At 69.2% G+C, this 56,784-nt stretch carries 54 protein-coding genes (2 of these 54 only partly in view); 20 read left to right on the plus strand and 34 right to left on the minus strand.

Annotation, left to right across the window (positions count from 1 at the left end):
- The 3 genes from glnA to ACYU7L_RS17205 form a co-directional block, all read left to right on the plus strand.
- Positions 1-234 carry the 3' end of a type I glutamate--ammonia ligase gene (gene glnA, locus ACYU7L_RS17195; protein WP_460799160.1) on the plus strand. The gene continues 1,185 nt to the left of window position 1, outside the view, so only the last 234 of its 1,419 coding nucleotides appear in the window; its start codon lies beyond the left edge, outside the window; its stop codon occupies positions 232-234.
- Between the two features lie 339 nt (positions 235-573).
- Entirely contained in the window at positions 574-1,044 is a 471-nt protein-coding gene (locus tag ACYU7L_RS17200) for a hypothetical protein (RefSeq protein WP_460799161.1), read from the plus strand.
- Positions 1,045-1,181: 137 nt separating this feature from the next.
- On the plus strand, positions 1,182-1,616 hold the full coding sequence (locus tag ACYU7L_RS17205; RefSeq protein ID WP_460799163.1) for a GNAT family N-acetyltransferase: 435 nt from the start codon (positions 1,182-1,184) through the stop codon (positions 1,614-1,616).
- A 408-nt stretch (positions 1,617-2,024) separates the two neighbouring features.
- Here the strand turns inward: ACYU7L_RS17205 and ACYU7L_RS17210 are convergent, their stop codons facing one another.
- The 3 genes from ACYU7L_RS17210 to ACYU7L_RS17220 all read right to left on the minus strand — a co-directional run bounded on the left by ACYU7L_RS17210 (position 2,025) and on the right by ACYU7L_RS17220 (position 5,389).
- A complete protein-coding gene (locus ACYU7L_RS17210) occupies positions 2,025-3,335 on the minus strand; it encodes a hypothetical protein (protein WP_460799165.1) in 1,311 nt (436 codons plus the stop codon).
- A 594-nt stretch (positions 3,336-3,929) separates the two neighbouring features.
- A complete protein-coding gene (locus tag ACYU7L_RS17215) occupies positions 3,930-5,102 on the minus strand; it encodes a tyrosine-type recombinase/integrase (RefSeq protein WP_460799167.1) in 1,173 nt (390 codons plus the stop codon).
- Positions 5,103-5,164: 62 nt separating this feature from the next.
- Entirely contained in the window at positions 5,165-5,389 is a 225-nt protein-coding gene (locus ACYU7L_RS17220) for a helix-turn-helix transcriptional regulator (protein ID WP_460799169.1), read from the minus strand.
- 304 nt (positions 5,390-5,693) lie between these two features.
- Here ACYU7L_RS17220 and mobF point away from each other — a divergent pair, with 304 nt between their 5' ends.
- The 3 genes from mobF to ACYU7L_RS17235 are packed head-to-tail and all read left to right on the plus strand — an operon-like array spanning position 5,694 to position 11,299.
- Positions 5,694-9,293: a MobF family relaxase gene (gene mobF, locus ACYU7L_RS17225; RefSeq protein WP_460799171.1), complete on the plus strand. Its 3,600-nt coding sequence runs from the start codon at positions 5,694-5,696 to the stop codon at positions 9,291-9,293.
- 49 nt (positions 9,294-9,342) lie between these two features.
- Positions 9,343-10,395: a type IV toxin-antitoxin system AbiEi family antitoxin domain-containing protein gene (locus tag ACYU7L_RS17230; RefSeq protein WP_460799175.1), complete on the plus strand. Its 1,053-nt coding sequence runs from the start codon at positions 9,343-9,345 to the stop codon at positions 10,393-10,395.
- Positions 10,388-11,299 (plus strand): nucleotidyl transferase AbiEii/AbiGii toxin family protein, encoded by a 912-nt coding sequence (locus ACYU7L_RS17235; protein ID WP_460799179.1) that lies wholly within the window; start codon positions 10,388-10,390, stop codon positions 11,297-11,299. The genes ACYU7L_RS17230 and ACYU7L_RS17235 overlap by 8 nt, the downstream gene beginning before the upstream one ends.
- Before the next feature lie 9 nt (positions 11,300-11,308).
- Here ACYU7L_RS17235 and ACYU7L_RS17240 read toward each other — a convergent pair whose 3' ends face one another.
- The gene (locus ACYU7L_RS17240; protein WP_460799182.1) at positions 11,309-12,094 is read right to left on the minus strand and encodes a hypothetical protein; all 786 of its coding nucleotides are present in this window, start codon (positions 12,092-12,094) and stop codon (positions 11,309-11,311) included.
- Positions 12,095-12,226: 132 nt separating this feature from the next.
- Here ACYU7L_RS17240 and ACYU7L_RS17245 point away from each other — a divergent pair, with 132 nt between their 5' ends.
- Both ACYU7L_RS17245 and ACYU7L_RS17250 read left to right on the plus strand, forming a co-directional pair.
- Positions 12,227-12,814: a helix-turn-helix domain-containing protein gene (locus tag ACYU7L_RS17245; RefSeq protein WP_460799184.1), complete on the plus strand. Its 588-nt coding sequence runs from the start codon at positions 12,227-12,229 to the stop codon at positions 12,812-12,814.
- Between the two features lie 83 nt (positions 12,815-12,897).
- Entirely contained in the window at positions 12,898-14,688 is a 1,791-nt protein-coding gene (locus ACYU7L_RS17250; protein WP_460799187.1) for a GmrSD restriction endonuclease domain-containing protein, read from the plus strand.
- Positions 14,689-14,707: 19 nt separating this feature from the next.
- Here the strand turns inward: ACYU7L_RS17250 and ACYU7L_RS17255 are convergent, their stop codons facing one another.
- From ACYU7L_RS17255 to ACYU7L_RS17310, 12 genes are all read right to left on the minus strand, one after another.
- Positions 14,708-15,457, minus strand: coding sequence for a hypothetical protein (locus ACYU7L_RS17255; protein ID WP_460799189.1), 750 nt, complete (start codon positions 15,455-15,457; stop codon positions 14,708-14,710).
- A gap of 195 nt (positions 15,458-15,652) precedes the next feature.
- Entirely contained in the window at positions 15,653-15,997 is a 345-nt protein-coding gene (locus ACYU7L_RS17260; RefSeq protein ID WP_460799193.1) for a hypothetical protein, read from the minus strand.
- On the minus strand, positions 15,985-16,578 hold the full coding sequence (locus ACYU7L_RS17265) for an excisionase (RefSeq protein ID WP_460799195.1): 594 nt from the start codon (positions 16,576-16,578) through the stop codon (positions 15,985-15,987). The genes ACYU7L_RS17260 and ACYU7L_RS17265 overlap by 13 nt, the downstream gene beginning before the upstream one ends.
- 645 nt (positions 16,579-17,223) lie before the next feature.
- Positions 17,224-17,355: a hypothetical protein gene (locus tag ACYU7L_RS17270; RefSeq protein WP_460799199.1), complete on the minus strand. Its 132-nt coding sequence runs from the start codon at positions 17,353-17,355 to the stop codon at positions 17,224-17,226.
- Between the two features lie 54 nt (positions 17,356-17,409).
- Positions 17,410-18,249 (minus strand): SDR family NAD(P)-dependent oxidoreductase, encoded by an 840-nt coding sequence (locus ACYU7L_RS17275; protein ID WP_460799203.1) that lies wholly within the window; start codon positions 18,247-18,249, stop codon positions 17,410-17,412.
- 54 nt (positions 18,250-18,303) lie between these two features.
- Entirely contained in the window at positions 18,304-19,068 is a 765-nt protein-coding gene (locus ACYU7L_RS17280) for an enoyl-CoA hydratase/isomerase family protein (RefSeq protein ID WP_460799205.1), read from the minus strand.
- A gap of 20 nt (positions 19,069-19,088) precedes the next feature.
- Positions 19,089-20,111, minus strand: a complete 1,023-nt coding sequence (locus ACYU7L_RS17285; RefSeq protein WP_460799207.1) for an acyl-CoA dehydrogenase family protein — start codon at positions 20,109-20,111, stop codon at positions 19,089-19,091.
- A complete protein-coding gene (locus ACYU7L_RS17290; RefSeq protein WP_460799210.1) occupies positions 20,108-21,247 on the minus strand; it encodes an acyl-CoA dehydrogenase family protein in 1,140 nt (379 codons plus the stop codon). The genes ACYU7L_RS17285 and ACYU7L_RS17290 overlap by 4 nt, the downstream gene beginning before the upstream one ends.
- Positions 21,244-22,413, minus strand: coding sequence for a CaiB/BaiF CoA transferase family protein (locus tag ACYU7L_RS17295; protein WP_460799213.1), 1,170 nt, complete (start codon positions 22,411-22,413; stop codon positions 21,244-21,246). Before ACYU7L_RS17295 ends, ACYU7L_RS17290 begins: the two co-directional genes overlap by 4 nt.
- Positions 22,406-23,398, minus strand: coding sequence for an NAD(P)/FAD-dependent oxidoreductase (locus ACYU7L_RS17300; RefSeq protein ID WP_460799216.1), 993 nt, complete (start codon positions 23,396-23,398; stop codon positions 22,406-22,408). Before ACYU7L_RS17300 ends, ACYU7L_RS17295 begins: the two co-directional genes overlap by 8 nt.
- Complete coding sequence (locus ACYU7L_RS17305) at positions 23,395-24,549, minus strand: hypothetical protein (RefSeq protein ID WP_460799220.1); 1,155 nt, start codon at positions 24,547-24,549, stop codon at positions 23,395-23,397. The genes ACYU7L_RS17300 and ACYU7L_RS17305 overlap by 4 nt, the downstream gene beginning before the upstream one ends.
- On the minus strand, positions 24,546-25,082 hold the full coding sequence (locus ACYU7L_RS17310) for a UGSC family (seleno)protein (protein ID WP_460799222.1): 537 nt from the start codon (positions 25,080-25,082) through the stop codon (positions 24,546-24,548). The genes ACYU7L_RS17305 and ACYU7L_RS17310 overlap by 4 nt, the downstream gene beginning before the upstream one ends.
- A 136-nt stretch (positions 25,083-25,218) precedes the next feature.
- Between ACYU7L_RS17310 and ACYU7L_RS17315 the strand changes: the two genes are divergently transcribed.
- Together ACYU7L_RS17315 and ACYU7L_RS17320 are read left to right on the plus strand one after the other, a co-directional pair.
- Positions 25,219-26,562, plus strand: a complete 1,344-nt coding sequence (locus ACYU7L_RS17315) for a D-arabinono-1,4-lactone oxidase (RefSeq protein WP_460799224.1) — start codon at positions 25,219-25,221, stop codon at positions 26,560-26,562.
- 28 nt (positions 26,563-26,590) lie between these two features.
- Positions 26,591-27,019 (plus strand): MarR family winged helix-turn-helix transcriptional regulator, encoded by a 429-nt coding sequence (locus tag ACYU7L_RS17320; protein ID WP_460799226.1) that lies wholly within the window; start codon positions 26,591-26,593, stop codon positions 27,017-27,019.
- Here ACYU7L_RS17320 and ACYU7L_RS17325 read toward each other — a convergent pair.
- Complete coding sequence (locus ACYU7L_RS17325) at positions 27,009-27,728, minus strand: hypothetical protein (RefSeq protein ID WP_460799228.1); 720 nt, start codon at positions 27,726-27,728, stop codon at positions 27,009-27,011. The two genes, ACYU7L_RS17320 and ACYU7L_RS17325, sit on opposite strands and share 11 nt — an antisense overlap.
- A gap of 246 nt (positions 27,729-27,974) precedes the next feature.
- Here ACYU7L_RS17325 and ACYU7L_RS17330 point away from each other — a divergent pair, with 246 nt between their 5' ends.
- The gene (locus ACYU7L_RS17330) at positions 27,975-29,057 is read left to right on the plus strand and encodes an ABC transporter ATP-binding protein (RefSeq protein WP_460799230.1); all 1,083 of its coding nucleotides are present in this window, start codon (positions 27,975-27,977) and stop codon (positions 29,055-29,057) included.
- A gap of 316 nt (positions 29,058-29,373) precedes the next feature.
- On the opposite strand, the gene ACYU7L_RS17335 is transcribed toward ACYU7L_RS17330, so the two are convergent.
- Positions 29,374-30,570 carry an ROK family protein gene (locus ACYU7L_RS17335; protein ID WP_460799231.1) on the minus strand — a complete coding sequence of 399 codons (1,197 nt, stop codon included), beginning with the start codon at positions 30,568-30,570 and terminating at the stop codon, positions 29,374-29,376.
- A 70-nt stretch (positions 30,571-30,640) separates the two neighbouring features.
- Between ACYU7L_RS17335 and xylA the strand changes: the two genes are divergently transcribed.
- Positions 30,641-31,816, plus strand: coding sequence for a xylose isomerase (xylA, locus tag ACYU7L_RS17340; protein ID WP_460799234.1), 1,176 nt, complete (start codon positions 30,641-30,643; stop codon positions 31,814-31,816).
- A gap of 2 nt (positions 31,817-31,818) precedes the next feature.
- The gene (gene xylB, locus ACYU7L_RS17345) at positions 31,819-33,258 is read left to right on the plus strand and encodes a xylulokinase (RefSeq protein ID WP_460799237.1); all 1,440 of its coding nucleotides are present in this window, start codon (positions 31,819-31,821) and stop codon (positions 33,256-33,258) included.
- 201 nt (positions 33,259-33,459) lie between these two features.
- On the opposite strand, the gene ACYU7L_RS17350 is transcribed toward xylB, so the two are convergent.
- Genes ACYU7L_RS17350 through ACYU7L_RS17375 form a run of 6 tightly spaced genes read right to left on the minus strand, consistent with a single transcriptional unit; the run spans position 33,460 to position 40,943 of the window.
- Positions 33,460-34,425 carry an acetylxylan esterase gene (locus ACYU7L_RS17350; protein ID WP_460799240.1) on the minus strand — a complete coding sequence of 322 codons (966 nt, stop codon included), beginning with the start codon at positions 34,423-34,425 and terminating at the stop codon, positions 33,460-33,462.
- The gene (locus ACYU7L_RS17355) at positions 34,425-36,719 is read right to left on the minus strand and encodes a glycoside hydrolase family 3 N-terminal domain-containing protein (protein WP_460799242.1); all 2,295 of its coding nucleotides are present in this window, start codon (positions 36,717-36,719) and stop codon (positions 34,425-34,427) included. The genes ACYU7L_RS17350 and ACYU7L_RS17355 overlap by 1 nt, the downstream gene beginning before the upstream one ends.
- A complete protein-coding gene (locus tag ACYU7L_RS17360; RefSeq protein WP_460799244.1) occupies positions 36,716-37,801 on the minus strand; it encodes a LacI family DNA-binding transcriptional regulator in 1,086 nt (361 codons plus the stop codon). The genes ACYU7L_RS17355 and ACYU7L_RS17360 overlap by 4 nt, the downstream gene beginning before the upstream one ends.
- 27 nt (positions 37,802-37,828) lie before the next feature.
- Positions 37,829-38,668: a carbohydrate ABC transporter permease gene (locus tag ACYU7L_RS17365; RefSeq protein WP_460799246.1), complete on the minus strand. Its 840-nt coding sequence runs from the start codon at positions 38,666-38,668 to the stop codon at positions 37,829-37,831.
- The gene (locus ACYU7L_RS17370) at positions 38,668-39,642 is read right to left on the minus strand and encodes a carbohydrate ABC transporter permease (RefSeq protein ID WP_460799248.1); all 975 of its coding nucleotides are present in this window, start codon (positions 39,640-39,642) and stop codon (positions 38,668-38,670) included. Before ACYU7L_RS17370 ends, ACYU7L_RS17365 begins: the two co-directional genes overlap by 1 nt.
- Positions 39,643-39,650: 8 nt before the next feature.
- Complete coding sequence (locus ACYU7L_RS17375) at positions 39,651-40,943, minus strand: extracellular solute-binding protein (protein ID WP_460799250.1); 1,293 nt, start codon at positions 40,941-40,943, stop codon at positions 39,651-39,653.
- A gap of 139 nt (positions 40,944-41,082) precedes the next feature.
- Here ACYU7L_RS17375 and ACYU7L_RS17380 point away from each other — a divergent pair, with 139 nt between their 5' ends.
- The gene (locus ACYU7L_RS17380) at positions 41,083-42,360 is read left to right on the plus strand and encodes an endo-1,4-beta-xylanase (protein ID WP_460799253.1); all 1,278 of its coding nucleotides are present in this window, start codon (positions 41,083-41,085) and stop codon (positions 42,358-42,360) included.
- An 85-nt stretch (positions 42,361-42,445) separates the two neighbouring features.
- On the plus strand, positions 42,446-42,919 hold the full coding sequence (locus tag ACYU7L_RS17385) for a CoA-binding protein (RefSeq protein WP_460799255.1): 474 nt from the start codon (positions 42,446-42,448) through the stop codon (positions 42,917-42,919).
- 47 nt (positions 42,920-42,966) lie between these two features.
- Here ACYU7L_RS17385 and ACYU7L_RS17390 read toward each other — a convergent pair whose 3' ends face one another.
- The 9 genes from ACYU7L_RS17390 to ACYU7L_RS17430 form a co-directional block, all read right to left on the minus strand.
- Complete coding sequence (locus ACYU7L_RS17390) at positions 42,967-43,836, minus strand: alpha/beta fold hydrolase (RefSeq protein WP_460799257.1); 870 nt, start codon at positions 43,834-43,836, stop codon at positions 42,967-42,969.
- Positions 43,833-44,690 carry an alpha/beta fold hydrolase gene (locus ACYU7L_RS17395; protein ID WP_460799259.1) on the minus strand — a complete coding sequence of 286 codons (858 nt, stop codon included), beginning with the start codon at positions 44,688-44,690 and terminating at the stop codon, positions 43,833-43,835. Before ACYU7L_RS17395 ends, ACYU7L_RS17390 begins: the two co-directional genes overlap by 4 nt.
- Positions 44,690-45,856, minus strand: coding sequence for an acyl-CoA dehydrogenase family protein (locus ACYU7L_RS17400; RefSeq protein ID WP_460799261.1), 1,167 nt, complete (start codon positions 45,854-45,856; stop codon positions 44,690-44,692). Before ACYU7L_RS17400 ends, ACYU7L_RS17395 begins: the two co-directional genes overlap by 1 nt.
- A 34-nt stretch (positions 45,857-45,890) precedes the next feature.
- The gene (locus ACYU7L_RS17405) at positions 45,891-46,769 is read right to left on the minus strand and encodes a VOC family protein (protein WP_460799263.1); all 879 of its coding nucleotides are present in this window, start codon (positions 46,767-46,769) and stop codon (positions 45,891-45,893) included.
- A gap of 51 nt (positions 46,770-46,820) precedes the next feature.
- Positions 46,821-48,017 (minus strand): flavin reductase family protein, encoded by a 1,197-nt coding sequence (locus ACYU7L_RS17410; protein WP_460799265.1) that lies wholly within the window; start codon positions 48,015-48,017, stop codon positions 46,821-46,823.
- On the minus strand, positions 48,010-48,810 hold the full coding sequence (locus tag ACYU7L_RS17415) for an ABC transporter ATP-binding protein (protein WP_460799267.1): 801 nt from the start codon (positions 48,808-48,810) through the stop codon (positions 48,010-48,012). Before ACYU7L_RS17415 ends, ACYU7L_RS17410 begins: the two co-directional genes overlap by 8 nt.
- Complete coding sequence (locus ACYU7L_RS17420) at positions 48,807-49,595, minus strand: ABC transporter permease (RefSeq protein ID WP_460799269.1); 789 nt, start codon at positions 49,593-49,595, stop codon at positions 48,807-48,809. The genes ACYU7L_RS17415 and ACYU7L_RS17420 overlap by 4 nt, the downstream gene beginning before the upstream one ends.
- Positions 49,592-50,395, minus strand: coding sequence for an ABC transporter permease (locus ACYU7L_RS17425; protein WP_460799271.1), 804 nt, complete (start codon positions 50,393-50,395; stop codon positions 49,592-49,594). The genes ACYU7L_RS17420 and ACYU7L_RS17425 overlap by 4 nt, the downstream gene beginning before the upstream one ends.
- A gap of 72 nt (positions 50,396-50,467) precedes the next feature.
- Entirely contained in the window at positions 50,468-51,442 is a 975-nt protein-coding gene (locus ACYU7L_RS17430; protein WP_460799274.1) for an ABC transporter substrate-binding protein, read from the minus strand.
- A 230-nt stretch (positions 51,443-51,672) separates the two neighbouring features.
- Between ACYU7L_RS17430 and ACYU7L_RS17435 the strand changes: the two genes are divergently transcribed.
- The 5 genes from ACYU7L_RS17435 to ACYU7L_RS17455 all read left to right on the plus strand — a co-directional run bounded on the left by ACYU7L_RS17435 (position 51,673) and on the right by ACYU7L_RS17455 (position 56,723).
- The gene (locus tag ACYU7L_RS17435; protein WP_460799276.1) at positions 51,673-52,446 is read left to right on the plus strand and encodes an IclR family transcriptional regulator; all 774 of its coding nucleotides are present in this window, start codon (positions 51,673-51,675) and stop codon (positions 52,444-52,446) included.
- Positions 52,446-53,174 (plus strand): IclR family transcriptional regulator, encoded by a 729-nt coding sequence (locus ACYU7L_RS17440; RefSeq protein WP_460799278.1) that lies wholly within the window; start codon positions 52,446-52,448, stop codon positions 53,172-53,174. The genes ACYU7L_RS17435 and ACYU7L_RS17440 overlap by 1 nt, the downstream gene beginning before the upstream one ends.
- Before the next feature lie 98 nt (positions 53,175-53,272).
- Positions 53,273-54,667, plus strand: a complete 1,395-nt coding sequence (locus ACYU7L_RS17445; RefSeq protein WP_460799280.1) for an MmgE/PrpD family protein — start codon at positions 53,273-53,275, stop codon at positions 54,665-54,667.
- Between the two features lie 29 nt (positions 54,668-54,696).
- Positions 54,697-55,536, plus strand: a complete 840-nt coding sequence (locus ACYU7L_RS17450) for an alpha/beta fold hydrolase (RefSeq protein WP_460799282.1) — start codon at positions 54,697-54,699, stop codon at positions 55,534-55,536.
- 14 nt (positions 55,537-55,550) lie between these two features.
- Complete coding sequence (locus tag ACYU7L_RS17455; RefSeq protein ID WP_460799284.1) at positions 55,551-56,723, plus strand: acyl-CoA dehydrogenase family protein; 1,173 nt, start codon at positions 55,551-55,553, stop codon at positions 56,721-56,723.
- A gap of 9 nt (positions 56,724-56,732) precedes the next feature.
- On the opposite strand, the gene ACYU7L_RS17460 is transcribed toward ACYU7L_RS17455, so the two are convergent.
- On the minus strand, positions 56,733-56,784 hold the end of the coding sequence (locus ACYU7L_RS17460) for a hypothetical protein (RefSeq protein ID WP_460799286.1). 227 nt of this gene lie beyond the right edge of the window; 52 of the gene's 279 nt are visible here — the last part of the coding sequence; the start codon falls outside the window, past its right edge — the gene reads right to left on this strand; the stop codon is at positions 56,733-56,735.

Consider the following 56,784-nt stretch of genomic DNA (forward strand, 5'->3'; position numbering starts at 1 on the left):
GACAAGGACATCTACGAGCTGCCGCCGGACGAGATGGCCGAGATCAACCAGGTCCCGACCCGTCTCGACGACGTGCTCAACAACCTGGAGAACGACCACGAGTTCCTGACGGCCGGCAACGTCTTCACGCCGGACCTGATCGAGACGTGGATCGACTACAAGCGCCAGAACGAGATCCTGCCCGTGCAGCTGCGTCCGCACCCGCACGAGTTCGAGCTCTACTACGACATCTGATCGACCTCGCTGATCGAGCTTGTCGAGATCCGGCCCCTGACCTGCGGAAACGCAGGATCGGGGGTCGTTCTCGTTGGCTCAAAACGGGCCAAATTCCGCAGGGATTCCGCAGGAGATTCGCTCCACGCGCCGTTCGAGGCTCACACCGACGGCCGCACTCGCCGTTAGCGGTTCTCAAGACCTCGGAGGACGCGCACCTTTGCGGCGATAGGACGCACTCATCGCGGCATGTCCGGATGGCCACAGCCCAAGTAGTCTGCGGCATGGCTGGAGGTCCCCGTGCCGTCAGGTGGCGATTTGGAACCGAGTCGCGACTTGCTACGTCCCATACTCGTGACTGTGCACTGTCCTCTGGTTCTCGTCATCGCCAGTTTGGCTCTGGGTGGTTGCGGCGTGATGGAAGGCGAAGACCCCACACCGCACTCCGACGTGACCGCCGACGACGCCACCGTCGCACTCGTCGAAAGGGCCGAAGCTGACCTGGTCCTCATCGTCAGCAACCAGTCCCTCGACGACGATGAAACTCGTCTGACGGTCACGGTCGACGGTGTCACGGTGGTCGACGGCGACTTTCACGTCGAGGATCAGCACAACTGGATCTCCTTCCCCCTGAGCCTGCCCCCGGGCAGCCATGAGGTCGTCGCGGAGTCCGACTCAGGGGGAACGCTACGCGAGTCATTCGAGGTACCGCGCAACAAGACGCGTTACGCGATCATCGAGCATTGGACCGAGGATGACTCGGCGGAGTCCGACGACGCACCGGTGGACCTCACCTGGCAGTTCCTGCGTCAAGCGCCTGCATTCAGCTGAGCGGGCAGGGGGTCTACGCCGCTATCCGATCCACGCGCCAGCCCGGAGCGGCCAACTGCCCGCCCATCGGCAGTTCCGTGCGCCATCAGGGGGCAAATGAGTGCGTCGGCCGGTGTCGCGGTGATTACGCTTTCCTGGTGATCCGTGGAGCAAGCAGCGAGGACTTTGGTGCCATCCGTCGCCTGTATCGGCAGCTGCATCCAGAGGATCCTGTCCTTGAGGATGACTCCGAGCGATCCGTGTTCGAGACGATCTTGGACACCCCCGGTCTGACTCTGCTGGTCCTGGAGGTCGGGGGCGATGTCGTTGCCACCACCTATCTCAACGTCATCCCCAACATGACGCGGAACGCCTCGCCTTACGCAGTGATCGAGAACGTCGTGGTGGATGAATCTCTGCGTGGCACCGGGTTGGGGAAGCAGATCATGGTGGCAACGCTCCAGCGCGCCTGGAACGCAGGCTGCTACAAGGCCATGCTGCTCACCGGGTCTAAGGACCCTCAGACCCACGCGTTCTACCGATCCTGCGGGTTCTCGCCGGACGCCAAGACGGCCTATCTCGCACGACCCTGACCCGTCGCTTGACCCGGCCCCGGCCGAAATCCCGGTCTCGTCGTCTTCGACGTTCGCACGCTCATCGGCTGATCCGCGCGCTATCAACGGCACGAGCGGACGTCCCTGAGGCGAGCGTCAGTTTCGTTCGTCGAAGTCCGCGAAGCGGTCGATGATGTTCCCCTTGGAATCCGTCACGACCCACTGGCCAGGCCCAGGGGCGAAGTCATCCTCTGGCAACTCACGTGTCTCCGAGGGCTGCCAGTCGTAGGAGCCATCGTAGACCAAGTAGCGAGCCGTGGCAGGCGTCGCTGTCGACGCTCCCCGAAAACTAGGCCAGTAGCGCTCTTCGAAAAGCGAATTCGTATCAATCGTCCATATCACGGAAGACGAGTTGGAGTGCCCGTCGTCCTGGAGACCAGTTCCAGGTCACTTCTCGAGGCCGCCCTTGAAATCGACCGTGTAGGGGTCGAGGATCTCCTTGTTCGCGCCCACGAGCTGGTCGCCGATGTAGTACTTGACCATGTTGTGGAACGCAGCGTTGTCGCCGAGCGTTTCGACCAGGGCCTTGTTGAATTGGTTGATGAACTGGTGGGACAGCTCGACGTCTTGGACGAGGAAGCTCGGATCCAGGTACACGTACACGACGCCGTCAGCGCTTCCGGGTCCGACGCGAAGGAACGCTTCGAAGTTGGCAAGGGTGTTGAACGTCTTCCGAACGCCGTCGGCGTCCCTGAGCATCTTCTTCTCCGAGCCGGCCGCCTTCTCCTCCGCAGTGGTTCCTGCCGACAGCGTCTTTGCGCTGACGGCCCGCAGCCATCCATTCGATTTCTCGTCGTCGATAGTGACTTCGACGAGCTCGACGACCATCTCGACCTTGGTGCCGTCGGTCCACTTTTCGGCGTCCGCCTCATCGACGAACACCATCAGGTCCTGCTTACCCCCCTGAGCCTTAAACATGACCGAGTAGTCACCGGAGGCGCCTACGCCCCAAAGGCGCTCTTCGAACAGCGGGCCGCTGATGCGGAAGCGGTCGCCAGTCTTGGGGTCGGATGGAGCGGGCCCGTCGATTGTCTGGTTGTTGAGTTTGTCGAGCACGGCATCGACCGAGATGTCGGTGACCGGTGTTTTGGCCTTCGCCGTAGGGGTGGGCTCGACGGAGTCTGAGGGTGAGGGTGTGGTGCTGGCCGCTGCCGGCGCGCTGCTCGGCGCGGGATCGGCGTCGTCGCTGAACAGCGAGGCGATGCCAGTGATCGCGAGCACCAGGACGATGATGCCCACCAGTCCGCCCAGAGCCACGATCTGCTGGCGGGTGAAGCCCGGCGGCTTGGGTGCCTTTCGCTTGACCTCAGGCTTCAATCGACCCAGCGACGCCCCGAGGTTCCCTTGAGTGGCCGACTCGCGCCACTGAGTGGCGCGGGCCGCCGCACCCTTGTGGCCTTCATCAACTCCGCTCGGGGCCGACGGGGCCGACGGGGCCGACGGGGCGGGCGGGAAGGGCGGGAAGGGCATGGCCGACGTGGCCGGCTGAACAACGTCCGATGGGGAAGTCGCTGTTGAGTGGTCCTCGGTGGTGGGGGGCGGCACCGGTGGACCTTGGCGTCGGCTCTGGTCGTCGGCCCACTTCTCCTCGGCCTGCTCCTTGACATCGGCCGCCAGTTCGCGGGCCTGCTCGGCAGCCTTTCGAGCCTGAACTGCCGCCTGGGCGGCAGCGTCCTTCATCCGGTCTTTGAAGCTCATGTGTTCCTTCCGCGCATGCCGAGGCATGCCTCCCGCGTGGTCGGACCCGTGAGAGGTTCCAAGTCTGTCCAGGGCAATCTACGGGGGAGGGAAGGTGGGCCTGATCGGTTCCTGCGAAATCGTTGCGCCGTGCCCTCGACCACGCGGTCACCGAAGGCCTCGTACGTCATGCGACCGGGTGGTCTCCGGGCCGAGATCGATGGACGCGGCAAGGTCGAAAGAATCGGAGCGTGACCACGCCGTCCGACTCTTCGCCCTTGACCTGCGCCCTGCGCGAACGGCTGACGGTCCCGTCGCCAAACGAGAAGGCATCGTCTTCGGGCACCTTCAGCAACACGTCGGTGTCCTGGTCGTCGCACAGTCTATGAACCTTGCCGCGGACAGCGAGGGCGCTCCGTTGCTCTTGGTCAGGGTGATGCCTCGCTGAAAGCGGCGCGGGATCCCGGAGTCGCGGACGTCCAAGGACCTCGACGCCGTGGTCCGCGGAGATTTCCATCGTCAAGGTCATCCTGGGCGGAATGCTCCGGACCTTCCAGCAGGCACGTGCCGGCCGAAGGTCGATGCTCGTTGATCGCATGCGACAAGATGGGCCGGTCAATCGCGACTCTCGCCTTCTGAAGTTCGTTCGCGATACACCACCGCGACTGCTGCTCGGGAGGAGTCGTCACGCTCGGGCCAAAGGTGGCCGTAGGTATCGAGTGTGGTCTTGGCGGACGCGTGCCGTAGCCGTGCCTGGACGACCTTGACGTCGAGCCCAGACGCGATGAGCAGCGAGGCGAAGTAGTGGCGCAGGTCGTGGAACCTGAAGTCGTCGGGCAGACCCGCCGCCCTGCGGCACGCCCGCACCCCGCGTTCGATCGTCCACGGTCCGGCGGGGTTTCCCCACTGATCGCTGGCCAGGAATCGCCCGTCACCGCACTGGATCGCTTCGGCAAGGAGGCGCGCCATCTCCTTGGGGATCGGGATTGGTGTCCGGCTCATGTCGGACTTGAGCGGCTCGTCGAGCCACTGACGCGCAGGCGAAACTACCCCCGTCGCGAAGTCGATGTCCTCGACACGAATCGCTGCCGCCTCGGCCAGCCGTAACCCTGCGTGGGCTCCGAGCAGGATCGCCGGACGCACACCTTCGGGTACGGCGTCGTAGAGCGCCCACACCTGTCGCGTCGTTGCGACGTACGGCCGCTGCTTCCCCATCCCTGGCGACGTCCGACGCGAGCACGGGTTGCGCACAACGAGCCCGTCGTGGACGGCGTCGGTGAAGAGCTGCGAGAGGCGAGCGTGGAGCGCGTAGGTGTAGGAGTCGGCACGACCTTCGTCCTTGAGGACTGCTGTCCAGGTGCGTACGTCGGACGGCTTCACCGCCGAGAGCGGCACAGACCCGAAGTGCGCCTTGATGATCTTGATGTGAGCAACGGCCTGCCGCACGGTCGACTTGCGCCGGGTGCCGTAGCCGGCGAGCCACTTGTCGCACCACTCCCCCACCGTCAGCTTGGCGTCCTTGGGTGTGACGTGGTCACCGCGCAGCAGAGCGGAGAGCTGCTTGTCGATCCATTTCTGCGCGTCAACCTTCCGGTCGAACGCGCGCGTGTGTTCGCGGCCGGCGTCGTCGACGTACCTGGCGCGCCATCGGGTCACCGTGCCCGCGACGGCCGACGGCACCTCGATGGTGTCGCCACCCTCGTCCTTGATGCGCTTGCGCCAGCGGTCCTCGACGGCTCCGCGTTGGGAGCGTCGCTGCCGGGGCGTGGTCCTGGGCTGCTTGCTCATCTGTCCGCCGTAGCACTCGTCGCCACCCGACGGGGTCGGCGATCGCCGTGCCTGTGGAGAAGTCAGGCGACTCCGCGGCCTGTGGACTCGCGCTGTTCGTCGAGCCAGTCCATGACGTCCCGGCGCCAGTAGCGCAGACGCCGCCCGATGATGAAGCCGCGCGGCCCCGTGCCCAGCACGCGCCAGTAGCGCAGTGAGGCCACGGGCATGCGGATCAGCTCGGCGACCTCCTCGATGGTCAGCAATTCGTCGCGGAGGGTGGGGTCGCGGTGAAGGTACTCGGTCATGGTCGGCTCCCGACTGTCGAGATTGGTCCTACCCCTAAAGGCCGGAACAAGCGTGCGAGTGGCCAGCGATCTCGCCACCTGTCACACCGTGTTCACCCTCTCCACCGCCCTGCCGACTCCTTTTCTCCGCTCTGACCTCCCCCTTCTCATTCTCCTTCACCTCGGCCTTCTCCTCCCTCGCTCCCTCTCCGCCCGACCCCCGTGCTCCTTCCTCTCCTCTCCTCCCACTCCCCACACACCTCTTTCATCCACAGCCCGTTCCGTGGCCACTCGCGAACTGCGCGCGGCCGTTTGGGATGTGACCATGACGCTTCACAAGCTCTCGGCGGGGTCAGGGTATGAGTACCTGACTCGGCAGGTGGCCGCGCTCGACTCGACGGAGAAGGGCGCCACTCCCCTGGCCGACTACTACTCAGCGAAGGGTGAGTCGCCCGGCCGCTGGGTCGGCTCCGGGCTCGTTGGGATCGACGGCTTGGATGCCGGCGACGTCGTGACCGCCGAACAGATGAAATACCTGTTCGGCACCGGATCGCACCCGCTCACGGGCGAGCTGTTCGGGGCGGCGTACAGGGTCTACGACAACACTGGCATCGACGGGTTCAACGCCGAGGTCGCCAGGCGAGTCCGCGCCACGGGGGTTTCGACAGGCTCAACCACCGGGAAGCCGCCGGGCGACCTGCTCGCTCGGGTGCGCAGCGAGGTCGCCCGGGAGTACTTCGTCGCCGAGCACGGACGAGAGGCGGAGAGCTCCCGGGAGTTGTCGGATGCGCTGGCTCGCTACTCCCGGCCGCGGCAGTCGGCGGTGGCCGGGTTCGACCTGACGTTCTCCCCGGTGAAGTCGGTCTCGGCGCTCTGGGCCGTGGCGCCTATCGAGGTGTCCCGGGTGATCGAGGATGCGCACGACGCGGCCGTCGGTGACGCCCTGCACTTCATCGAGCGCGAGGTGCTGTTCACCCGGGAGGGGCGCAACGGTGCCCGGCAGGTCGAGACGCGTGGGCTCAACGCGGCGGCGTTCACCCACCGCGACTCCCGGGCGGGTGACCCCGATCTGCACACCCACGTCGCGTTGGCCAACAAGGTGCAGACGGGCTCGGGCAAGTGGCTCTCGATCTACGGCAAGGTCCTGCACGAGCACGTCGTCGCCGCGTCGGAGACCTACAACACCGCCCTGGAGCGGCACCTGGTCGAGACGCTCGGAGTCACGTTCGTCGAGCGGCCCGGGGTTTCGACCGGCTCAACCACCGGAGATCGCAAGCGGCCCGTCCGCGAGATCGAGGGCGTCTCGGAGGAACTGTCTGAGCGGTGGTCGCAGCGGCGAAACTCCGTCGTTGCGCGGCAACGGGAGCTGGCGCGGGAGTTCCGAATGAGGCACGGCCGCCCACCGACACCGGTCGAGTCGGTGGCGCTGGCACAACAGGCGAACCTCGAGACCCGCGAGGCCAAGCACGAACCGCGGTCGTGCGCCGAGCAGCGGCAGGCCTGGTGGAGCGAGGCCGTCGACGTGCTCGGGTCCGAGCTGAATGTCGAGTCGATGGTGTCGACGGCTCTTCGCCGTGCCCCGCGGCCGGAGCAGCCGGTCACGACGGCGTGGATCCACGCCGCCGCTGAGCGGGTGATCGCGGAGGTTGAGTCACGACGGGCGACCTGGCAGGTGTGGCACCTACGAGCCGAGGCACAGCGCCAGGTGCGGGGCGTCGCCGTACCTGCTGACCGGGTGGCTGAGGTTGTCGAGTGGATCGTCGACGACGCGATCGGTCGCCTGTCGATCAACCTGACGCCGGAGCTTGATCCGATCACCGAGCCGTCCGTGCTGCGTCGCTCGGACGGCACCAGCGTCTACCGGCACACGGGCCGGGATCGCTACACGAGCCGTCGTGTGCTGGAGGCCGAGCAGCGCATCGTCGATGCTGCCGGGCGCTTCGACGGCCTCGCGTGGTCTGCCGACGACGTGGAGCTGTCGGTGCTCGCCGCGATCCTCGACGGCGTTCCGCTCAACCGCGGCCAACAGGACATGGTGACCGCGCTGGCGACCAGCGGAATGCGCGTGCATCTCGCCCTCGCGCCAGCCGGGTCGGGCAAGACAACGGCCATGCAGGTGCTGGCGAACGTGTGGACCGAGGGTGGCCACAATGCGGTCGGGCTGGCGCCGTCCGCGGCTGCCGCTGCGGCGCTCGCCGAGGCGACCGGAATGCCGTGCGAGACGCTCGCCAAGGTCGTCCACGACGTCCGCCACGACGGCGACTCGTCGCTCGTGGCCAGCATCGGCCCCGGCACGCTGGTGGTCATCGACGAGGCCGGCATGGCCGACACACTCACCCTGGCGGCCGTGATCGAGTACGCCGTCGCGCAGGGCTCGTCGGTGCGGCTCATTGGTGACGACCGCCAGCTCGCCGCTATCGGCGCCGGTGGCGTGCTGCGGGACATCGCCGCCACCCACGGTGCGGTTCGCCTGGACGAGCTTGTGCGGTTCGCCGATCCGGCTGAGGCTGAGGCGTCGTTGGCGCTGCGCGAGGGAGACCAGTCCGCGCTGGGCTTCTACCTCGACAACGATCGGGTTCACGTCGGCGACGCCGACAGCTCTGTCGATGAGATGTTCGAGGCCTGGCGGCACGAGGGCGCCGGCGGCCGGGACTGCCTCATGCTCGCGCCAACGCGTGAACTCGTCCGGGAGCTGAACCTGCGAGCCCAGGCCGCCCGCAGCCCAGCCGGCGCCTCCGCGCCGCTCTCGGATGGTTGCGCGGCCCACGTCGACGACGTGGTGATCAGCCGTCGCAACGATCGACGGCTCGGCGTGAGCGGCACGGACTGGGTCAAGAACGGCGACCGCTGGCAGGTCGAGGCTGTGCGCGCGGACGGCGGCCTGGCCGTGCGACAGCTCGCCTCGCGGCTCCATGCGACGCTGCCCGCGGAGTACGTCGCCGCCCACGTCGAGCTCGGCTACGCCTCCACGGTGCACACCGCCCAGGGCATCACCACCGACGTCGTCCACGGCGTCGTCACCGGCGCAGAAGACCGGCAGCTGCTCTACACGATGCTCACCCGCGGTCGCGTCGAGAACCACGCCCACCTCGTCCTCGGCTCCGATGAGACACACGCCCTGCCCAGCCCGACCGACGACCGTGCGCTGACCGCGACCGAGGTGCTCGAAGGGATCCTCGCCCGCGACGGTGCCGCCGTCTCCGCCACCACGGCGCAAGCGACGGGCGCTTCGCCGGAGGCCCAGCTGCACGACGCGGTCACGCGGTACGCCGACGCGGTCACCCTCGCCGCATCCATGCTGCGTGCTGACCCTGAGGACGCCGGACCCGGACCCCTCCCCTGGCTACCGGGCATCCCCGAGGTTGCGGCCGACCATCCGAGCTGGGGGCCGTACCTGTCCGCGCGCTCGCGCCGAGCCAGCGCGCTGGCCGGCGAAGTCGCCCGACGCGAGAGGTTGCCGCGCTGGACGACGCGATACGACGACGTCCTCACCGCGGATTTGCGCCGTGAGTTGGCCGTGTGGCGGGCGGCCAACGGCGTACCCGCAGACGGGCGGTCGCTCGTCGGACCGCCACCGAACGACGACGACGGGGCGGCGTACCACCGCAACCTCACCAACCGGATCAATGCCCGCTACGGTGAAGCGCTCCACGTCTGGCAGGAGCGGATCGTCGCGTACGTCGGACATCGCGACGAGCAGACCGGTCAGTTGGCGAAGTACCTCGACGGGCTCCAGCGCATGGGAGTGAACGCCGAGAGAATCCTCGCACTCGCCGCCGCCCGGAAACCGCTGCCGGTCGACCACCCAACCGCCGCCCTCGCCTACCGAGTCAAGGATCTCGCCGCACGGCGGACCCGGAGCGCGGGTTTTGACGACGACCTCCGCCGCACGACGCCCTCCACTGGACCTGCGTTGGGGCTCTGATACTCATGTGCCACTTGGAATGTATCTAATTGGAAGATACACTCCAAGCATGAAGTCGAAGGATGCCCTCCGTATGCTCGCTGAGGTCACCGCCTACCAGTGGGGCATGGTGACCTCGGCTCAAGCCAGCATGCACGGCATCACGCGCCTCGACCTCTCGCGACTCGCCGCCGACGGCCAGCTAGAACGCCTCGCTCACGGGGTCTACAAGGACGCCGGCGCTCCCGCGGGCCCGTATGACGACCTGAAGGCAGCCTGGCTCAGCACCGATCCAAAGGCGATGGGCGAGGCGCGCATCAAGGACCTCACCAACGGTGTCGTCGTGGCAGGAGAGTCCGCCGCCGACCTGCACGGCATCGGTGACTTCCGCGCCCTGCGGCACGAGTTCGTCTCCCCCGCCCGCCGCCAGAGCCAGCGCAGCGCCATCCGTTACCGACAGCGCACCCTGGACCCGCGCGACGTCATGCTGGTGGAAGGGCTGCCGGTCATGACGATGGAACGCACAGTTGCCGACCTGGTCGAGGATCTCCAGGACCTCAGCCTCGTTGCTGACGCACTGCGGGACGCATCCACCAAACGCCTGCTCGACCTCCCACGGCTTCGGGAACTGCTCGCTCCCCTGGCCGCACGTGACGGGTTCAGGAGGGGGGATGGCGGCGCACTGCTGGATCGGCTGATGGAAATCGCGGGAATCGACATCGACGCCCTCGCCCATCGCGTCGCCACGGACACATCTCTTGGCGCACTGGTCGCCGCCGACTTTGTCGGACGCCTCCGGAAGGATGATCTCGACCGCATCCGCGTGACGCCCAGGATGGAGGAGGCAATGCTCGCGATCCAGGCCGGGCTCGCCGAGACACTTGAGCGCACGCTCGGTCCGCAGCTTGAGCAGATCAACGCCGCCTCGAAGCAGATGCTCGCGTCGATGGCGAAGCCGATATTCGATGATCTCGCCAAGCAGATGTCCGAGCTCGTCGTGAGCGGCGATGTGATGAAGGAACTCACCAAGGGCTGGGCGCAGTCGCTCAACGAGAGCATTGCGATCAAGCCGGAGACACTCGCCCTTGCCCTAGCCGCGCAGCGGAGGGCCGGCAGTGCCTGACATCGAGGGCTACCCAACCGCCGCCGGCGTCGAGGCGGCCATCAAGGAGGCCGCGAAGAAGGCCGCGGCAGCCGACCCGTCACTCGACACCAACGAGCGAATCCGGCTAGAGCACTTCAACCGCTTCCTCAGTCGCATCTTCTCCGAGGGCGAGGAATCGGAGTGGGTGCTTAAAGGCGGCACCGGCGTACTTGCTCGCGTGCCCTCGGGCCGGACTACCCGCGACGTCGACCTCTATCGCAAGGGCTACACCCTCGACGAGGCGCTCGAAGACCTTCGTCGGCTGGCAGCCACCGACCTCAGCGATCACTTCGTGTTCCAGTACGTCCGCCACGAGAAGTCGATCGGCGGCGAGGGGCAGCCCTACATCGAGGGATACGCGGTGGCATTCGAGATCTTCATCGGTGGTCGTAGCAGGAAGATCCTGAACGTGGACCTCTCGGTCGGCGCGGGCGCCACCGCCGAGGTGACCACCGTCGAGCCGGCCAACGCGCTGCCACTGCCGAAGCTGGTCAGCCACGAGTACCGCCTCTACCCCGTCGTCGATCAGATCGCCGACAAGGTCTGCGCGACCATGACCAAGTACAACGAACGCACGTCGAGCCGGGAGAAGGACCTCGTCGACCTCGTCGTATTCGCAACCACCCAAGACATTGACGGCGCCGCACTGCGCGTCGCCATCGTCACCGAGGCACACCGACGTCAGATGGAGCCGTTCGATCACTTCGTGGTCCCAGCCACGTGGGGAGCCCGCTACGCGAAGCTGAGCAAGCCTGTCCCCCACTGCGTCGAATATCGCACCGTGGACCTCGCCGCCGATCTCGCGAAGCGGCTCATCGACCCCGCGCTCTCCGGCGATGCTGGCGGCAAGACATGGTCGCACGAGACGCTGTCCTGGGCCTGAGGCCAGTCGTCAGAGTGCCAGCCCGCCTTGACAGGCGACCTCCCCGAGCCTGTCGAGCGCATCCGCTGCGTGGCGGCGGATCGTCCGGGCCGCGAGCGCGTGATCCTCACTGACCAACTGGGCGACCGACGGCGTGGTCAGCCCAGCCCTGCCACGCCGAAGGGGTGCATCCGCAAGGTTGGCTGCGAGAGCCAGGTCCAGGAGCAAGTCGCGGTCCTGGTCGGAAAGCGCTCCTGAGCTGAGAGCCCGTCGCAGGAGCTCGATGAGTTGCTCCCGTGGCTCCTCAGCGTCCGGTTCCTCGGCCGGGATCGTCTCGTCGTACCGCTCGATGAGGACCGAGCTCGCCCACGTGGGATCGCGACGCTTGGCCAGCTCGCCCAAGCCGAGCTCGGCCATGGACTCGCGCTCAACACGCCTGAGGATCGTCGTCGCGACGTACCTGTCGTCGGCCGGGTCGTGCTCGCAGATCTGGATCCACAGTTGGCCGGCGACGACCTCGTCGATCACTTCTGAGAGCCTGCGCAGGCGGCCCGCGACCAGCGAGGCGCCGGGCACCAGCAGCCAAGCCAGTGCGACGTACGCACGCCGATCGTTCATGGCCACGCGATAAAGCCCCGCGAGCACGGCGTCCCGCTCGGCGGGCTTTGCCTGCTTCATCCATCGCGGCAGCACCGCGATGTGGTCGACGCCGCTCAGCGCCCGCTCAATGTCCTGCCAGCGAGGCCACTCGGCGCGTACTTCCTGCATGTTCGGGACGTCGAGGTCATCGACGCCCAGGCACTTCGCAACGCTCATCACGCTGCTCCTTCCTGTTGGCCCAGGGGTGGGCGACAGGTAGGTGTGCAGGCACTCCCAGATCGCGAAGAATAGATCTGTCTGGATATGTACGATGCTGGTGTGGCGAACTGGAGACCTCAGCCGAAGACGGTGATCGAGGAAGCCCGCTTGGCGAGCGGGCTGGGCCAGGCCGAGCTCGCTTCCCTCTCCGGGACCTCGCAACCGACGCTCTCGGCATACGAGCGCGGCAAGAAGACTCCCGGCCTCGCGGTGGCCGAGCGCATCGTGAACGCCGCCGGCTGGAACATCGCCCTCCAGCCTCGAGTCAGCTTCACCGAGCACCCGACGCCTCCGGGATTCCAATTCCCGTTCACCGTCCCCGACCGGCTATGGCGGCTCGAAGCGCCGGCTTGCTTCCGCACGATCAAGTTCTTCGACCTGATCGACGAGGACAACGACAAGTTCTGGTGGGATCTGTCGATCCGCGCCGACCGCAAGCTCGTCTACGAGCGACTCATCACGTACGGCGACGAGGGGAGCTTGCGCCTCTACCTCGACGCCGCTCTCCTCATCGACCTGTGGCCCGAGATGAACGTACCCGAGCCGATGCGCACCCATTGGGCGGCGGTCATCGACGCCACGCTTCATGCGCCGATCCCGCCCGAGCAGGAGATCGGCCGCCGCGACGAGGACACCCGGCGCACGCCCGTCGACTTAGTCAGGCACGCAACCTCGTAGGCCGAGGATGTCGCGGCACCCATTGCCCGGTGCGTGTCGGAGGATCCCGCTAGCGTGTCTCACGAGCGAGCGAGGGAGCAGCAATGGCGAAGTACTCGGTGACGCAGTCCGCTGTCACGCAGTTGTTGGCAGACGTGAAGAGCGACCGGATCGCGATCCCGGAGCTCCAGCGTCCGTTCGTCTGGGACAGCGTCAAGGTCCGCGACCTGATGGACTCGCTCTACAAGGGCTACCCCGTCGGCTACCTGATCACCTGGCAGTCGGTCGGCGCCAAGCTTAAGGGCGGCCAAGTCGCCGCTCACCAACAGATCCTGATCGACGGCCAGCAGCGCATCACCGCGCTCAGGGCGGCCGTCGCCGGCCTCAAGGTGATCAACAAGCGGTACAAGTCCGTCCGGATCACGATCGCCTTCAACCCGATCACCGAGGAGTTCGCGACGCTGACCCCGGTGATCCGGAAGAACCCACAATGGATCGCCGACATCAGCGAGTACTTCAACTCCGAGTCGCCGCTGTCTTTCGCACGCGAGTACCTCGAACGCAACCCCGACGTCGACGCCAAGATCTTCGAGACCAACCTCGCCCACCTCAGCCGGATCCAGAACGCGCAGATCGGCATCATCAGCCTCGCCGACGACCTCGACGTCGAGACTGTCTCGGAGATCTTCATCCGGATCAACTCCAAGGGCGTCCCGCTGAGCAGCGCCGACTTCGCGATGAGCAAGATCGCGACGTACGGCGACCGGGGCCGCAACCTCCGGAAACTCATCGACTACTTCTGCCACCTCGCCGTGGCGCCGCACGCCTACTCGGACATCAAGGAGAACGATGGCGAGTTCGCGGCCACCAGTTACCTCAAGGCGATCAGCTGGTTGAAGGACGAGGCCGAGGACCTCTACGACCCTGAGTACAGCGACGTGATCCGCGTCGCGGGGCTGGTCGGCTTCAGCCGGGGCAAGGCCTCCAGCATCGTGAGTGAGCTCTCTGGTCGCGACCCGGAGACCCGCAAGGTTGACGAGGAACGCATTCCGGTCGCCTACGACAAGCTCGAAGCGGCGCTCCTGAAGATCGTCAACAACTTCCACTTCGACAACTTCCTTATGCTCATCAAGTCGGCGGGCTTCATCAGTCCTGGCATGGTGAACTCCCGCAACGCGCTCAACTTCGCCTACGCGCTCTATCTCCGCCTGCGAGACGACAAAGACATGAGCGAGGGCGAGCGCAAGCGCATCGTGAAGCGCTGGTTCGTGATGTCGATGCTCACCGGCCGACACTCCGGAAGCTTCGAGTCCACCTGGGAGCAAGACATCCGCCGCATCGGTGAGCAAGGTGCTGCCAACTACCTCAAGCAGGTCGAGGAGTCCGAACTCTCCGACGCCTTCTGGGCCGTCACTCTTCCCGCCGCTTTGGAGACGACGAGCACGGTCAGCCCCTTCTTCCAGACCTTCCTAGCTGCCCAGGTCGCGAACAACTCCCGCGGATTCCTCTCCAAAGGCATCACCGTCGCGGCGATGACCCAGCAGTCGGGCGACATCCACCACATCGTCCCCAAGGACTACCTGCAGAAGAATGGCTATCCCGACCGCGGCGACTACAACCAGGTCGCCAACTTCGCCCTGACCGAGACGTCGATCAACATCAGCATCAGCAACAAGCCGCCGGCGATCTATATGGCACAGGTGAATGCTCAGATCGAATCTGGGGCGCTGACACTCGGCGAGATCACCGATGCAGACGACCTCGCCCGCAACCTGACCGAGAGCGCCGTGCCAGCCATGCTCGCCGATGTCACCGCCGGCTCCTACCACGAGTTCCTCGCCGAGCGTCGCCGACTCATGGCGGCGATCATTCGCGACTATTACCAAACCCTCTGAGGCCCCTCTGGCGCTCCGATCAGTCCAACTCGTCGAGCCGGGCCCGCAGCCGTCGCGCCTCCGTCTCCGCCCGTGCGACCTGCTCTTCGAGCAGTTCCCGCTCCGACTTGGCAGGCTTAGCCGGCTTGGGCGGCGGGATGAGCCATCCGATCCGCTGGTACCCGGTGATCTGGCGCGCATGGGCACATGCGCAGCAGGCCTGCTCCGGGGTTGGCCTCGGCCAGCGGAACTCGATCATCTTCCGCATGTGGGCACGCTCGATCTGGCACTTCGGTGAGGCCTCAGGATCGGTCGCCCAGTACTCCTCCATTTCGGCCTTCATCTCGCGTGCCCGCTTGACCGTCGCCGTCTTCGGTCCGGAATCTGGGGTCCAGTCGACGTCGGTCACGACGTGGTCGTAGTGGTGACCGCAGGCAAGGAGCACGCGCCAGAACCGAGAACTCGTTGGCTTGTCGTGCCGAATGATCTTCCAGGTGTCTGGCGCCCAGCCTTCCTTTGGCTCGATTGGATCGGCTTCAAAGTCGACCAGATCGCTTGACACCCACTCGCGGATGTCGCGGTAAGGCTTCGGTTCCTCCCAATGGCTCTTGTCGCGGCACCACATTTCGCCAGCGTTCAGGTTGGTCTGGGTGAGGTTGTCGTGATGGCGGCGTTCGTCAGGGAACCGATCGGGTCCGATGGTCAGCACCTCGTCGACGTGGCCGCACTCGAGTTCGACCTTCCACCGGTAGAGCTTCCGCGGATCCGGCAAGAGGAGCGGCGCCAGCACGGGATCAATGTGTTGCCTGCGCTCCGCGACATACGCCTCGACTTCATCGAGTACCTCGCGACGTGGCCGGGCTGGGCCGGCCACCCTCCGCAGAAGCCTGCCCGGACAACCGTCGGTGTTCGCAACATCTTGCGCAGTACTCACCTGACGAGCCTCTCCCAGATCAGCGACGTCGGCAACGGCGGTCAGACGGCGTTACCAGCGCCTTCGCTGACGGGACATCCAGTAGATGTGGTCCATTCCCTCGCGATCGAGATCGGCGTGCGGAAGTTCGCCGCGCTCCCGAAACTGCCACATCACCGCTCGCGCAGCGGCGATGGTCAAGCCCTGGTCGAGCAGCTCCTTGAACGCGTCGAGCGACGCCCTCGTGACTCGATAGTGCGCCTGGCCCGGCGCGTAGAAGACTCGTTCAAGGCACCAGCAGATCTCGTTTGCTTTCCAGCTCGGCACGTCGAGTTCCAAGGCGACGCGCTTCGCGGACACAAGCAGCTTCGGGGGATCCGGCGGCTCCCAATGCTCGGGCCGCATCATCGCCACCACGAGGCACGGGCTGATTCCCGTGGCATCGAGCTCACCCAGGCCAGGAGCGAACCGTAGACAATCCGGTAGTTCTTGCCGCCCTCACCGATAAACACCCGATCGAGATCGCCGAACGACACGGCCTGACGGATGGCATGCTCCGGCAGGCTCAACATCCACGCCGCTTCCTTCACCGTCACGAGCACCTTCTCGTCGTACGGGTCCGTTCGCGACGCAGTGAACAACGCGTCCCCAACAGGGCGCCCGCCGCTACGACGCTTGCCCGCCGGTGAATCCACCGTGAGGTCGACCGCAGGCTCCGCCTGCTGCTTGGCCTTGGGTCGGCCTGCGACTCTTGCGGCCGCCGCGGGTTCGGCAACGCCGGCGCGTTCCTGCGCTGGCGCGGGCTCCGGCCCGAAGTGCCCGGGCGGATACTCCCCGTGGACTACGTAATGGCGGCCCGCATCGGTCAACTCCGCATGCCACCGCGGGCCACGTCCCTTGATCTTCACCAGCCGTCGGTTCGACAGTGCCCGCGCGGTCAGTCGCTGCGGGTTCGTGGCCGCCCCGTCAGCTTGACCGTCCGCGAGCCAGCGGAGCACCGCGTGTTGAGTTTCGTTTAGCCGTGGTTTCACGGCAACTGAGCGTAGGGGTCGCACACGAGCGGCATGGCCTCGGATCACACGAGGTCGTGCGAATCGTCGGACCCAACGTCCACACTGGGACGATCGGGCGTGGCGCTCCATGTGCTGCGTCACCGGGACCGATCCGTTCAGCCCCTACGGACCGTCGGAATGCGGCTCGTCGCATGACCGGAGGCTGTGTGAGATTCCGCAGGGATTCCGCAGGAGATCCGTTCGAGGCCGAAATCGGCCAACATTGACCATCGCGCGAGATCGGCTTTTGCCCAGGTCAGACCATGTTTTCCCGAGATGCTCGGCACCACCCAACACCGTCTGCGGTGTTCGAGCTCTACTACGACATCTGAGCGACCTCGCTGATCGAGCTTGTCGAGATCCGGCTCCTGACCTGCGGAAACGCAGGATCAGGGGCCGTTTCTCGTTGTGCGCATCGTGACGCGACGCTTCGCTCAGGCGTGCAGGCAGCGACAGGCCGAGCAGGTCCGGCCCAGCGATGCCGAGGGGCACCAGCCTGGTGTCGTAGGTGACGCGCCGCCCCTGGTGATCGAGTCCGTGCAGACCTTGGGCCGGCGACCGTTCCGCCGGCCCCCTGAGGAACCGTGTCCGTCAGCTCCTCGTCCGCTCCAGCCGGGTCCAGCCGCTCCAACCGCGCTCCTCGAGCAGGCGCATCAGGTCGCGCCCGACCGGGACCAGGCTGAGGAACCACTCGTCGAGCAGCGCCGCCAGGTCGTCGGGCATGCCGCCGTCCTACGTCAGGTCAAGCCCGTGCCGCGGGAGTCGGCCGAGCCGCGGCTAGGCCTTGGGCTCCTTGATCCGCATGTGCCGCACCAGGATCGCGTCGCGAGCTCGGGTGGGCAGGTGCTGGTTGAGGAAGAAGAAGATCGAGCTCATCGTGTCGACCTGGTTGAAGAGCTTCGGCTTCTCGGCGAGGACGACCTCCGCCATCCGCGCCGCGGCGACCGCGGGAGTGGTGGCCGACTCGACCAGCTCGTTGTCGCGCTTGATGAACCTGTTGGCCCGCTCGAAGTACGGCGAGCTCGGGTCGGGCAGCTTGAGCGACTTCTTCGCGAAGCCCGTCGACACCTGGGCAGGCTCGATGAGCGCCACCTTGATGCCGAACGGCTCGAGCTCGAACTTGAAGGACTGCACCATGCCCTCGAGGGCGAACTTCGTCGAGGAGTAGATGGACTCGAACGGGAAGGGCACCCGGCCGACGAGGGAGGCGACGGCGACGAGCTTCCCGGAGCGCCGCTCGCGCATGCTCGGGATGAAGGCCTGGAACAGCGCCGCCGCCCCGATGACGTTGATCTCGAAGGCGCGCAGTGCGGCGTCGAGATCGACCTCCTCGAGCGGTCCGAAGAACGGCACACCGACGTTGGACATCACCGTGTCGACGTGGCCGAACTTCGCCAGCACTCCCTCGCCGAACGTCCGCACTCCCGCGCGGTCACGGATGTCGAGCGGCAAGAGGTGATGCTGGACGCCGAGTTCGTCGAGCTCATCGGCCAGGGACTTCAGGCCTGCCTCGTCGAGGTCGAAGCCGGCGATGGACACGCCCTTGGCGGCGAGCAGCAGCGCTGTCTGGCGCCCCATGCCGTCGGCCAGGCCGCTGATCACTACACGCTGGGTCATCTGATGCTCCTTGGGTTGAGGTCGTGAGGTGGCGCCGAGGAGACCCGGATCGGGTCAGCGCCCCCGGAAGGTGGGTTCGCGTCGCTCCAGCGACGCGGTGATGCCGATGGCGGCGTCCTCGGTCTGCCAGAGCGCTTCTTGCTGGTCGAGCTCGTGTGCCATCGCGGCCTCGAGACCGTCGAGGAGCGCACGACGAAGGGTCGCCCGGATCGACCGAACGGCGAGCGGGGCGGCGGTGGCGAGCTCTCCGGCCAGCTCGAGCGCAGCGGCCCGCTCATCTCCCGGATCGACGAGCTGGTCGACGAGCCCGACCGCGACAGCGCGCTCGCCACCGACCCGGCAGCCGCTCAGCAGCATGTGAGCCGCGTGCGACGAGCCGACGATCCGGGGCAGCGTGACGCTGAGCGCGAAACCGGGGTGGAACCCGAGCCGGGCGAAGTTGGCCTCGAAGCGGGAGGTGGACGACGCGACACGGAAGTCCGCCGCACAGGCCAGCCCCAGCCCGCCGCCGACGGCAGCGCCCTGGACGGCGGCCACGATCGGGATCTCCAGTGCGAACACCCGACGGGCCTGGGCGTAGACCGCGGCCGCGGCCTCCCGCGGCGACACCTCGCCGCTGCCGCCCGAGAGACTCGCACCGGCGCAGAAGTGCTTGCCCTCCGAGCAGAGCACGATCGCTCGCGCCCCCTCCTCCTGGGCCTGCTCCCCCGCGTCCGCGATCGCTCCGAGCAGGTCGCGATCGAAGAAGTTCGCCGGTGGCCGGTGCATCTCGACGACAGCGACATGGCCCTCGCGCATGAGCGTCACGGCGTCAGTCATCGCGTCGGTCATCTCGTCGCTCACAGCGTCAGCGCTCCCTGGTCGGTGGCGAGCCGGGCCACCTCGCCGGCGGCGAGGGCAGCAGCGCCGATGCGCTCGCCGAGCCCGGACTCGGTGCCCCAGTCACCGCGCCAGGCGTTGAGCCGGCGTGTGTGGTCCTGCAGGGCGTACTCCCGCGTCATGCCGATCGCGCCGTGCGCCTGGTGGCCCGAGGCGATGCTGACCGCCGCGTTCTGGTCGGCCACCAGCTTCGCTGCCGCCGCGGCGAACGAGGCATCCTCGCCGCTCTCCAGCGCGGCTGCCGCACGCTCGGCCGACACCCGCGTCATCACCGCCATCTGGGCCAGGAAGACCAGGTGCCGCCGGACGGCCTGGAAGGTCCCGACCGGCCGCCCGAACTGCTCGCGCTCATAGACGTAGCGGTTGGTGAGGTCATAGACGGCCTGCATCGCCCCGGCCATCTGGACGGCTCGGAGCGCCGCGCCTCGCTGCGCGAGCAGGTCTGCGCTGACGGCGCCGGGCATCACCTGCGCCGAGGCGTCCTCGAACGTGAGGGCGTCGCGCGGCTGGCCGGCGATGTCGCGACCCGCGACCACGTGCGCTGTCGCCGGGTCCAGGAGCACGACCTGGTCACCGACCACCGCGACGACACGCTCGACCGACCCTCCCCAGGCGACGTCGCGCAGGGTGCCGGAGGCGCGGCCCTCCTTGACGACGAGCCCGTCCTGCGGCGGCGCGACCGACCACGGCGCGGTGCCGTCGACCCGACCGCCCGAGGACGACACGGCCCAGGCCGCGAGGTGGGTCTCGAGCAGCGGCAGGGGTACGGCGTGCTGCCCCGACGCGCGCAGCACCGTCAGCAGGTCGTCGAGCAAGCCACCTTGGCCGCCGGCGGTCTCGTCGATGCCGACCCACGGGAGGCCGATCTCGGCGACCCTCCCCCACAGGTCGGTGAGCAGCGAGGTCCGCTCCGCCTCGACCACCAGCTCATGGCTGACATGGTCGGTGAAGAGCCGGGTGACGAGGTCCTGGAGGTCGCTCATTTGCGGAGCTCCTTCGCGATCAGGTTGTGGAGGATCTCGGTGGTGCCGCCCCGCAGGGTCCACGACGGCTTGGTGAGGACCGCGGTGGCAAGCAGCGCCTCGTAGGTGTCCTCGGAGGCGGGATCAGGCATCCGCCCCAGGTGACGCACCACGATCTCGATGCACTCCTGCTCGAAGCGGGTCGCCATGTCCTTGACCAGGGCGGCCTCGGTCATGGGCAGCTGGCCGGCGTCGACCATCCGGGCCAGCGACAGCGACATCCCGTGGAAGGCCCAGCAGCGCGTCAGGATGCCGGCCAGGTCTGCCTTCAGCCGCGCATCGCCTGACGCCTGCTCGCGCCTCACCCACTGCTCGAGCACCGGCATCGCGGACATCCAGCGGTCCACGCCGCCCCGCTCGAGCACGAGCTCGTCCTGGTTCTGCATCCAGCCCCAGCCCACCTCGCCCAGTCGGCGCGAGTCGGGCACGAACACCTCGTCGAAGGTGACGAGGCAGAAGTGGTCCTCGCCGTCGATGAAGGTGATCGGCTCGACCGTGAGGCCCGGTGAGGGCCGCTCGATGATGAACTGCGTGAGCCCGCTGTGCTTGTCCTCATCGGTGCGGAAGAGGCCGAGGATGTAGTCGGCCAGGTGCGCGCCCGAGGTCCAGATCTTGCTGCCGCTGATCACCCAGCCGACCTCGCCCGCACGCTCGGAGCGGACCGCCTTGGCCTTGAGCGACGCGAGGTCGGAGCCGGCATCGGGCTCCGACATGCCGATCGCGAACATCACCTCGCCGGCCGCGATGCGCGGCAGGAACTCGTGCTTCTGCTCCTCGGTCCCGTGCAGCGCGATCGACGGACCGGACTGCCGGTCGGCGATCCAGTGGTAGCCGACCGGGGCACCCCGGGCAAGCAGCTCCTCCACGACGACCAGCCGCTCGACCGCCGTACGCCCGCGTCCGCCGAACTCGGTCGGCAGCGCCATCCCGAGCCAGCCCTGCGCCCCCAGGTCGCGGGAGAACTGCGGGTCGACGGCGCCGATCATGCCGAGGCCGACGGGATAGCCGCCGGCGGGCAGTCTCTCGTCGAGCCACGTGCGGACCTCCTGCTGCAGCTCGCGCTCGGCGGGCGAGAGCTCGGTGGCGGTCAGCCTCATGCCAGGGTCCTCTCGTCGTCCCAGACCGAGCCACCCGCGAGGGCCTGCTCGGTGTGCTCCCCGACCGTCGGGGCCGGGCGGCGTACGTTCGCCGGGGTGGCGGAGAAGTTGGCCAGCTGCGGCAGGACGCGGTAGCTCCCCGCGACGGGGTGCTCGGCGAGCGGCAGCCCGTCCACGAGGTCCTGCAGGGTCACCATGGGTACGGCGGGGATCGACTCGCGGCGGCAGAAGTCCAGCCACTCCTGCGTCGTACGCCGCGGCACCACCGCGCGGAACAGCGGGTAGAGCTCGTGGGCGTGCTTGATCGCCTCGGCCAGCGACGAGAAGCGCGGGTCGTCGAGCAGCTGGGTCTCGCCGACGTCGACGAAGATCTTCAGGAAGTGGCCCGGGTGGTAGGGCAGGATCTGGATCCAGCCGTCCTTCGTCCGCTGAGGGCGTCGCTCCGGCGTCATCACCCGCGGGTAGCCGGTCGCCGGCGCGTCGCCCTGCGGCGTCGGCGGCTCCGGGATCGCACCGGCGCCGTGCTCGGCGAGCATGAACGCCGTCATCGCCTGCACCATGGGCACCTCGACGTGCTGGCCCTGCCCGGTGCGCGACCTGTGGAAGAGGGCGGCGGTGACGGCCTGCGCGATCGCCAGCCCGCAGACCTTGTCGGCCAGGATCGTCGGCAGCAGGCTCGGCTCCCCGGCCACGCGGTCCATCATGTCCCCGACGCCCACGGCGGCCTGGATGATGTCGTCGTACGCGGGACGGTCCTCGTCTCCAGAGCCGAGCGCCCAGCCCTGGGCCTGGCAGTAGACGACGTCTGGGTTGAGCTCCTTGACGCTGTCGTAGTCCAGGCCGAGTCCGCGCAGCGATCGCGGCAGCATGGTCGCCACGACGACGTCCGCCTCAGCGACGAGCCGGCGCACCACGGCTGCCTGCTCCGGGGACTTGAGGTCGAGGGAGACCGAGCGCTTGTTGCGCAACAGGTTGAGGGCGATCCCCGAGAGCCCTGCGGTGGGGCCGGGGCCCATGACGCGGTTGGTGTCTCCGCCGGCGGCCTCGATCATCACGACGTCGGCGCCCTGGTCGGCGAGGACCTGGGTGGCGAACGGCCCCATCACCACCCGGGAGAGGTCGACGACGCGGACGCCCTGCAGGGGTCCGGTGGGCTGGTCAGACATGGGTGTCCTCCAAGTAGCGCTGGGTCTCGAGGGCGGCGGCGCACCCGGCGCCCGCCGCGGTGACGGCCTGCCGGAACCGGTCGTCGGCGACGTCGCCGGCGACGAACACGCCGGGGACATCCGTCGCCCCGCCCGGACCGGTGACGTGGACGTGCTTCGACGTGGTCAGCCCGAGCGCCCCGTCGACGAGCTCGGAGCGGGGCGTGTGCCCGATGGCGACGAAGAGCCCCTGCACCCGCAGCTCCTGGGGGGCAACGCCGTCCGTGGTGACCGACACTGCCTCCAGGCGCCCGTTCGAATCGGCGTGCAGATCGCTGACCGTTGCGTTCGTGTGCACGACGACGTTGGGTCGCGCCCGCACCCGCTCGAGCATGACCGGGCTGCACCGGAACCGCCCGCGACGGTGGATCAGGTGCACGCGTCGCGCGTACTGCGAGACGGCCAGCACCTCCTCCATCGCGCTGTCGCCGCCGCCGACCACCGCGACCTCGCGGCCCTTGAACAGTGGGGCCTCGCAGATCGCGCAGTAGGCGACGCCGTTGCCGCCGCCGAGCTCGGCCTCGTTGGGCAGGCCCAATCGCAAGGGCGCGGCACCGGTCGCCAGGACGAGGGAGCGGGCGCGCAGCGTGCCGCTGGGCGTGACGACCTCGTGGAGGCCGCCGTCCGACGCGAGCCGGAGGTGCTCGGCGTCGAGGGTGAAGACGCGCGCACCGGCGTTCTCGGACTGCTCGCGCATCCGCGCCATCAGCTCCGGGCCGTCGATGCCCTGGGGGAACCCCGGGAAGTTCTCCACGACGGCCGTGTCCATCAGCTGCCCGCCGGCCGACGTCCCCGCCACCACGACCGGGCTCGCGCAGGCGCGTGCCAGGTAGATCGCGGCCGTGTAGCCGGCCGGTCCGCCCCCGACGACGACCGCGTCGACCGGCTCGTCGACGGGGAGCTGCGGAGCGGCCGGGGCGTTCGCCCAGAGGCTCGCGCCGCTCACTCAGCCTCCAGGTCGTTGGACCAGCTCGCGGTCTCGTTGAGCGGGGCGACCTCGAAGGCGTCGCCGGAGCTGCGGGGCAGGCGGACGGTCTGGCTCCACATGGCAGCGAAGGTCGGCATCCAGGCGGAGTGCTTGCCGGTGCCGCCGGCCACGATCAGCCGGATGTCCTCAGGCGCCCGGGCGATCGGCACCCGGTGGCCCCACTCCTCCAGCTTGAGCCGGTAGCCGCCCCAGAGGCTGGCCTCCTCGAGCTTCTCCCTGCCGACGCGGGTGGCGTCGACCCGAGCGTGCTCGAAGAGGAACTCCTGTGCGCCGCGCCGGTCCAGCCCGGAGTCGGCGAGGACCCGGGCGTGCTCCGGTCCGAGGGCGATGAACTGGTCGCCACCGCGGTAGATCGTGTTCGCGCCGGGCACCGACATCGTCGCCGCCATGGTCCTCAGCAGGTTCTCACCGGTGCTGGACTGGTGGTCGTTGATGTTGTGCGGCCCTTCGACAGCGGCGACGGTGACCACGTTGTCCGCCGGGTCGTGGTCCCAGGCCAGGTCCGCGGCGTACGACGACCACGGGCTCTCGGTCTGGTTCTCCGCGAAGCAGAACGACCACTTCGCAGGTGTGCCCTGGGTGGCGCGGTCGATGTCCCCCTCCCCCTCGCCCTCGCCGGGGCGGGCGCCGCCGATGTTCATCGCGACCAGTCGGACGGCACGCCCGATCGTGCCGTTGGCGCGATGGCCCGACCCCATGCAGCCGGCGCCGCCGCTGATCCCCAGCGCGCCGGTGATCGGACCCTGCACGACGACCATCAGCGCGCAGGGGTGGGTCGTCATCTGCATGCCGTAGAGGTTGAAGTCCGGTTGCTGCATCCCGACGATGGCCGCCTCGAGCACCGGCATGTACTCAGGGAGGCAGCCCGCCATGACGGCGTTGGCGGCCAGGCCGCGCATGGTCAGCTCGCCTCCGCGGGGTGCGATCGTGCCCAGCGGGGCGTCGGGGTCGCGGGTCGCCGCCGCCAGGAACCGCTCCACCCGCTCCGGCGTGGGGACGACGACGGGAAGACCGTCGGTCCACCCCCACTGCAGCAGCCTCTCGGCGGCGGTCACCTCGTCGCCGGCGTCGGCGATCTCGATCAGGTCCTGGGGCGTGGTGGTGCTCATGCTTCCTTCTTCCCGGTCAGGGCCGCCACGACGGCGTCCAGGGCTGCGGTGGTGACTCGGTCGAACGCCTCCTGCGGCGCGATGCCGCCGATCGGGTGCGCGACCACGGAGAGACCGAGCGCCTCTGCCCCCTGGATCGCGAGCACCTGCTTGGAGAAGCCCTCGAACTGCGTGGAGGCCATGCCGCACACGGGCAGCCCGCGATGGGCGAGCGCGACCATGTCGGCGATGGCCCACGAGGCGCACGAGCCGCAGTCCAGCATCGCGACGACGGCGGCGTCGCACTCGTCGGCGACCTGGTCGAGCAGTTGGTCGGTCGCGCCGATCGACGGCACCCGCTTGGCGTACAGACGCGGGGCGATGCCGTGGCGCTGGAGCAGGCCCGAGGCCACGCCCTCGAGCACCTTGTCGGCGTTGGTCTTGCTGTTGCTGAGGAATCCGACGGTCAGGCCCGCAAGTCCCTCGACGGTGAGCCGTGGGACGGACTGAGGGGCCGCCTCGAAGCTCGTCGGATTCACAATCATCACGCCCATGCGTGCTCCTTGGTCGGTGTCGTCACTCGTGGCGGAACGGTTGACGTGGTGTGAGCGCCGCCATATTGTCCGTGACACGCATCATATGCTTCTCGGAAGTTACGAACAAGAGACATTACGAGTTAAGGAATAAATGATGAGCACTCGTCGCCCGGCCGGTGCAGAGGTCTCCGCGGACGGCACCTGGACGAACTTCTCCCAGCGCGTCAGCGTGCGTCCCCAGCGCGCCGTCGCCCCCGCCGACCTGGACGCTCTGCGCCGGGTGCTGACGGAGGCCGCCGCGGAGGGCTCGCACGTCCGCGTGGTCGGCAGCGGCCACTCCTACAACGACGTCGCCATCGCTCCGGAGACCCAGGTCTCCCTGCGCCACCTGAACCGGGTGCTGCACGTGGACACCGCCGCCACACAGCTGACGGTCCAGGGCGGTGCGACACTGCGCGAGATCCGCGGCGAGCTGGCTCGCCACGACTGGGCGTTCGCCAACATGGGCGACATCGATCACCAGTCGATCGGCGGCGCCCTGTCGACCGGCACCCACGGCACCGGCCTGCGGATGCCGGCCTTCGCCTCGCAGGTGGTCGCGCTGGAGCTGATGCTGGCCGACGGCTCGGTCGTCCGGTGCAGCGCCGAGGACGGCGGCGACCTGTGGGACGGCGCCCGCGTCAGCCTGGGAGCGCTCGGCATCATCATCGCGGTGACCATCCAGGCGGTGCCCGCCTACAACCTGCGGCGCTCGGACGCCGTCATCACGCGTGAGCAGGCCTTCGCGCTGCTCGCGGACCCGCCCGAGACCGGCCACGTCGGGCTCTACTTCATGCCCTACATCGACCAGGTACTGATGTGGACCGCCGAGCGCACGAGCGACCCGGTGGACAAGCCCACCGCGCTCGGCGAGTGGTTCCGCGACGTCGTCAAGGTCAACCACGGGCTGAACGCGATGGGCATGGTGGCCCGCCGCGCGCCGCGGATGGTGCCGTCACTGAGCCGTGCGTTCGCCCGCGGCATCAAGCCGGAGACGACCGTCGACACCTACGACAAGGTCTTCCTGCGGCCGCTGTTCGTGCGTCACGACGCCTGGGAGTTCGGTGTCCCGCTCGAGAGCGCCTCCGACAGCGTGCGCGCACTGATGAGCAGCATCGAGGACGCGCGGCTGCCGTACGCCTTCCCCTGCGAGACCCGGATCGCGCCCGCCGAGACGGCCTGGCTGCACCCGACCTACGGTCGCCCGACGGCTTGCATCGGCGCCGCCATCCATCCCGGCGTCGACGTCGACTCCGCCTGGCAGCAGGCGCAACGGGCAGCCGTGGCCCTCGGCGGCCGACCACACTGGGGCAAGTGGCACACCCTCGATGCCTCCGAGCTCCGCGGGCTCTATCCCCGCTGGGACGACTTCCAGACGCTGCGCGCGTCGATGGACCCCGACGGTCTCTTCGGCAGCCCGTCGATCGACCGCATCCTCGGCCCGGTCTCGCGTCCCTGACCAGCGGAGGATCAGTAGGGTCTAGGCCATGGCCACGAACGACGACGGAGCGACCGAGCGCGAGATCGAGGCACTCATGCGCCTGGTGCACGTCATCGAGACCGAGCACCGGGCTCGACCGACGTCGGCCCTCGACCTGCGCGCTCGGATGCTGATCCAACAACTCGGACTCAACGGCGAGGCCTCGATCCTCGCCGTCCGCAAGGCCCTCCGACTCTCGCCGTCCACCCTGACCAGCCTCGCCGACCGGCTCGAACGAGACGGCTACATCGAGCGCCACGCCCACCCCACGGACCGGCGGACGGTCGTGCTCACCCTCACCCCTGTCGGCGAGCGTGCCTTCGCGGCCGAGAAGGAGTTCTACCGCCACCTCATCGACGACTCACTGGCCTCGCTCGACCGCGAGGCACGCGGCCACGTGCTGGCCGCGCTGGGCAGCGTCGTCGCTAGCGAGTGACGAGCCCTCGGTAGACGACCGAGCCACCGCCCGGCACGTGCCCGACGTACCAGCCGGCCTTGCCTGCCGCGACGTACCCACGAGGGAGCCGCACCTGCCGCACGTGCGTCCGGTTGCGCCAGGAGGGCTCGCTGGTCTCGGCCGGCAGCCAGACCTTGAACGAGAGAGAGCGGCCGACCACGCGCACGCACACGCGCCACGGCAGCGGTAGGACGTGACCGTCCGCAGCGACCACGGCGGACAGGTCGAACTGGGCGACGGACCGCCACGGCTCCCCGCTGCGGGCGGTGTCCCATGTCATCACGTTGAAGACACCGTGCATGCCGTGGATGGTGTTCTTGGTGACCGTGACGGCCCGGACCCTCCGGGGCCGGCTCTGGATCCGGACGGCGACGCCCTCCTGGGCCATCGGGTCCGAGCTCCGCGCCCACGTCGCGCACGAGGTCTGGTTGCGCGAGGTCGAGGCCCCGGTCAAGCTGATCAGCTCGCGGCGGTTCCAGAACTCGCCGGTCCCGGTGGCCCGGACGACCAGCCTGCGCCGGTCACCACGGACGCGCAGTGTCGTGTGGTCGGCAGTCAGGACGGCCCGGGAGAACGATGGTCGCTGGGACTCCCCAGCTGGCGCAGAGAACGCGCTCGGCACGGACAGGCAGCCCCCGAGCAGTCCGACGCACACCCACGCAGTCCGCACCCGAGCAGGGTAGGTCATGGCAACAGCGTGTGCGCGGTGCTCGCCTGCGAGGCGGTCTCGGCAGAGTTGGGGCTCCACCGGTCTTGCCCTCCCGCCTGACCAGCAGCCGTCTAGACCGTGAGGGCGCGAAACCGCCTGATTTGGATATCGATTTCGAAATCGTTCTACAAGTCATTGCCCGGACCGCCGGCCCGCCCTACGCTGATCGAGATTCTTCACTTCGGAGCGTCCGGCACGTACCTGCCGGTGAAGGAGCTGGTCACGATGGCAACAGTCAGATTCGAGAAGGCGCAGCGCTGGTTCCCCGGGGCCGATGAGCCCGCCGTACGCGGCATCGACCTCGAGGTCCGCGACGGCGAGTTCATGGTGCTCGTGGGGCCCTCCGGCTGCGGGAAGTCCACCACCCTGCGCATGCTCGCCGGCCTCGAGGAGGTCAACGAGGGGCGGATCTTCATCGGCGACCGCGAGGTCACCCATGTCTCCCCCAAGGACCGGGACATCGCGATGGTGTTCCAGAACTACGCGCTCTATCCGCACATGACGGTGGCCGAGAACATGACGTTCGCGCTGAAGATGGCCAAGGTGCCCAGCGCGGAGCGGACCCGTCGGATGCAGGAGGCCGCACGCATGCTCGGCCTCACCGACTACCTCGACCGCAAGCCGAAGGCGCTGTCCGGAGGCCAGCGGCAGCGCGTCGCCATGGGCCGCGCGATCGTGCGGCAGCCCCAGGTGTTCTGCATGGACGAGCCACTGTCCAACCTCGACGCGAAGATGCGCGTCCACACCCGCACCGACATCGCCAAGCTCCAGGCGGAGCTCGGCGTCACCACCGTCTACGTCACCCACGACCAGGTCGAGGCGATGACGATGGGCGACCGGGTCGCCGTCATGAAGGACGGGCTGCTCCAGCAGGTCGACAGCCCTCTCGCGCTCTACGACCGGCCCGTCAACCTGTTCGTGGCGGGCTTCATCGGCTCCCCCCAGATGAACCTGATGGAGGCCAAGGCCGAGGACGGACAGGCGAAGATCGGCGACTACCTCGTCCCGGTGGACCCCGCCGCCGCCCAGCGGATGCGTGGGGACATCACCGTCGGCGTCCGACCCGGCGCCTGGCGCGTCCTGGGTCCGGACCAGGGCGGCCTGCCCGTCCGGGTCACCGTGGTCGAGGACCTCGGTGCGGACGCGTACGTCTACGGCACCTGCGACGTCGGGGGCACGCCGAGCACCATCATCATCCGGGTCGCCGGGCGTGACCATCCGCAGAAGGGCGAGACCATGCACGTCACCACCGACCCTCGGGACGTGCACGTCTTCGACAGCGTCTCCGGCGAGCGCCTCAGCGCCTGACCGCCGCCCACCCCCTGCCCCCCTACCCTGCCCCCTGCCGTTTGGTCCCCAACGGCACTGATTTCGGGCATCCACATGCTGTTTCTGCCCAATCCATGACGTTCGACGCGCCGCCCCGCGCCGGTCGCCGTCGGTGCCCGGGATGGTCGGGCGCCGACGGCTGTCGTCGTACGACGTGAGTCCGACGCGAGCGGGCTGGTCGATCTCTGTCTCGGACGAGGAAGAGGCCTCGTCGTTCGGGCAGAAACTGCATGCGAACGGCCGGAAATGCATGCCGTTGGGGACCAAACGGCGACCGACAGGGCGCCGTGGGCCGCTACGTGAGGTGAGCGGCCCGGGCTGCGTCGAGGGCGAGCAGGATCGCGCCGCGCAGGGAAGCGTCATGCCCGAGAGCGCCGTCGGCCACGCGCACCGCCGGCCCGCCGTCGAGCGCTGGACGTCCGAGCACGGCCTCGACACCGTGGCGGTACGCCGTCGGTGCCCCGACCAAGGCACCGGAGAGGAGGACGAGACGAGGGGCCGTCAACGCCACCAACCAGGAGGCGGCCACGCCGAGGATCTCCCCTGCCTCACGAGCGGGGTCCCGGATCCGCGAGGGCTCCAGCGCCGCCAGGGCCTCGAGGGTGGGGGTGCCGGCGGGGAGACGGATCCGCCGCCCGCTAGCGCGCTCGATGCTGCGCCGAAGGGCGGGTCCTGAGGCCAGGGTCTCCACGCAGCCTCGACGTCCACATCCGCACCGCAGATCGCCACCGGGCCAGGTGCAGTGCCCCAGCTCCGCCGCCGTGCCGTCGACTCCCTCGAGGAGGCGACCCCCCTCGATGGCCGCGGCCCCCACTCCCTCGTCCTCGAACAGCAGCACGACGTCGTCGACCCCCGCGGCGGCGCCCTCACGGTGCTCGGCGATGAGCGCGGCCTGAGCCGCGCCGCGCACCTGTACCGGAACAGCCCAGCCGCGATCTCGCAGCCGCTCGTCGAGCAGGGCCGCCACCGGGACGTTGTGCCAGCCCAGGTTGGGGGCGAGCACGCACGTTCCCGTCGACGGCTGCACCAGGCCGGTGACGCTGACACCGACCGAGCGCAGACGGCCCGGGGCGCCGGGGCCGTCGGTCAGCTCGACCAGAGCGTCGAGCACGCCGTCGAGCACCGCGGCCGGCGGCGTACGGCGACCGACCGGCAGCCCCACCACGTCACGCTCGCCGACCGGCGCGCCGAGGGCATCCGCGAGCACGACCCGGGTCCGCCCCACGCCGAGCTCGACCCCGGCGACGAACGCCCGGTCGGCGGCATACTCGAGCAGCGTCGCCGGGCGTCCACCGGTCCGGTCCGGCGCTCCCAGACCCACCTCACGGGCCACCCCGTCGCGGATCAGCTGCCCGACGATCGTCGACACGGTCTGCTTGGCGAGCCCCGTGCTCCGCGCCAGATCGGCGCGCGACACGGGGCCGGAGGCACGCAGCTCGCTCACGAGCGCAGCAGTGTTGCTCGAGCGCAGTGAGGATGCTTGACCGGCCACGCAACGGAGCGTAACTTGCTAGTTAGTCCAAGTCATAGACAAACTCGATCAAACTTCAGCGGAGGCTCCCGTGCCCGTCGACCTGACCCCCACGCGCGACGACAAGTTCAGCTTCGGTCTCTGGACCGTCGGCTGGACCGCTCGCGACCCGTTCGGTGACGCCACCCGTCCGGCGATGGACCCGGTGGAGGCGGTGCACCGCCTCGCCGAGCTTGGCGCCTACGGCGTGACCTTCCACGACGACGACCTGATCCCCTTCGGCAGCGACGAGTCCGAACGCGAGCGCCGCGTCACGGCGTTCCGCAAGGCGCTCAACGAGACCGGGCTGATAGTCCCGATGGCCACCACCAACCTCTTCACCCACCCTGTCTTCAAGGAGGGTGCGCTCACCGCCAACGACCGGTCGGTGCGTCGCTTCGCGATGCGCAAGGTGATGCGCAACCTGGACCTGGCCGCCGAGCTGGGCGCGTCGACGTACGTCTTCTGGGGCGGCCGCGAGGGCTCCGAGACCGAGGGCGCCAAGGACGTGCGCGCCGCGCTCGACCGGATGCGCGAGGGCCTGGACACGCTGATGCAGTACTCCCTGGACCAGGGCTACGACATCCGCTTCGCGCTCGAGCCCAAGCCCAACGAGCCGCGCGGCGACATCCTGCTGCCGACCCTCGGCCACGCGCTCGCCTTCATCTCGACGCTCGAGCACGCCGACCGGGTCGGAGTGAACCCCGAGGTCGGGCACGAGCAGATGGCCGGGCTCAACTTCGTGCACGGCATCGCCCAGGCGCTGTGGCAGGGCAAGCTCTTCCACATCGACCTCAACGGCCAGCGCGGCATCAAGTTCGACCAGGACCTGATCTTCGGTCACGGCGACGTCGTCAACGCGTTCTTCCTCGTCGACCTGCTCGAGAACGGCGGGTACGACGGGCCCCGGCACTTCGACTACAAGCCGCTGCGAACGGAGAACGTCGACGGCGTCTGGGAGAGCGCGGCCGCCAACATGCGCACCTACCTCCTGCTGCGCGAGCGGGCAGCCGCCTTCCGCGCCGACCCGGAGGTCATCGAGGCTCTCGAGCTGGCGCAGGTCGCCGGGCTGAACAAGCCGACACTCGGTGAGGGTGAGACCTGGCGCGAGCTGCTCAGCGACCGCTCGGCCTTCGAGGACTTCGACGCCGAGACCTCCGGGGCACGCGCCGTGGGCGCCGTGCGTCTGGAGCAGCTGGCCATCGAGCACGTGCTCGGCGCCCGCTGATCATGCCCACACACGAGTCGCCCCAGAGGGCAGACACGGGGCGACTCGTCGCGGGGATCGACTCCTCGACGCAGTCCTGCACGGTGGTGGTGCGCGATGCTGAGACCGGGGCGCTGGTCCGTCACGGTCGAGCCGCGCACCCCGCCGGCACCGAGGTCGATCCTCGAGCCTGGGAGGAGGCGCTCCACGCCGCAGCCGCCGACGCAGGGGGCCTCGATGACGTCGCTGCCATCGCCGTCGGCGGTCAGCAGCACGGCTACGTCGGGCTCGCCGACGACGGCAGCGTGGTCCGCCCTGCCCTGCTGTGGAACGACGTGCGCTCCGCCCCTCAGGCACAGGCGCTCGTCGACGAGCTGGGCGCCGAGGCCTGGGCGCAGGCCACCGGGCTCGTGCCGGTCGCCTCGTTCACCGTGAGCAAGGCCCGGTGGGTCGCCGAGCACGAGCCGGCGAACGCGGCCCGGACGGCCGCGGTGTGCCTCCCCCACGACTGGCTGACCTGGCGGCTGCGCGGTGGCGGCTCCCTCGACGAGCTGACCACCGACCGCGGCGACGCCAGCGGCACCGGCTGGTTCGACCCGCGCACCGACCGCTACCTGCCGGAGCTGCTGCGCCGGGCGCTCGGGCACGACGCCGTACTCCCCCGCGTCCTCGGGCCGTCGGAGGCCGCCGGGACGGCCCGCGCTCTCGCACCGGGTGCCCTGGTGGCCGCCGGCACCGGGGACAACATGGCCGCTGCACTGGGGCTCTCCGCCGAGGTGGGGGACGTGGTGCTGAGCGTCGGTACGTCGGGCGTGGCCAGCGTGGTCTCCGAGCATGCCACCACGGATCCCACCGGCACGGTCGCCGGGTTCGCCGACGCGACGGGACGCTTCCTCCCCCTGGTGTGCACCCTCAACGCCGCCCGCGTGCTCGACGCGGCGGCTACCCTCCTGGGCGTCGACCACGCCGGCCTGTCCCAGCTGGCCGCGCAGGCGCCGCCGGGTGCGGACGGCCTGGTGCTCGTGCCCTACCTCGAGGGCGAGCGCACGCCCAACCGACCCGACGCCACCGGCTCGCTGCACGGCCTGACACTCGGGACGTCCACACCGGCCCACCTCGCCCGCGCCGCGGTGGAGGGCGTCCTGTGCGGACTGGCCGACGGCCTCGATGCGCTCCGGGCGCAGGGCGCGGACGTACGTCGCGTGCTGCTCGTCGGCGGCGGCGCACGCTCCGAGGCGCTGCGGCTCGCGGCTCCGCAGGTGCTCGGCTGCGACGTACTGGTGCCGACCACCGCCGAGGCCGTTGCCGACGGTGCCGCCCGCCAGGCCGCCTGGGCCCTCTCCGGCGAGGCGTCGCCACCCGTGTGGGACCTCGGGACGCCGCAGGTGTACACCGCGAAGCAGGTGCCGTCGATCCGGGAGCGCTACGCCGAGGCGCGGGATTCGGTGCTGGACCGGGTCTGACGAGGCGGAGATCCCTGCCGTTTGGTCCCCAACGGCAGGGATCTCCGTCCTGGGCATGCAGTCTCCGCCCAATCGGCGGGCCTCTCGGCCGTAGACGACCGGTTTGGAGGAAGTGGCTGCCGTTGGGGACCAAACGGCAGCCATTTCCCGCCGCGGCCTGCAGGCTCCGCCCAATCGCGGCCCGTCAGCTCCCGACGACCCTCAGCCGGCCAGCACCTGCCGCAGCCACGCCAGCTGACGGACCTGCTGGAACGCCTCGCCACCCTCGTGGTCGTTGAACTCGTAGACCTCGATCTCCTTGGGCCCGGCATAGGCGTTGTACGCCGCGAAGACCGTCGTGGGCGGGCAGATCACGTCCATCATCGCGACCGAGAACAGGGCGGGCGCGCCGGCCAGCCTTGCCAGCACCGCGCCGTCGAAGTACGCCAGGGTGTCGAAGGTCTGCGCGACTCGGTCCCGGTGCGCCTTGAGGTAGCGGACCAGCTCGAGGTAGGGCTCGCTCTGAGCGAGGTCCGCCGCCCTGCGGAGGTCGCAGAGGAACGGTACGTCGCACAGCACGGCCGCGACCTGGTCCGGGACGAGTGCCGCGGCGGCCAGGGCGAGGGCGCCGCCCTGGCTGGCACCGGCCACGACGACACGGGTGGCGTCGACGGCCTCGTGATCGGCCAGCACCGCCACCGCGCGACATGCATCGGCGTAGGCGCGCCGGTAGTAGTAGGTCTCCGGAGACTCCACCCCGCGGGTGAGGAAGCCCGGCTGAGCCGGTCCGGTGGCGCCCGGATCACCGGTGGCGCCGGTGGTCCAGCCGCTCCCCTGCCCTCGTGTGTCGACGACCAGCTGCGCATAGCCGGCGGTGGCCCAGAACACGTGCTCGTGGGCCAGACCACGCCCGCCGTTGTAGCCCTGGAACTGAACAACGGCGGGCAGCGGCCCCGAGCGCAGCGGGGCGGCGGGCAGGTGCAGCCAGGCACGCACCGGATGCCCGCCGTACCCCGTGAAGGTGACGTCGTGACTGTCCACCGCGACCAGGCCGTTGTCGACCGGCTCGATCCGCGAGGCCACCGGCTCGCCCTCGAGGGTGCTGCGCCAGAACCCCGCCAGATCCTCCGGTACGGCGAGCGCCGGGTGGTACTCGCGCGCCTGCTCCAGTGGCCAGTCCGACAGCATCAGACCGGGTCGATCGCGACCGTGGGCTCGAGAGCGCGGTCCGTTCCCACGTGGCGGGGGCCACCGGTCAGGGTCAGCTTCACGGTGCCCCGGATGTCCGCGCTCGAGGCGCCCACGCGCAGCTCCACGGCGCCCGGCTCCACGACCCGGAGCAGGTCGCGACCGGTGAACGACGTGAGGTCAGCGTGGAGGGTGAAGGTGACCCGTCGGGCCTCCCCCGGCTCGAGGTCGACGCGTGCCGCCCCGATCAGTCGCTGCACGGGGCGGACCACGGTGGCGGCCACGTCGTGCAGGTAGACCTGCACGACCTCGGAGACCGAGCGGTCGGTCTCGTTGCGCAGCTCGACGGACACGTCGGCGACCCCGTCCACGTCCCAGCGCGGGGCTGCCGCGGAGGTGACCGCACCCCAGGTGGCATCGGCGTAGGAGAGCCCGTGACCGAACGGGAACAGCGGCGTGGGGTCCACGACGGAGACCTCGCTGAGCTGCCCCAACGCGGGTGCGAGGTAGGTCGACGGCTGGGAGGAGCCGGCTCCCGGGAAGCTGACCGGGAGCCTTCCCGCGGGGTTGACCCGTCCGGAGAGCACATCGGCGAGCGCCTGGGCGCCCTCCTCACCGGGGAAGAAGCCGCACACCATGGCGGCCAGCCGCGAGACCTGGCGGCTCAGGTCGTAGGGCCGGCCGACCAGCAGCACCGCCACGACGGGCGTGCCCGTCTCGATGAGTGCCTCGAGCAGCTCCTCCTGGCGTCCCGGGAGACGCAGGTCGCTGACATCGCAGCCCTCGCCGGAGGTGCCCTTGCCGAAGAGACCGGCCTGGTCGCCGAGCGCCACCACGCAGACGTCCGCGGCGGCCGCGGCGGCGACCGCCTCGGCGATCTCCTCGTCACTGCCCCCGAGGACCGGGCAGCCCAGCGCGTAGGTCACGTCATAGGAGTCCGCGAGCGCCTCGCGGACCGTGCGGATCTCCAGACCCCGATCGACGCCCTCGTGGTGCACGAGCACGTGCATCGGGAAGGAGTAGCAGCCGAGCATCGCCTGATAGGTGTCGGCTCGAGGTCCCACCACGGCGAGTCGCGCCTCGGGCCGCAGCGGCAGAGTGCCGTCGTTCGACAGCAGCACGGCCGAGCGACGGGCCAGTCTGAGCGCCAGATCCCGGGACTCGGGGTCATCGAGGTCGAGCTCGTCGGCCTCCACGGGGGCCCAGTCGGGGTCGAGCAGGCCCAGGTCGCACTTCTGGCGAAGGACCCGCTCGAGGGCGCGGTCGACGAGCTTCTCGTCGATGGAGCCGTCCGCCACCCCGGCCAGGAGCGGCCCGGCGTACGCGTTGGGTGAGGGCAGCTCGATGTCGATGCCCGCCTCCAGCGCCAGCCGGGCCGCCTCCTGGGGCGACTCGGCCACGTGGTGCAGCGTCTCCAGGAACGCGACGGAGAAGTAGTCGGCGGCGAGCGTGCCGGTGAAGCCGAGGGTGTCGCGCAGCAGCGTCGTCAGCAGCTCCGGGTCGGCGGCCGCGGGAACGCCGTCGGTGTCGGTGTCGGTGTAGGAGTTCATCACCGAGCGGACGCCCGCACGCAGCGCCATCTCGAACGGCGGCAGGATCACGTCGGCCAGCTCACGCGGGCCGATCGACACCGGCGCGAGGTTGCGGGCGGCCCGCGACGCGGAGTAGCCGAGGAAGTGCTTGAGGGTGGCGACCACCCCGGTGCTCTCCACGCCCCGCACATAGGCGGACGCGGTGAGGCCGACCAGGAACGGGTCCTCCCCCATCGTCTCCTCGACGCGCCCCCAGCGCAGGTCACGGACGACGTCGAGCACGGGTGCCAGGCCCTGGTGGACCCCCAGGCTGCGCATCGAGGCGCCGATCCGGGCCCCCATCTCCTCCACGAGCGGCGGATCGAACGTGGCAGCCCAGCACAAGGGCGAGGGATAGATGGTCGCCCGCCAGGCCGCCAGGCCCGTCAGGCACTCCTCGTGCACCTGCGCCGGGATGGCGAAGCGGTTGGCCGCCATCACCTTGCGCTGCCGCTCGGCCAGCAGGCGCAGCCCGTCGAGCGGCTCGACCGGCTCGGTGCCGAAGGGGCGGGTCAGCTGCCCCATCCCGTCGACGATGACCTCTTCCCAGGTGAGCTGGCGGCCCATGCCGTCGCGGAGCATGGGAGCCATGTCGCCCGCGTCGGGGTCCACGCCCCAGACCCCATACAGCTGGGAGACCTTCTCCTCGATCGTCATCCGGGCGATCAGGTCAGCGACCCGGTCGTCCACGCTGGCAGTGGTGTCGCGCCACAGTTCGTTCACGAGTTTGCTCCTGGTGCAGCGGTGGATTGACGGACGACGAGGGTGGTGGCGAGGGTGAGGTGCGGGCGGTCGGGCTCGTGCTCACCCCCGATGAGGGTGACGAGCATCGAGAGCGCCTCGCGCCCCATCTGTCGCATGGGCTGGTGGACGGTGGTGAGGGACGGGAGCGCGAGGGCCGACTCGGGGATGTTGTCGAAGCCCACCACCGAGAGCTCTCCCGGCACGGAGATGCCGAGCTCGGCCGCTGCCTCCAGGGTGGACAGCGCGGAGATGTCGTTGGCCGCGAAGATCGCGGTCGGACGTTGCGGCTGCTCGAGCAGCGACCGGGCGGCCGCCCGCGCGGGGCCGGCCTCGAAGGAGCCCGGTGCCAGCAGCTCCTCGTCGACCGTCAGCCCGGCGGCGGCATGCGCCTCGCGGTAGCCGCGCTCGCGCAGCTCCGCCGAGATGAGGTCGGGTCGACCGGTCACCATCCCGATCCTGCGGTGGCCCAGCTCCAGGAGATGGTCGACGGCCAGCCGGGCGCCCTGCAGGTTGTCGGCGGTCACCGACGGCATGGTGGAGGTGCCCGTGTGCGGGTCTACGGCGACGATGGGGCCGTCGTACTGGACCTCGGTGATGGTGGGAGTGACCAGGACCGCGCCGTCGACCAGGGTGCCCATGACCCGCGAGAGATAGCGCCGCTCCCACCCCACGTGGGCGTCGACCCGACCACCCGCGGAGTAGGCCACCAGCTCGAAGCCGGTGCCTCGGATCGCGTCGGCCGCGCCCTTGAGGACCTCGGCGCTGAACGGCTCGAAGTCGGCCACCAGGACGCCGATCACGTTGGTGCGCTGGTTGCGCAGGCTGCGCGCGACCAGGCTGGCCTCGTAGCCCATCCGCTCGATGACCTCGGTGACGTGCTCGAAGGTCCCGGACGCCACGCCGTAGCGGCCGTTGATGACCTTCGACACCGTCGATACGGAGACGCCCGCCTCGGCGGCGACCTGCTGCATGGTGACCCGCCCCCTGGCAGCCAGGGCTGCTGGTGGCTCGACACTGATGCTGTTATCGCTCTCGGCAGCTGCCGAGACGGTCGTACTCATTGTCTGGTCCCTCCCACGATCCGGCGCTCAGCCCTTGACTGCGCCTTGCAGCCCGTTCACGATCCGGCGCTGCATAGCCAGGAACAGGATCAAAGCGGGGATCATCGCGACGCTCGTGAAAGCGAGCACCCCCGCAGTGTCAGCCGAGTACTCCGTCGAGAAGTCCGCCACTCCGAGGGGCAGAGTACGCATCTCGTCGCGCAGCAGCAGCAGCGGCAGCAGGTAGGAGTTCCACGATGCGACGAAGGCCAGCACGCCGACAGTGATCATCCCCGGCACGGACAGCGGCAGCACGATCCGCCAGAAGACGCCGATCCGCGAGGCGCCGTCCATGATGGCCGCCTCCTCCAGCTCGCGGGGCAACGCCATCAGGAAGGGACGCAGGATCACCACGGTCATCGGGAGCGCGAACGCTGCTTGCGGTAGTGCGACGCCCCACCAGGTGTTGCCCATCCCCAGATTGCGCGTGATCAGGATGAACAGCGGGATGATGGCGACCGCGAGCGGGAAGAGCAGCCCCAGCACGAAGACCATGAACAGCGGCTCGCGGAAGCGGAACTGGTAGCGCGCCAGCGGGTAGGCCGCCATCACGCCACACAGCACGGTGACCACGGTGGTGATGAGGGCGATGACGGAGGAGTTGACGGCGTAGGTCCAGAACGAGTCGCCGGTGAGGACGCTCTTGTAGTTCGTGAAGACCCACGGGTCGGGAAGGCCGGCGGGGTCGCGGGCCAGCTGCTCGTTGCTGCGGAAGCCACCGAGGACGCCGTACACCACCGGGCCGAGGGTGATCGTGGCCACCATCGCGGCCAGCGTGTAGACCAGCGGTCCACCGCCACCGAATCCAGTCGGCTTGCCCTTGCTCATCATGCCTCCTGCGTGTCGCGTCGCAACACGAGTCTCTGGTAGAGGACCGCCATCACCAAGGCGATGACGAACAGCACGACCGAGGCCGCGCCGGCGATGCCGTAGTTGCCGCGACCCGTCCCCTGATTGATGAGGTACGTCGCCATGGTGGTCGTCGCGTTGGCCGGGCCGCCGCCGGTGAGCACCCACACGATGTCGAAGAGCTGGATCGAGCCGATCATCGACAGGAACGCCCAGGTACGCATCGTGGGCCCGAGCAGGGGGATCGCGATCTGTCGCTGGGTCTGCCACCACGAGGCGCCGTCGATCTGGGCGGCCTCGTAGAGCTCGTCGGGGACGCCTTGCAGACCGGCGAGGAAGAGCAGCACCGCCAGGCCGACGTACTTCCAGGTCAGCACGATGAGGACGGTGTAGAGCGTGATGTCGGGAGTGCCCAGGAAGCCCTGCTCCGGAGGCGTGAAGCCGACGGCACCCACGATGCTGTCGATCGCCCCGTAGCCCGGCTGGAGGAGCTGGAACCAGATGACGCCGGCGATGACCTCCGCCACGACGTAGGGCACGAAGATGAGGGTGCGTAGCAGTCCTCGGAAACGGATCTTGCGATTGAGCAGGAGAGCGAGCCCCAGCCCCACCGGGAGCTGCACCAGGATCGAGAGCCCGACGATGATGAAGTTGTGGGCCACCGCGCCGGTGAACACGTCGTCGCTGAGGACCAGCTGGTAGTTCTGCCACCCGACGAAGTCGTCCATCGGGCCGAAGCCCTTCCAGCGGTAGAACGACATCCGTACCGCCGAGATGACCGGCCACACGATGAAGACGCTCATCAAGGCCAGCGCCGGTCCGACGAAGACCAGCACCTCGAGGCGCTGACGCCAGTCCATCCGCTCCGGCCGGGCGGCTGCCCGGCGCGTTGAGCGCCGGGCAGCCGTCTCCTGGTTCGGGGATGCCACCAAGGTGGCCTCCTGCTCAGTCACGGTCTTGCTCACTTCTCGAGGTCAGCCGCCTGCTGAGTGGCGTCCACGACATCTTCGGGACTCGCCTCACCAGCGAACATCAGGGCGATCTCGTCGTTCATGGCGCCACCCACGGACGTGCCGAAGGCGGTGTCGAAGTACAGCTGGATGAACGGCGCGGCGTCACGGACGGCGAGCAGCTCGGCCAGGGCCGGGTCACTCACTGCGCTGCCGGCCGCCGGGTTGGTCGGAAGTCCCATGTCGTTCTCGGCGAAGCCGATCTGCACGTCGTCCGAGAGCAGGTACTTCACCAGGTCGACCGCCTCGTCGGGTGCGGTCTCGGCGACCGCCCACGCGTCACCGCCACCGAGCTGCGCGGTCGGGTCACCGGCCCCGCCCTCGACCTCCGGGAACGGGAACCAGCCCGTCTTCTCTCCCAGGCCCAAGCCGTCGTCGGTCAGGCCCTGCATGACGCCGGGCTCCCAGTGGCCGGCCAGCTCCATGGCGACCTTCTCGGTGGCGAGCAGGCCGGACGCCGAGGTGGCACCCTCCTGTGCCGGAGTGGTGAGGAAGCCTGCGTTGAACGGCTTGGCGTCCACCACGTCCTCGAGCACCTCGCCGGCCTCGACGAAGCACGGGTCAGAGAAGTCGAGGCTGGTCACGGCGCCCTCGAGGACGTCCTGGGAGCACGACCGCAGCGCGGTGTAGTACCAGTAGTGGGCAGCAGGCCACTTGTCGCCGGCGCCGATCGAGACGGGCGCGATGTCGGCGGCCTTCAGCTTGTCGACCACGTCGTAGAACTCGTCCATGGTGGTCGGAGGGGCGTCGATGCCGGCCTCTGCGAAGAGGTCCTTGTTGTACCAGAAGCCCACGACGCCGACGGAGAACGGCAGCGCGTAGGTCTTGCCCTCGTTCTGCCACCCGGCGACGTTTCCGCCGACCTTCGTGATCTCCTCGGAGGCATCCTCGGAGATGTCCTTGACGAGTCCGGCGTCGACGTGGTCGGCGAGCTCGCCGCCACCGCGCTCCATGTAGACGTCCGGGACGTCACCGCTCTGGAAGGCTGCCTCGAGCTTGTCGACCATGTCCTCGTGCGCCATCGCACTGACCTTGACCTTGATGCCCGGGTTGTCCTTCTCGAAGTCCTTGGCGACCTGCTCGTAGTAGCCCTTGCCCGGCTCGTTGTTGCTGTTGTGCCACCACTCGATCGTGTCGCTGTCACTGCCGGCGGAGTTGCCGTCGTCACCGCCGCACGCCGCCGCTGTGAACAAGGCGCCGACACAGAGAGCGGCGAGACCTGCCGCTCGAGTCTTCCTAGCCATCTGGATCCTCCTCGACTGCGCCACGCCCCAGGTGACGTGGACCACTGACATCGACTGTGGCCCTACCTATGGCGCTTGTCAATCGTTGTCGATAACGTTTTCCATCGACGTCCAGACCACCCAGCCGGAAGAGGATCTGATGAGCGCTCCAGACACGAGGACCACGCCCGCGCACCGGCTGGTCGAGGCCACCCTGTTGGTCCGCCACCCCGATGGATCCCCGCTGAGCGGGGCAGAGGTGACGATCGAACAACGACGCCATGGCTTCGCGTTCGGCAACATCGGGTTCGACTTCGTCGGCCTGGCCAACCACGAGGGCAGCGCTGCGGGGAACGTGTTCGGTGGCGCCGAGCCCGATGTGGCCGAGCGGATGGTCGACCTGTGGCTCGACGTGTTCAACACCGCGACGCTGCCGTTCTACTGGCAGGGGCACGAGACGGTCCCCGGCAAGCCCGCGACGGAGAGGCTGCGGACGACCGCACTCTGGCTGCAGCAGCGAGGTGTCGCCCTCAAGGGGCATCCCCTCGTCTGGCACACCCTCGCCCCCACCTGGCTCGAGCCACTGGATGACGAGCACATCGAGGCGACGTTGCGGGGCCGGATCCGGCGCGAGGTCACGGAGTTCCGTGGCCTGGTCACCACCTGGGACGCGATCAACGAGGCGGTGATCATGCCGCTGTTCAACAACGAGGAGACCCAGAACGCCGTGACCCGGCTGTGCCGTCGACGGGGACGGTTGGCCATGGTCCGCCTGGCCTTCGATGAGGCGCGCGGCGCGGATCCGAGTGCGACCCTCGTCCTCAACGACTTCGACCTGTCCGCGGCCTATGAGTGCCTCATCGAGGGCGTGCTCGAGGCCGGGATCAAGGTCGACGCGATCGGGCTGCAGACGCACATGCACCAGGGCTACTGGGGCGAGGAGAAGACCCTCGCCATGCTGGACCGGTTCGCCCGCTACGGCCTGCCCCTGCACCTCACCGAGACCACGCTGCTCTCCGGGGATCTTATGCCTCCCGAGATCGAGGACCTCAACGACTTCCAGCCGCCGCGGTGGCCTTCCACGCCCGAGGGCGAGGAGCGCCAGGCCGACGAGATCGTCCGCCACTACCGGACCCTGCTGTCCCACCCCGATGTCGAGGCGATCAACTACTGGGGCATGACCGACGCCGGCTCCTGGCTGGGAGCCCCCTCCGGCCTGGTCCGCGCCGACGGCACCCCGAAGCCGGCGTACGACGCCCTGCGTCGGCTGGTCAAGGAGGACTGGTGGCTGGCTCCCACCACCCGTCGGACCGACGACGAGGGCCGCGTCAGGATCAGCGGGTGGGCCGGGACCTACACCGTGTCGGCTGCTGACAGCTCGACCTCGTTCGACCTGACGCCGGAGGACACCACGCTCGAGGTGCGGCTCCCCGCCTGACGAACGCTCCAGGGCCGTTGGGCACTTCCCCGACGTGGCTGGGCGACGGGAGCCTGGAATCCCACCCTCGTACGAGGAGGACCTCATGCAGCCCATCAAGGAGGCCGCCGCCGGCTTCCTCCAGCACAAGCGCATCGCCGTGACGGGGGTCTCCCGCCACGGCGGCCACGGCAGCAACGTCGTCTACCAGCGGCTTCGCGACCGCGGGTACGACGTGTTCGCCGTCAACCCGAACGCGGAGACCGTCGAGGGCGACACCGCCTACCCCGATCTCGCCGCCATCCCCGGAGGCGTGGAGGCGGTCGTCATCGGCACCCGTCCCGACACCGCCGTGCAGACGATGCGCGAGTGCGATGCCCTGGGCATCCACGACGTGTGGATGCATCGCTCGTTCGGTGGCGGCAGCGTCTCCGACCAGGCGACGGAGTACGGGCGCGCCCACGGCATCACCGTCATCGACGGCGGCTGCCCACTGATGTTCCCGCCCACGTCCGACGGGGCGCACCGGATGATCAAGGCGGTGTGCACGCTCGCCGGCACGGTCCCCCGCAAGGTCTGATCGGACCACCCCGCGGTCTGGACGGCGACGGAGCCCTCCGGGTGCCCCTAGTCCCGGGGCGCAGCAGCGCGACGGCGTTCGGCGAGCCAGGCACCGACCACCCGGTTGAACTCCTCGGCCCTCTCCACCTGCGACCAGTGCCCACACTGGCTGAAGATGTGCACGTCGGCGTGCGGGATGACCTGGAGCAGCTCCAGGGTTCGCGATACGGGGATGACGGCGTCCTGGGTGCCATGGATCAGCAGTACCGGCACCTCGAGCCTCGCGAGCACATCCAGGTCGAGCGGCAGCGCCGTCCGGTCCCGGTCGCGTGCGGCGACCACGTCGGCGAGCCGGTCGCCGGCGGTGTCGTTGAGCGCAGACTGATAGCGCAGCTCCACCAGCTCGTCGGTCACCACCGAGGTGTCGACGACGAACATCTCCAGGGTCCGCCGTACTCCCTCGGGGGTGAGCACAGGATTGGCGTGGCCGGCGAGAGCCTGGGTCATCCGTGCACCCCCCGTGCCCATCGAGACCACGCCGAGCAACCGTTCGGGGAAGTCGATGGCGAACTGGAAGGCCAGCCAACCCCCGAGGGAGTTGCCGACGATCCACGTCTTCTCGATCCCGAGGGCGTCGAGGACGCGTACCGCGTGCCGCACCCACTCGCGGATGCCGTACGGCGTGCCCGGCGCGACCACGGTCTGCCCGTATCCGATGGAGTCGATGGCGATGCACCGCGCCTGCTCGGAGAGCGCCGGCAGGTTGAGCCACCAGTTCGCAGCCGCCGTGACGCCGGTGCCGGACCCGTGCAGGAACAGGACGGGGGCGCCCTGGCCGACCTCGTGGTAGTGGGTGAGCTCGCCGGGCGAGGTCTCCAGCCACCGGTCCTCGAGCCCGAAGAACGGGTGCGTCGTGTAGTCGGGAATCGTGGTCACATGCGCTCCTGAGGAGTCGTGTCGGCGAGGAACCCGACGAGCAGCCGGTTGAACTGCGCTTCGCGTTCGTAGGGCACCCACAGGCCGGTCTGCTTGAACAGGTGAAGCTGCGCGTCGGGGATCTGCTTGAGGAGGAACAGCGCGTTGTCGTAGCCCTGCACCTTGTTCTCGGTCCCCCACACGATCAGCGTCGGCTGCGCGATCCTTCCGAGCTCCTGCCACAGCGGCTCGGCGGGCACCCCCGCGGACTCGGCACCGGCCCGGCGTCCCTCGTCGCCGGCGACCGACTCCTGGTAGCGCTCCTCCACGAGCTCGTCGGTGACCAGGGCGCGGTCGTGCATCATCAGCTCGAGGTAGGCACGCATCTTCGTGCGCGAGGGTCCTTCCCCGGCGTAGTAGCCGCGGATCGCGCGCTGTCCCTCCGACGGCGTGGTGCTGAAGAGCGGCACGCCTCCGGCGCTGGAGACCAGCACCAGCCGGTCCACCCGTTCGGGGTGGTGCAGCGCCATTGCGATGGCTACCGCTCCCCCGGTGGCCAGGCCGACGATCGTGGCCCGGTGGACGCCGAGCTCTGCGAGCATCGCGGCGAACAGGTCGGCGTACGGCGCGTACTTGCCACCGCGCAGCTCCATCGGCTCGGAGGCGCCGTAGCCGGGCAGGTCCACGATCAGGACCCGCGCGTGCTGGGACAGCTCGGCCAGGTTGGTGCCGAAGTTGCCCCAGCCCGAGGCCCCGGGGGCCCCGCCGTGGATGCACAGCAGGACCTCCGGGCCGGCGCCGGCCTCGTGGTAGCGCAGGCCGACGCCGTTGACGGTGATCGTGCGGGAGGTGGACTCGGGGGTGAGCACAGACATCAGACCTTGACCGCCGCCGGCATCTCGCCGCCGAAGAAGTCCATGCCGTAGGCCTGGTAGAGCGGGCCGGAGTAGTTCTGCACGTGGTGCAGCGCGCTCTGGCAGTCACGCCACATCCGCTGCATCGGGTTCTTCGCGTGCAGTTGCGAGCCGCCGCTGACCTTGAAGATCTGGTCGGCCGCCTCCGCTGCCCGGTGCGAGGCCGCCACCTGGTTGCGGCGGATCTCGGCGCGTTCGCTCAGGGTGAGCAGCCTGCCGGAGGAGACGATGTCGAAGGCGCGATTCATGTCGCTGATGACGTGCCCGATGCTCGCGTCGATATCTGCGGCGGCGGGGCCGAGCTCGGAGAGCTGGAAGGGGTCGCTGCTGGCCGAGCCGAACCGGCTGCTGCGCTGCCGGGTCCACGCGACGTACGACGCCAGCGTGCCTTGCGCGAGTGCGATGGTCGCGGTGGTGATCGCGCCGGAGAAGACGACGTTGCGGGGCATCGCGTAGAGCGGCACGTCGCGTCCGGCGACGACGCCGGCGCTGCCGTCGGTGACCGGATCAGTGCGGATCAGCCGGTGCTCGGGGACGAACGCGTCCTGGACGACGATGTCCTTCGATCCGGTGCCGCGCAGGCCCATCACGTCCCAGGACTCGTCCAGGATCTCGTAGTCGCTGCGCGGGATGACGAAGTGGATCGTCTCCCGGTCGGCGACGTTGCCCTCCTGGTCGGTGATCAGCCCGCCGATCATCACCCACTGGCAGTGGTCGGTGCCGGACGAGAACGGCCAGCGACCACTGAACCGGTAGCCCCCGTCGACGGGTCGGGCCCGGCCCATCGGTGCGTACGGCGATGCGACCCAGGTGTCCGGGTCGGCGGCCCAGATCTCGCGCTGCATCTCGAGCGACCCCTGGGCGAGCTCGTGCGGATGCACACCCACCACCCCGGCGATCCAGCCGGCCGCGCCGTTGCGCTGACCGATCTCGTAGACGGCGCGGATGAAGGTCGAGGGGTGCTCCTCCTGGCCGCCGAAGTCCTTCGGCTGGAGCATCCGGATCACCCCGGAGGACCGGAGACCGGCAGCGACCTCGTCGCTGAGCCGGCCCAGCTCCTCCGACACGGGGCCATCGGCCTCCAGGAGATCGGAGAGCTCCATCACGCGGTCGAGTACGGCGTTCATTCTGTTTCCTTTTCTGGTCCGCGGTGGGTGGAGCTCAGTGGTGGTCGACGGAGTGGTGGCCCCACAGATGCGCGGTGTCGTAGCGCGTCGGGGTCCAGGTCTCGTCATCGATCTTGATCCCGCCGGTGCCGAACTCCAGCCCGACGTCGGAGGGGGTGACCAGGTAGAAGCTCGTCATCCGGTCGTTGCTGTGCCGGCCGAAGGTCTTCAGCAGCCGGGCCGGGTCGTCCTCGATGTGCTCGAGTGCGCGGCCGATCACGTCGAGGTCGGTGACCTCGAGCATGAAATGGCCGACGCCGAGGGGGCGCCCCGGGATCTGCGGGGTGAAGGCGAAGGAGTGGTGACGCGGGTTGCAGTGCAAAAACGTCGCTGCCAACCCGGGGGCGAGGTCGATGTGATCGGAGAGCCGGAAGCCGAGCACGTCGCAGAAGAGCGCCTCGTAGACATCTCGGTCCTGGACCACCTGGAGCACGTGCCCGACCCCCTCGACGCCCGCGACGAACTCAGCACCGATTGGCGAGGCGAAGCGCGCCGACGAGGTCGACAGACCCCAGAAGATCTCGTGGTCGTAGCAGTCGTCGGGGTCCCGGAAGCGGATCAGGTCCGACACCATCCGCTCCTGGGCCACCTCTGGGCCGGGGCGGGTCACCGAGTAGCCAGCGGCGGTCAGGCGGTCCTCGAGCTCGGCGAGCTCCGCCGGGCCCTTGGTCTCCCAGCCGACGGCGTCGACGCCCCCCTGATCGGAGGGGCGCACCTCGAGACGGTAGGCCTTCTCGTCGATGCGGAACAGCAGCCGGTCATCGCTGCGCCGGTCGGCCATCAGGCCGAGGACACGCTGACCGAACTCCTCCCACAGGTCCAGGTCCGTGGCACGGAGCCGGAGGTAGCCGAGTGCGGTGATGCGGGCGGTCATGTCATCTCCTGGGGGATCGGGTGGACACGAGGCGAAGGGTGCGGACGGCGCTCACTCGAGCTCGCCGTCCTCGCCGAAACGGGCCTGGATGAGGTCGGCGACCTCGCCCGCCCGTGTGCGGGCAAGCTCTCCCCAGCCGGCGACCGTCGCCGCGGCGGCTCCCGGCGGAGGGAAGCTGAGCCGAATGGACATCCGCGGCGCCCCGGAGAGGGGCACGGCGGCGGTGATCGAGCGCACGTCGTACGTCCGGCCCTCGACGAGATCGGGCTCGTAGTAGTCGAGGTGCTCCAGGTGCATGGTCTGCACCTGACGCTGGCGGCGCGGCGTCGGGTCGCCGTTGATGTAGCGGGTGACGTCCTGCCAGGTCTCCTGGTCTGGCCCCTCGCCGAGCAGCGAGAGCGAGTAGCCCTGCGTGGCGACCCTGTCGGCCAGTGCCGCGCACCGTTCGCGCACCGCGTCGTCGTTGCGCGGCAGCCGATCGATCCAACGGTCACGGGCATCCTGGTCCGCGGGGTCGAGGTAGACCGACCCTCCCGGCGCCACGTTCGGCAGACGCAGGCCGATCTCGACGAAGCTGCGGGTCGCCGAGCCGCGCTCGGTGCCGATGACCACGTCGTGGTCACCGACCAGAGCCAGCAGGGAGACGTCGGCACCGACCTCGGCAGCGAGCTCCGCCAACGGCCTCATCGCCACCTCACTGAGTCGAGCTGCTCGAATCAGGTCGTGCTCGGCGGGCGCGAGGAAGGACGACGAGGCGAAGCCACCGAAGCCGCCCTGGAAGAACAGCAGCGGACACGTCGGCCGTTGCACCTCGAGCGCGTTCACCTGCCCCAGGACGATGTAGTGGTCCCCCGCCTCGACGATCTGGTGGTAGTCGCAGTCGATCCAGGTGACCGAGTCGGCCAGGATCGGGGCGCCGGACGGTGACGGCCGCCAGGCGAGCTGGCTGAACGACTCCGTCCCGCGCCAACCGCTCACCAGGTCGGCCTGATCGGCGGCCAGCACGTTGACGCAGAAGGAGTCCGCGGCGCGGAGCTTGGCGAAGGTGCGCGAGGCGCGGTCCGGCAGGAACGCCACCAGCGGCGGGTCGATGGACACCGAGGTGAACGTGCCCACCACCATGCCGACCAGCTCGCCGTCCGCCAGCGCCGCGGTGATCAGCGCGACTCCGGTCGGATAGTTGCCCAGCGCGTCGCGGAAGGTGCGGGCGTCGATCGTCGGTTCGACGGACGCCAGCTGCTCAGACATTGCGGATCAGCCGGTAGACGTGGCTGCGCAGCTGGGCGAAGCGTGGCAGCGCCTTCGTCTCGATCTGCTCCCGTGGCGCGGGAAGATCGACGTCCAGCATCTCGCGGATGCCGGCGGGCCTGCCACCCAGGGCAAGGACCCGGTCGGAGAGGTAGACGGCCTCGTCGATGTCGTGGGTGACCAGCAGGATCGTGCTGCCCAGGTGGTCACGGACCCGCAGCAGCAGGTCCTCGAGGTCAGCGCGGGTCTGCGCATCCACCGAGGCGAACGGCTCGTCCATGACCACGACGGAGGGGCGGTAGGCAAGCGCGCGGGCGATGGCCACGCGCTGCTGCATGCCGCCTGAGAGCTGCCATGGGAAGTAGCCGACGGAGTCCGCCAGGCCCACCTCCTGCAGTGCCTCCTGTGCGATCTGCTCGCGCTCGGCTCTGCCCACGCCGGCGGAGCGCAGCGGCAGCACGACGTTGTCGAGCACGCTGAGCCACGGCATCAGCGAGCGGCTGTAGTCCTGGAAGACGATGGCCAGCCCTCGTGGCGGGGAGTCGATCCGCTCGCCGCCGAACCGGACCTCACCGTCGGTGGGCCGCCGCAGCCCGGTCAGGCACTCCAGGAGCGTCGTCTTGCCGACACCGGAGGGTCCGACGATGCACATCAGCTCGCCGCGCTCGACCGCGAAGTCGAGGCCCTGGAGGACGTGGCGCTCGCCGTACCGGTGGCCCAGGTCGAGCACCTGGAGGATGGGCCCGGCATCGCTGCCGAGGTCCACGTCGGGGACAGAGGTCGTCTGGGTCATCGCTGGTCTGCTTTCTGCTTGGTGAAGCCGCGGTGCCAGGACAGGACCCGGCTCTCGATCAGGCCGAACGTCTTGTTGGCCGCATAGCCGATCAGGCCGAGCACGATCAGGCCGGTCCACATCGCGACGATGTCGAACGTGCGCTGGGCGTTGAGGACGAAGTAGCCGAGGCCGCCCGGCGAGCCGACCATCTCGGTCAGCACCATGGCCACCACTGACATCGACAGCGCAACGCGGGAGCCGGCGAAGACCTGAGGCATCGCCGCAGGGATCACGATGTAGCGCAACCGGTGCCACCGGCTGATCCGGTAGCCGGCCGCGACCTGGTGCAGCACCGGGTCGACCGCACGAACACCCTCGACGGTGTTGAGCAGGATCGGCCAGGTCGAGACGAAGGCGATGGTGACGACCTTCATGTCTGTGTCCGTGCCGAGCACGAGCATCATGATCGGCAGGAGCGCGACGCTGGGCAGGGCGCGCATGAACTCGACCAACGGACGGGTCGCGTCTTCGAGGGCGGCCACCGAGCCGAGCAACAGGCCCAGGCCCAGGGCCACGACGAAGCCGATCGAGAAGCCCGCGACCAAGCGCAGCACACTGGGCACGGCGTCCTGGAGGAGATGGTCGAAGAACCAGAGCTCGCCCAGTCGCGTGACGACGTCGGACAGCGCCGGCCAGTAGAACGACGTGCTGTCGGCAGAGGCGACCCACCAGGCCGCCACCAGGACGACCGGGAGCCATAGCTCCCAGGCCAGGACCCGACCGAGGTTCATCAGGCGACTCACGAGACACCTCCGTTCCGAATCGAGGGGTGCCACCACAGCAGGCGTCGCTGGAGCAGCACGAAGACGAGGTTCAACAGCAGCCCGAGCACGGCCGCACTGAAGGAGTAGAAGATCGCGCGGTCGGTGTCGTTGAGCTGCATCGCCTGGAGCAGGACGTAGCCCAGCCCGTCGGAGCCGCCGAGGAACTCCGAGCTGATCGCCATCAGCAGCGAGATGGTCGCTGCGATGCGCAGGCCGGCGAACACGAACGGGAACATCGACGGAGCGACGACGTAGCGCAACCGGTGCCACCGCGAGAGATGGTAGGCACGGCCGACGCGACGCAGTTGTGGCGAGATCTCCCCGACGGCATACGTCGTCTGAATGATCACGGGCCAGACGGCCGAGACGATGATCAGCACCACGCCCAAGGTCCGGGTGGAACCGAAGAGCAGCAGGAACAGCGGCAGCAGTGCGATCGCCGGCACGGTTCGGCCGAAGTCGAGCACCAGCTGGGTGCTGCGCCTCGCCATGCTGTTCGAGCCGATCAGGAGACCGATGGGAAGGCCGATCAGGACGGCGAGGCCGAGCCCGAGCAAGGCGGTCTGCAACGACGTGGCGATGTTGACCCAGTAGTCGCCGGTCGGCAGCAGATGCGCCGCGGCGCGGACCAGGTCGACGGGAGTCGGAAAGCCGACACTGGCGCCGGGTCCGGCGGCGAACCCCCACCAGACGAGGAGCGCGGCGACGAACGCCGTCAGCCGGTAGAGCAGACGTCGCCGGATGCCTGCGGACGAGATCGGTTGCTCGGTGCGCGTCACGGCACAACCTCTCTGGAGAGACGAAGGGAAGGTGAGTCCGGCTGCCCGCCGTGAGCGGGGCAGCAGCCGGGATCAGGGACGGAACAGGACCTTGTCCACAGTGGGTGCGCTCTGGCCGAACGCGTCGTAGCGGTCGAGGTAGTCGATCGAGACCTCGATGTCCTCGTCGGTGAGCTCGTCCTCGGCGTAGACCGGGAAGGCCGCCTTCGACAGCAGGTCGGCGTCGGCGCCGAGCACTTCGGCAGCCGTTGAGACCTGGAGAGCCTTGTCGGCGTTCACCACCGCGTTGGCCTCACGGATGGCCTCGGCGAAGGACGCGACGACGTCGGGGTTCGCCTCGGCGAACGTGCGCGTGGCCACATAGACGTAGGCCGGTCCCCCACCACCCGAGTTGGTCGGGCCTACCACCCGGAGCTCGCCCTTGGCGAGCTCGATGGTCCCCACCGGCTCCGGGGTGGTGGTCGCGTCGACCTGGCCGGACTTCAGTGCTGCCAGCGGGTCAGGGCTCTCGACGAACTCGATCGTCGAGCTGTCCCCACCCGCCTCGTCCACGGAGGCTCGCAGGTCCAGCCAGGGCTGACTCTTGATCTGGGGGACCGCCACCGACTTGCCGCTCAGGTCAGCCATGGACCTGATCACCGAGTCCTCGTGGACCCAGACGTTGGCGAAGCTGAACTCCTCCTGCCCCTCCGGGATGCCGCCGTCGGTGCCACCCACGACGTACACCAGGTCGACGCCCTGACCGATGGCGGTCAACGAGGTGGCCGTGTCGAGCAGGGCGATGTCGACGTTGCCGCCGACCAGCTGCGGGACCATCTCCGTCGAAGTCTTTGCGGTCGTGAGGTCGATCTCCAGATCGTGATCGGAGAACACGCCTTCGCTGTCACCGGCGAAGGCCGGCACCCCGTTGAGGGAGGCGAAGACGGCAACCTCGAGGGCGCCGTCCGTGGCGTCGCCCGAGCCGGAGTCGTCGGACGAGCACCCCGTAGCCGTGGCGAGGGCCGTGAGTGCAGTCGCTGCGAGAACGAGGAATCGCTGAGAAGCCATGGGTGTGTGTCCTTGCGTCGTGCCGAGGGATCGGCCATCCATCTGGAGCCGTGCCTCGACGGCGTGTGACGACACTTACAAATCGTCTCGACCTCGTGGCTCGATCCCTCACCGAGTGGAATTTGGATCTGGCGCCTCGTTCCACGGCTCGAGTGGAGTCGGCGAGCCCCCCAAGAGTTCCGATAGGATGAATCTCGTTCCATTTTGTGGAACCACGGAAGGGCTTCAGCATGAGTGACATCAATGGCAAGCGCAGTGTCCTGGCACGCGCCTTCGACATCCTCAACTGCTTCAGCGGGGGCGTCGAGCGATCCGTCTCGGACGTGTGCGCCACCACCGGGCTCCCCCCGGCGACCGTCCACCGGATGCTGGCCTCCCTCGCCGAGCACGGCGCCATCGACCGCACCAGCTGGGGGCGCTACCGCCTCGGCTCCGGTCTCTGGCGGCTGGGCCATAGCGTCCACGACATCCGTACCCTGCGTGACGTGGCCCGGCCCGCCCTCGTCGATCTGCACTCCAGCACCCGTCTCCCAGTCGCCCTCGCCACCCGGTCAGGCGAAGACCTGCAGGTGATCGACAAGATCGCCGGTCGCAAGGTCGGCCAAGCGTGGGAGCACCTGGGCACGCCCCGGCTGGACGAGCACGCCGGCGGTCTGGTCCTCCTTGCCTGGGCGGAGGCCTCTGACCGACCCAGGACCGGAGCGATGTCCCCCAGCGACGAGTTCGCCTGGCGGCAGGAGCTGGCCGAGATCCGCCGTGTGGGCTTCGCCCACTCACGCCCGGGCGTCGACCAGGCCGGACCAGCGGTCTGGGCAGCGGCGCCGGTGTTCTCCGAGGACCAGACGGTCACGACCTGTGTGATGATCGGCGGCGTGCGCGGACAACATCCCCCGGTCGCCTTGGCGCGGCTCGCCAGGACCACGGCCGCCGAGATATCCGCGGGTCTCAAGGCTCATGGCTCCGCATCCGTCTCGAAGCCGGCCACGCACGGCTCCCACGCCTGATGGCCGTGCTGGCCAAGGCTGTGCTGGCCGTCGACCTGATCGCCCGCTCCCACGGAGGCGTACGGCTCGCCGACGCAGCCCAGGCACTCGGCCTCCCGAAGTCCTCCGCGCACCGGCTGCTCACCGAGCTGGCCACCCATGACGTGCTACGCCGCGATGAGCTCGGACGATTCCTGCTCGGGCCCCGACTCCTCTCCTGGGGGGTGGCTGCCGACATCAGCTACGACCTGCGCGGGATCGCGGCGCCCCACATGCAGCAGCTCAGTGAGGCGACCGGCGAGAGCGTCAACCTCCACGTCGTCCAGTCCGACCACCGGGTCTGCATCGCCGTCGTGCGAGGAGCGGAGAACCCCTTCCCACCGATCGCCGTCGGCCAGACTCTCCCCCTCGGCATCGGCGCGACCGGCAGGGTCCTGCTCGCCTTCAGCCCAGAGCCGCTGCGACAGCAAGTCATCGACGCCCTCACTGCACAGGGCAGGTCTGCGCCCACGCCCGACGAGCTCTCCCTGATCCGGGCAGCCCAGTGGGCCACCTCGGTCGACGAGCAGGAGCGGGGCCTCGCGGCTGCCGCCACGGTGATCAGGGGGCCCGGAGGCCAGGTCATCGGGGCCCTCGCCATCGGCGGCGACGTGGCGCGCTTCCCCCTCGACCGGCTGGACCAGCTGGGTCCGCTCCTGCTCGCGTCGGCCCACGCCATCAGCACCCAGCTCACCGGCCCTCCCGGCTGAGCCGGAACCCTTTCCGCTGGATGCGAGAGGACGACCACGCGTCCCTCATCCCTCGAAGACTGAGCGGGCACCACCCGCCGTCCGTCGAGAGGAACCCCGTGAACGCCGCTATCCCGCTGCAGGCCGCAGGCGCGACCGCGCAGCTGGCCGCGTTCGCCTGCCGACGCGACCGCCGGGCCGATCCCGCCACCCGGGCAGCACTGAGGGACCTGGTGGTCGACACGGTCGGAGTCGCCGTCGCCGGATCCTCAACCGAGCCGGTCCGCATCCTGCGCGGCTGGCTGACCGACGAGAGCTCCAAGGCGTCGCACTCGGCGGGCGCCGCCGTGTGGGGCGGTTCGGTTCGGGTGGGGGCCGCCGACGCGGCCCTGATCAACGGCACCGCCGCGCACGCCCTGGACTGGGATGACGCCGCCCCCTCGATGGCCATGCACCCCGCCGCGGTGCTGCTTCCGACGCTCTTTGCCCTCGCCGCGGGTCGCCGGGTCACGGGAGCCGAGGTGGACGACGCCTATTGCGTCGGCTCGGCCACGTTCCGCGCCGTCTCCGAGATCCTCCCGCACGCCACCCACTACGGGCGGGGCTGGCACAACACGTCCACCACCGGGCGTCTGGCTGCCACGGCCGCCGGCGCGCGCCTGCTCGAGCTCGACGAGAACCGGGCCCGGCACGCCCTCGGGATCGCGGCGTCGCACGCCGCGGGAAGCCTCGCCAACTTCGGCACCATGACCAAGCCGCTCCACGCCGGCACCGCTGCGCGCGACGCCGTCACCGCGCTCGGGCTGGCCGCACGCGGCTTCACCGCCAACCCCGCGCAGCTGGAGGCCCGCGGTGGCTTCCTCGCGCTCTTCGGTGAGCCCGATGCCGACCCCGCCGGCCACCGGGTCGCCGATCTGCCGGACCGTCTCGAGCACTGGACCACGGCCTGGCTGGACGACTACGCGATCAAGGCCTACCCCTCCTGCTTCGCCACCCAGCGCGCCATCGACGCGGGGATCTCGCTGCGCGACGAGCTCGGCGCGACCACCGCCGGCATCGAGCGGATCGAGGTCACGCTCGAGAGGGGCGGCACCCGACCCCTGCGCGACGCCAGTCCCCGGACCGGCCTCGAGGCGAAGTTCTCGCTGGAGTACACCCTGGCCCGCGCCCTCGTGGACGGCGACGTACGCCTGAGCCACTTCGAGGACGCCGCCCTCGGCGACCCCGACGTCGCGTCGCTGATGACCCGGATCGCCCTCAGCGAGCGCCCCGCGTCGTCCGACCCCGGCCACACCGTCGTCCGGCTGCACACCGTGGACGGTCGCCAGCTCACCCGCACCGTGCACCACTCCCGCGGCGACTCGCACCGACCGCTCTCGACCACGGAGCTCCGGGCGAAGTTCAGCCAGTGCACGGGGCCTGACTCCGCGGACTGGTTCGACACCCTCCATGAGATCCCCGACCTGGACGACCCCGCCGACCTCCAGCCGCTGTTGGCCGGACCCGGCGCCTGAGACCCCGACACACCCGAGGAGAAGCCACCGTGACCCAGACCTTCACCGAGGAAGCGACCAGCCGCTTCGTCGAGACCGCCAGCGGGCGGGTGCACTACCAGGAGTACGGCTCCGGACACCCCCTGGTGCTGCTGCACGGCTCGGGCGCCGGGGCCACCGGCTGGAGCAACTACTCGCGCAACATGCTCGCCCTCGGCGAGCACTTCCGCTGCCTGGCCGTCGACATGCCCGGCTGGGGCAAGTCCGACCCCGTCTCGTACGACGAGCGCGACCACGCCGCGACCGCGGAGCACATCCTCGACGCGCTGGACATCGAGAGGGCGGCCTTCATCGGCAACTCGATGGGCGGTGCCACCGCGGTGATGTTCGCCGCGACCCGGCCCGAGCGGGTCAGCCACCTGGTGACGATGGGCGCCGGCGTGGGCGGGGCGCACCTGTTCGTCCCCGGCGGCGGCCCGAGCGAGGGCGTCAAAGTACTCCAGCGCACCTACCTTGACCCGACGCTGGAGAACTTCCGCGACCTGGTCGACATCATGACCTTCGACCCGGCGTACGCCACCGAGGAGCTCGTCGCTCAGCGCTACCAGGCGGCGATGGACCACCCGGAGCACCTCGCGAACTTCGCCGCCGGCATCGGGCGCCCGCGCCCGCACCTGGCCTCGCACGCCCAGATCGCCGGGATCACCGCTCCGTCGCTGTTCTTCCACGGTCGCGACGACCGGGTCGTCCACTACGAGAGCACGCTCAAGCTGGTCTCCCTGGTGCCGACCTCCCGCGCCGTGCTGCTCGCAGGCTGCGGCCACTGGGTCCAGCTGGAGCACGCCGACGAGTTCAACCGCACCGTCACCGACTTCCTCCTCCACAACTGATCGGGGTACACAGAATGAACGAGGTTCACGAGCGGATCCTGGCTCGCGCGGATGAGATCGCCGAGGAGGCGGTCACGAGCGACCTGCTCGGTCGGCTCAGCGACCGGACCGCCGAGATCCTGCGCACCAGCGGGGTCATCCGGATGCTCCAGCCGAAGGAGTTCGGTGGCCAGGAGGCCGACCCGGTCGACTTCTTCCGGACCGTCCGTGACATCGGTGTCCGGTCCTCCTCGGCCGGCTGGGTGGCCGGCGTCGTCGGCGTCCACGCCTTCGAGATGGCCCAGATGGACGGCACCCTGCAGAAGGAGGTCTGGGGCTCCGACGAGGACACCTGGATCGCCTCGCCCTACGCCCCGCTCGGGCGGGCGACCCCGGTGGACGGCGGCTACCTCTTCAGCGGTCGCTGGCCCTTCTCCTCGGGCACCGACCACTGCCGGTGGATCATCCTCGGCGGCCTGCTGGTCGACGGCGACGGCACCCCGGTGCCGGGCGGTGGCCGGCACTTCGTGCTCCCCCGCGCGGACTACGAGATCGTCCAGGACTCCTGGGACGTGCTCGGCCTGCGCGGGACCGGCTCGAAGGACATCGTCATCAAGGACGCCTTCATCCCGGCCCACCGCGTCTTCGACCCGAGGCCGATGGAGGACGGCGGCCTCGCCGCCGAGGTCGGTCGCGGCGACTCCGCCGTCTACCGGATGCCCTTCCATCCCATGTTCACCGCCGGGATCACGACCGCCACGATCGCGATGGCCCAAGGCGCCCTGGCGGCGTTCGTCGCAGCGATGCGCAGCCGGGTCACCGCTCGCGGGGTGAAGACTGCCAGCGACCCGCACCAGCTCGCCGTGCTCGGGCGCGCGTCAGCAGATCTGGCCGCTGGTGAGATCCAGCTCTTCGACGACCTGCAACGGATGTGGGAGCAGGCACAGCGCGATGAGCGCTTCTCCCCCGCCGACCGACTGCTGGTGCGCCGCAACCAGGTGCGCATCTCCCGGCGCGCGGTGGACGTCGTCGACGAGCTCTTCCTGCACGCGGGGGGCTCGGCTCTGCGCGCGGACTCGCCCATGCAGCGGTTCTGGCGCGACATCCACGCCGCGGTCAACCACGCCAGCAACAACGCCGACCCGATCTACCAGGCCTATGGCCTGCAGACCTTCGGCAACCCGCTGCCTGCCTCGGTCCTCTTCTAGGCCCGATGCTCAGCCCCGCATCACCCGGTCGATGACGGCGTCGAGGTCGCCCGGGACCTCC

The organism is Nocardioides pacificus, from assembly GCF_054775955.1.

Coding starts and splice junctions, on each gene's coding strand:
- ACYU7L_RS17290 (WP_460799210.1), bottom strand. CDS start 21,247: ATGAGGCTGACCGCCACCGAGCTCTCGCCCGCCGAGCGCGAGCTGCAG.
- ACYU7L_RS17440 (WP_460799278.1), top strand. CDS start 52,446: ATGGCCGTGCTGGCCAAGGCTGTGCTGGCCGTCGACCTGATCGCCCGC.
- ACYU7L_RS17365 (WP_460799246.1), bottom strand. CDS start 38,668: ATGAGCAAGGGCAAGCCGACTGGATTCGGTGGCGGTGGACCGCTGGTC.
- mobF (WP_460799171.1), top strand. CDS start 5,694: ATGACGCTTCACAAGCTCTCGGCGGGGTCAGGGTATGAGTACCTGACT.
- ACYU7L_RS17405 (WP_460799263.1), bottom strand. CDS start 46,769: ATGACCGCCCGCATCACCGCACTCGGCTACCTCCGGCTCCGTGCCACG.
- ACYU7L_RS17270 (WP_460799199.1), bottom strand. CDS start 17,355: ATGCCCGACGACCTGGCGGCGCTGCTCGACGAGTGGTTCCTCAGCCTG.
- ACYU7L_RS17280 (WP_460799205.1), bottom strand. CDS start 19,068: ATGACTGACGCCGTGACGCTCATGCGCGAGGGCCATGTCGCTGTCGTC.
- ACYU7L_RS17295 (WP_460799213.1), bottom strand. CDS start 22,413: ATGTCTGACCAGCCCACCGGACCCCTGCAGGGCGTCCGCGTCGTCGAC.
- ACYU7L_RS17320 (WP_460799226.1), top strand. CDS start 26,591: ATGGCCACGAACGACGACGGAGCGACCGAGCGCGAGATCGAGGCACTC.
- ACYU7L_RS17325 (WP_460799228.1), bottom strand. CDS start 27,728: ATGACCTACCCTGCTCGGGTGCGGACTGCGTGGGTGTGCGTCGGACTG.
- ACYU7L_RS17435 (WP_460799276.1), top strand. CDS start 51,673: ATGAGTGACATCAATGGCAAGCGCAGTGTCCTGGCACGCGCCTTCGAC.
- ACYU7L_RS17315 (WP_460799224.1), top strand. CDS start 25,219: ATGAGCACTCGTCGCCCGGCCGGTGCAGAGGTCTCCGCGGACGGCACC.
- ACYU7L_RS17275 (WP_460799203.1), bottom strand. CDS start 18,249: ATGACCCAGCGTGTAGTGATCAGCGGCCTGGCCGACGGCATGGGGCGC.
- ACYU7L_RS17220 (WP_460799169.1), bottom strand. CDS start 5,389: ATGACCGAGTACCTTCACCGCGACCCCACCCTCCGCGACGAATTGCTG.
- ACYU7L_RS17360 (WP_460799244.1), bottom strand. CDS start 37,801: ATGAGTACGACCGTCTCGGCAGCTGCCGAGAGCGATAACAGCATCAGT.
- ACYU7L_RS17375 (WP_460799250.1), bottom strand. CDS start 40,943: ATGGCTAGGAAGACTCGAGCGGCAGGTCTCGCCGCTCTCTGTGTCGGC.
- ACYU7L_RS17410 (WP_460799265.1), bottom strand. CDS start 48,017: ATGTCTGAGCAGCTGGCGTCCGTCGAACCGACGATCGACGCCCGCACC.
- ACYU7L_RS17210 (WP_460799165.1), bottom strand. CDS start 3,335: ATGAGCTTCAAAGACCGGATGAAGGACGCTGCCGCCCAGGCGGCAGTT.
- ACYU7L_RS17430 (WP_460799274.1), bottom strand. CDS start 51,442: ATGGCTTCTCAGCGATTCCTCGTTCTCGCAGCGACTGCACTCACGGCC.
- ACYU7L_RS17240 (WP_460799182.1), bottom strand. CDS start 12,094: ATGAGCGTTGCGAAGTGCCTGGGCGTCGATGACCTCGACGTCCCGAAC.
- ACYU7L_RS17305 (WP_460799220.1), bottom strand. CDS start 24,549: ATGAGCACCACCACGCCCCAGGACCTGATCGAGATCGCCGACGCCGGC.
- ACYU7L_RS17455 (WP_460799284.1), top strand. CDS start 55,551: ATGAACGAGGTTCACGAGCGGATCCTGGCTCGCGCGGATGAGATCGCC.
- ACYU7L_RS17380 (WP_460799253.1), top strand. CDS start 41,083: ATGAGCGCTCCAGACACGAGGACCACGCCCGCGCACCGGCTGGTCGAG.
- ACYU7L_RS17310 (WP_460799222.1), bottom strand. CDS start 25,082: ATGGGCGTGATGATTGTGAATCCGACGAGCTTCGAGGCGGCCCCTCAG.
- xylB (WP_460799237.1), top strand. CDS start 31,819: ATGCCCACACACGAGTCGCCCCAGAGGGCAGACACGGGGCGACTCGTC.
- ACYU7L_RS17285 (WP_460799207.1), bottom strand. CDS start 20,111: ATGAGCGACCTCCAGGACCTCGTCACCCGGCTCTTCACCGACCATGTC.
- ACYU7L_RS17385 (WP_460799255.1), top strand. CDS start 42,446: ATGCAGCCCATCAAGGAGGCCGCCGCCGGCTTCCTCCAGCACAAGCGC.
- ACYU7L_RS17415 (WP_460799267.1), bottom strand. CDS start 48,810: ATGACCCAGACGACCTCTGTCCCCGACGTGGACCTCGGCAGCGATGCC.
- ACYU7L_RS17350 (WP_460799240.1), bottom strand. CDS start 34,425: ATGCTGTCGGACTGGCCACTGGAGCAGGCGCGCGAGTACCACCCGGCG.
- ACYU7L_RS17250 (WP_460799187.1), top strand. CDS start 12,898: ATGGCGAAGTACTCGGTGACGCAGTCCGCTGTCACGCAGTTGTTGGCA.
- ACYU7L_RS17395 (WP_460799259.1), bottom strand. CDS start 44,690: ATGTCTGTGCTCACCCCCGAGTCCACCTCCCGCACGATCACCGTCAAC.
- ACYU7L_RS17400 (WP_460799261.1), bottom strand. CDS start 45,856: ATGAACGCCGTACTCGACCGCGTGATGGAGCTCTCCGATCTCCTGGAG.
- ACYU7L_RS17230 (WP_460799175.1), top strand. CDS start 9,343: ATGAAGTCGAAGGATGCCCTCCGTATGCTCGCTGAGGTCACCGCCTAC.
- ACYU7L_RS17215 (WP_460799167.1), bottom strand. CDS start 5,102: ATGAGCAAGCAGCCCAGGACCACGCCCCGGCAGCGACGCTCCCAACGC.
- ACYU7L_RS17330 (WP_460799230.1), top strand. CDS start 27,975: ATGGCAACAGTCAGATTCGAGAAGGCGCAGCGCTGGTTCCCCGGGGCC.